This is a genomic window from Nocardioides bigeumensis, assembly GCF_039531755.1.
In the GTDB taxonomy this organism is placed as follows: Bacteria; Actinomycetota; Actinomycetes; order Propionibacteriales; family Nocardioidaceae; genus Nocardioides; species Nocardioides bigeumensis.
Genome location: NZ_BAAAQQ010000013.1, coordinates 511,331 through 567,742 on the forward strand (window position 1 = coordinate 511,331; position 56,412 = coordinate 567,742).

The following is a 56,412-nucleotide window of genomic DNA, read 5'->3' on the forward strand; positions in this document are numbered from 1 at the left end:
GCCGAGACGAGCACCCGGCCCGAGGCCGTCGCCGTGCGCGCGGTCACGTCCTTGCCGGACACGTCCACCATGCGAGCCGCGCCGGACTCGTCCACGTGCGTCAGCCGGTCCACGGCTAGAACCCTAGTGCTTGAGTCGGCTCAGAAGTCGTGGTCGAGCAGCAACACGTCGACAGCCGAACCCGCGGCGACGTACGTCTCGTCCTCGGGCACCACGACCAGCGCGTCGGACGCGGCCAGGTCGCCGATCAGGTGCGAGCCGTGACCGCCGACCGGGGTGACACTGCCGCCCCCACCGTCCTGCTCCCACTCCGCACGGACGAACTGACGCCGTCCCTTCGGCGACCTGATGTCACGGGTCAGCCGGCCACGGACCACGGGCCGCGACACCGGGCGGCGACCCATCATGGTGCGCAGGGCCGGCAGCACGAACATCTGGAAGGAGAGGTACGACGACACCGGGTTGCCCGGCAGCGTGAAGATCGGGACCTCCTTGTCCCCCACGACCCCGAAGCCCTGGGGCTTGCCCGGCTGCATCGCGACGCCGCCGAACCACACCGTGCCCAGTGGTGACAGCGCTTCCTTCACCACGTCGAAGTCGCCCTGCGACACACCGCCCGACGTGACCACCAGGTCGGCGCGCACCAGCTGGTCGGACAGCGCGTCGAGGAACAGCTTCGGCTGGTCCGGGACGATCCCGACCCGGTAGGCGATCGCGCCGGCCGCCTTCACGGAGGCGGCGAGCAGGTAGGAGTTGCCGTCGTAGATCGAGTCGTGCCCGAGGTCGGTGCCGGGGTCGCGCAGCTCGGACCCGGTGGAGATCACCACGACGCGCGGGCGCGGTCGCGCGAGCACCGTCGCGCGACCGACCGCCGCGAGGAGGCCGAGGTGCCGGGGACCCAGCACCGTGCCGCTTTGGACGAGCAGGTCGCCCTCGGTGACGTCCTCGCCGGCCGGCCGCACGTGCTGGCCGACCGCGGGCGCCTGGGTGATCGTCACCTTCGCGACACCGCGGTCGGTCCACTCGTAGGGCACGACCGCGTCGCAGCCCTTCGGCACGGGCGCCCCGGTCATGATCTTGGCCGCGGTGCCCGGTGAGAGCGCGAGCAGCCCGGCCTGGCCGGCGCCGATCTCGCCGACGACCGGCAGCACGACCGGTGTCTCCTCGCTCGCGCCGGCGACGTCGGCCGCCACCACGGCGTACCCGTCCATGCCGGAGTTGTCGAAGCTCGGCAGCGGGATCGGCGACACGACGTCCTCGGCGGCCGGGAGTCCGAGCGCATCGAGCAGCGGCTGGGGGTACGCCGGCAGCGGACCCACCGCGGCCAGGATCCGCGTGAGGTGCTCCTCGACCGAGACGGTGCCCGCGTGCGGCTCAGCCATCTGCGACGCCGGCCGGAGCCCGCTCCCCCAGCGTGCTGTCGGCGTCGACCCGCTGCGCGCCCGACTTCTCCGGGAGCTCGGCCTTGCCGACGACCCGGACGCCGTGACCGAAGGTCCAGTCACCGCCGACCTTGAGCGACTGCGCCTGCTTGAGCGAGGGCGCACCCTCGGGGAAACGCTTGTCGAAGTCGCCCACGAGCTTGTAGTAGTCGACATCGAGCTCGACGTAGGGCACCTCGTCGGCAGCCTGGTCGAGCACGAAGTCGCGGCCGATGTCGTAGACGTCGGAGCGCAGCACCAGCAGGTCGTTGGTGGTCTTGACCGGCACGAACCGGTCGCGGCCGACCTCGATGGTCCGTGAGTCCGCGAAGAGCTCGATCGCCGCGCCCATCGCGGTCTCGACCTGGATCACCTTCGGCGTCGACGCGTCCGCCGGGTCGACGGTCTTGACGTTGCGGATGAGCGGCAGCCCGAGCACGCCCTCACGCGCGCGCAGCGTCTCGCGCATCGCGACCAGGTCGAACCACAGGTTGTTGGTGGAGCAGAACTTGTGCCGGTCCAGGTCGGCCAGGGCGTCCTGGTCCTCCTTCAGCGTCTGGGCCGTCTCGCGCAGAACGATGCGGCCGTCCTGCTTGCGGCGGGCGAAGTGCCCGCCCTTCTTGTCGGAGGGGGTACGCCGCACGGCCTCGATCGCGAAGGGCGCCCCCGAGCCGGCGAACCAGCCGGCGACCTTCGGGTCGGGGACGGCGCCGAGGTTGTCGGAGTTGGAGACGAAGGCCGTCTTGTAGCCGGCCTCGACGAGGGAGTCGAGCAGGCCGGTGCCGAGCAGCGCGGTGTAGATGTCGCCGTGGCCGGGCGGACACCACTCGAGGTCGGGGTCCTTGGGGAAGTCGACCGGCTCCAGGGTCTTCTCGAGCAGCTTGGGCACCTTGTTCTGCAGGAACTCCAGCGGCAGGCCCTTGACGGCCAGGTCCTCGTAGCGCGCGAGCGCGTGCATCGTGTCCGCGCTGGTGCGGAAGGAGTCCATGAAGATCAGCGGCAGGGTCGCGTCGTGCACCTTGCGGGCGTGCAGGACCTGCCGGGCGATGATGTCGAGGAAGGACAGGCCCCGGCGCACGCACAGCAGCGACTTGGCGCGGTCCATGCCCATGGACGTCCCGAGACCGCCGTTCAGCTTGATCACGACGGTCCCCCGCAGGGCCTCGCTCGCGGCTTCGTCATCGACCTCGACGTCGGCCAGCGACTCCATCTCGAGCGGGTCGATCGTGGACTCCGGGATCATCCCGGTCTCGCCGTGCTCGAGCAGCCGGTAGTAGTGCGAGAAGACCTCGATCGCGGTCGGATCGACGCCCGCTCGCTGCATCTTGTCGCGGGCGCGGTGCAGGCCAGGGGAACCCATGCCTCGATCGTAGGCTGACCTCGTGCCTACGCAACACGAGGGCCGACCCGGGCCCTCCCCCGACGTCCCCGATCTCGCCGCCGCGAAGACGGCGCTCCGCGACCAGCTCGTCACCGCGCGCAACCGGCTGTCGGTGGCGGAGATCGCCGAGGCCGCCGAACGCCTCGCAGCACACGTCCTGGACCTCCCCGAGGTACGCCGCGCGGCCAGCGTCTCGGCGTACGTCTCCGTGGGCGAGGAGCCCGGCACCTCCCGCCTCCTCGACGCCCTCCTAGCAGCGGGCAAGCGGGTCGTCCTGCCGCTGACGATCAGCGATCGCACCGAGGAGGGCCGCTTCTTCCTCGACCTCGACTGGGCGGTCTACACAGGGCCCGCGTCCCTGGCCCCGGCGCGCTACGGGCTCCTCGAGCCGACCAGCCCGCCGCTCGGCCGCGACGCCATCGCCACCCCCGATGCCCTGCTCCTGCCGGGCATGGCGGTGTCGGCCCACGGCTACCGCATCGGCAAGGGCGCCGGGTGCTACGACCGCGCCCTCTCGCGGGTCCCGGTCGGCACCTTCACCTGCGTGCTGCTGTACGACGACGAGGTCGGTCGCGACGTACCCGTCGAACCCCACGACCGGTCCGTGCTCGCCGCCGCGACCCCGTCAGGAATCACGCGCTTCTAGCCCTACGACGGCTGGTCAGCCGCCGCTGCTGTCTTCTTCGTCCGTGGCCCGTGTGAGCGTGAGCGTGTCCGACGCCGCCTCGTCGACGGCCTCCTGCGTGAAGGGCCAGGGCAGGGTGTCCCCCTCGACCCAGAGGTCGGTCTGGTCGACGTAGTGGCCGGACGCCGGGTGGCCGGAGACGCCGGTCATCGAGATCCAGCGCGAGGCGTCGAGGTCGCCGAGGTCGACGACCATCCGCATCGACGGAGAGCTGTCGACCTCGTAGCCCTCGGCGGCGTCCCAGGCCGTGGCGTCGACGACGGCGTTGCCGCCGCCGACCTCGTAGCCCTCGCGGTTGACGAGCCACTCGACGAACCCGATGCCGGACTCGCCCAACGTCGAGGTGCGCAGGTCGAGCCGGTGGAGGTCGCCCCACGTCCAGTCGTCGGCGTCGAGAGCCAGCTGGCGGGTGAGCTCGTCGCGCGCGTCCTCCATCGCCTGGAGCAGGACGTCGTCGCGGGTCTCGACCACGTCGTCGGTCGTCACGTCGTCCCACCAGGTCGCGCCGGGGTCACGGAGCAGCCCGGTGACGGCCGCGAACCAGCGCTGACCGCCCTCCGGCCACAGGGACTCGCGCAGCTCGTCGTGGAAGGTGAGCCGCAGCAACGCGCGCCAGACCGCGTTGTAGTACGCCGCCGCCGCGCTGCCCTCGCCGGACGCAGGCTGCCGGAAGTCCCAGCTGCGCAGGAGGTCCTGACCGTCGCGGTAGTAGCGGTTGGGCAGGCCGTCGACGTCGAGGAGATAGGGCACCAGGGTGCGTGCCATCGGGTTGACCGAGTCGTTCTGGATCGCGCCCATCTCCGCGACCGACACGCTCGGATCCGCCTCCAGTCGCTCGCGGATCCGGGTCGAGCGGTAGCCGCGGTCCCAGTCGTCGGTGAGGTAGTAGGGGTAGTCGGCGTCGATGACCGCCTGGTTGGCGGCGACGACGAACCCCTCGTCGGGATCGAGCACGTGCGGCAGCGCCTCGAACGGCACCACCTCGTCGGTCCAGTCGTTCTCCGGGCGCCACCCCTTCACGGGGACGGACCCGTCGTTGCCTGACTGCCGGATCGGGATCAGCCCCGGGGACTGGTAGCCGATGTGGCCCTCGCGGTCGGCGTACACCATGTTCTGCGACGGCACCGCGAAGTCGCTGGCGGCGGCCCGGAACGAGTCCCAGTCGGTCGCGATGTTCAGCGCGAGGATCGCGTCGGCCGTCGTCGTCGGCTGGAGCGCGGTCCAGGCGAGCGAGACGGCGTAGTCGTCCTTGGCCCCGGCGGCGTTGGCGCCGACGGTGGCCAGGTCGCTGATCACGTCGGACAGCACCGGGCCGTGGTCGGTGCTGCGCACTCTGACCTCGACGTCGTCACCACCGCGCACCTCGATGGTCTCGGTGCGCACCTCCATCGGCTGCCACTGGCGGTCGTAGCGCCACTCGTCGTCGCGCACCTTCTCGAGGAAGAGGTCGGTGACGTCGGGGTTGAGGTTGGTGAAACCCCAGGCGATGTCGGCGTTGTGGCCGATGATCACGCCAGGCACGCCGGAGAAGGTGAACCCCGCCACCTGCATCGGGCAGTCCTCCGACACCGTCCGGCAGTGCAGTCCCATCTGCATCCAGATCCCGGGCAGGGAGATGCCGAGGTGCGGGTCGTTGGCCAGCAGCGGCGCGCCGGTCGCGGACCGCTCCGCACCGACGACCCACGAGTTGCTGCCGATCCCGTCGCCCCGCCCGACCAGCGTGGGCACGGCGTCGAGCGCAGCCTGCACGCGCGCGAACGCGTCCCCCGCCTGGGCGAACGCCGGTGGCGGCCGCTCGGGGTTGCGGGTGCCGCCTGTCGCGGCCTGGTCGAAGACGCCGTCGACGACCGCGCCCGAGCTCACGATGGGCGGGCTCGCCTCGAAGTCGTACGCCGGGTAGAGCTGGGCCACCTCGGCTGGCGTGTGGTCGACCCCGGTCAGGACCCGGCCGATCTCGTCGTCCATGTTGCCCTTCAGGTCCCACGCCATGGCCTTCAGCCAGGCCAGGGAGTCGACCGGCGTCCACGGCTCGGGCGTGTAGTCGAGGCCGCCGACCTCGAGCAGGGTGTACTCCACGGCCAGCTGGCTCGGCGTGCGCGACTCGAGGTAGGCGTTGACGCCGGCGGCGTACGCCTCGAGCGCCTGGCGGGTCTGCGGCTCGACCACGGCCAGCTCGCGCTCGGCGACCCGGCGCCAGCCCATCGTCCGGATCACCCGGTCGGTCTCGACGGTGTCCTCGCCGAAGAGCTCCGACAGCCGCCCGCTGGTGACGTGCCGCCGCACGTCCATCTCGAAGAACCGCTCCTGCGCGTGCACGAAGCCCTGGGCCATCAGCAGGTCGTCGAGTGAGTCGGCGTAGAGCTGCGGGATGCCGTTGTCGTCCCGGAGCACGTCGACGGGCGCCGAGAGCCCGGGCAGCTCGAGCTCGCCGGCGTACTCAGGCAGCGGCCTGCGGACCACGACCACACCGGTGACCGCCACGACCAGGAGCAGCAGCACCAGCCCGAGCGCGACGTACGCCGCCCACCGCGCCGACCGGGGCCAGAGCCGGAACACCTTCCACCAGTACGACACGCCGCGCTTGCGGTTGCGGCGCACCTCGGAGGCGACGACGAGGCCCGGGATGCCCAACCCCCGGCTCGGGCTCTGCGGGTCGGGCGATGCGTCAGGGGGCTGGGTCATGGTGGGGAACATTGTGCCCGCGGCCCGCTCATGCCCACCCCGCCCGCCCTGTACCATCTGGCAGTCAACCCCGGCGAGTGCCAGCCGTCCCCGGCGGCCGCACCAAGTGAGAGTGAGCTAACGCGCGTGCCGACCTACCAATACGCCTGCACCGAGTGCGGCCACCGGTTCGAGGCCGTGCAGAGCTTCCACGACGACTCGCTCACCCACTGCCCCGAGTGCGACGGGCGGCTGCGCAAGGTCTTCAACGCGGTCGGCGTGGTCTTCAAGGGATCCGGGTTCTATCGCACCGACAGCCGGTCCACCTCGGAGAAGTCCGCCGCGTCGGCCTCCTCGGGGTCGTCCGGGTCCTCCGAGTCGTCCAGCTCCGGCTCCGACAAGTCGTCCGGCTCGTCCTCGGGTTCCGACAAGGCATCCAGCTCGTCGACGAAGTCCGAGGGCGCGTCGGGCTCCAGCGGCTCGGCCTCGTCGAGCTCGGCCTCGTCGAGCTCTTCGGGTGCGTCCGGCTCCTGACCCTGTGGAGGACGGCGGCGGCCGGCGAGGGTTCCGCCTAGCGTGCGAGGCATGCACGACGCCTCGGGACGTCCCTCCGACTCCAGGGCCGACTCCAGGGCCGACTCCAGGGCCGACTCCAGGGCCGACTTCTGGGACCAGCTGACCCGGCGCTGGGCTCGGCGCCGGCTCCTCGCCCGCCGCGCCGTGCTGGCCCGGCGCCGACCTCTCGCGGCCATCTGCGCCGGCGTGGCCGTCGTCGCGGCGCTGCGGGTGCTCGCCCCCGCTCCGGCCACCACCGTGCCCGTGCTGGTCGCCGCCCGCGACCTGGCCGCGGGGTCGGTCCTGACGGCCGACGACCTGACAGCGGCGGCGTACTCCCCCCAAACGGTCCCCTCACGTGTCGCCGGCGACCCGATCGGCAGGGTCCTCGCGGCCCCGCTGCGCCGCGGCGAGCCGGTCACCGACGTACGCCTGGTAGGCCCCTCGCTCACGGACGGGTACGACGGCCTGGTCGCCGTCCCCGTGCGACTGCCCGATGCCGGGTCGGTGGCGCTGCTCCAGGTCGGCGACCACATCGACCTCGTGGCCACGGATCCCGAGACGAGCGCGGCCCGCACCATCGCCCCGGGGGTCCCGGTCGTGGCGCTCCCGCGCTCCGACGAGCAGGCCGACGGCGCCGGCATCAGCGGACGGCTGATCGTGGTCGGAGCCTCCCGAAACGTGGCCGAGGAGATCGCGGCCGCAGCGGTGGGCGACTTCCTCAGCTTCGCGTTCGCGCAGTAGTTTGCAGGAGCACCTGCGCCAGCCGGCGCGACTCGGCGCTTCAGAAGGGGATCCCTCATGACCGGCTTCAAGAACTTCATCCTGCGAGGCAACCTCATCGAGTTGGCCACCGCGTTCATCATGGCGACGGCCTTCGCCGCCGTGGTGACCGCGACGGTGACCCTGCTCATGGACCTCATCGGCAAGGCCGGGGGCACTCCCGACTTCTCCACCTACAGCCCCGGGGGCGTGTCCGTCGGCGCCTGGCTGACCGCGCTGATCTCGTTCGTGATCATGGCGGCGGTCGTCTACTTCTTCATCGTGATGCCCTACACGAAGGTGAAGGACCGGCTCTTCCCCGCCGAGGAGGCCGGCACCCCTGCTGACGTGGCCGTGCTGGAGGAGATCCGCGACCTGCTCCGGGCGCAGGCCGGCGGCACCAGCGGTGTGGGCGGCGTCGGGACCACCCCGCCCAGCGCCTGACCTGTCGGGTCAGTCGCCGCCGTGGTGCGGCGGCACCTGCGCGCGCAGCCACGCGTCCGTGCCGGACTCGTCGGTGGGCTTCTCGTCCCGGTCATCCGACGTCGACTCGGGCAGCACGTCGCCGAAGACGGCAGCCAGCCGGCGCCGGCGCTCCCAGTCGGCCTCGTCGCTGCGGGGGGTCGTCACCCGCTCCACCTCATGCGCCCCGCCTCATCCGCCTGCCTCATGCACACAGCCCGGCTTCGCGTGCCGCCTCCGCGGCGTCCTCGCTCTGCGGTGAGCCCGAGGCCGACGACGGCGAGTCCGAGCCGGCACCGCTGGAGCCGCTCGAGCCGGAGCCCTGGCTCGGCACGTTGCCGGCCGAGATGGCCTGGCTCGACTGGCCCCGCGACAACGGCTGGTCCTTGAGGATCCGCTTCCAGACGTCGTCGGCGGCCGGGAGCCAGCGGATCCGGTTGGGGTCGTCGGGGGCGTAGTCGGACGGGATCGTCATGAACTGGATCTTGTCGAGCCCGATGTCCTTGAACTCCAGGCCCAGCTTGGCCAGCTTGCTGAGGTTGCCCAGCCCCTTGTCGACGGTCAGCGACTTCGTCGCTGCGTCGAGGAAGTTGAAGAGCCGGACGGGGTTGGCGAGCGTCCCGGCGGACACGACCTTGTTGGCCATCGACGCCATGAACGCCTGCTGACGCTTGAGCCGGCCGATGTCGGAGCCGTCGCCGACGGCGTACCGCTGCCGCACATAGCTGAGCGCCTGCTTGCCGCTGATCTCACGGGTGCCGGCGGGGAGGTAGATGCCGTGCGCCCGGTCGTCGACGGTCTCGGGGATGCACACCTCGACTCCCCCGACCGCGTCGACCATGTCCTGGAAGCCCACGAAGTTGAGCACCACGTAGTGGTCCACGAAGATCCCGGTCTCCTCCATGAACTGCGAGACCGTGCAGCCCGGGCCGGCGAGACCGAACGCGGCGTTCCACATCTGGTCGGTGCCGCCCGGCACGACGGTGCCGTCGGGCTTCTTGCAGTCGGGACGCGTCACCAGCGAGTCACGCGGGATCGAGATGCCGTAGGCGCGCTTCCGGTCTGCCGAGAGGTGGACCAGGATCGTGGTGTCGGAGGCGTTGCCGCCCGCTTCGTTGTCGATCGCGCAGCCGTCGCAGTCGCGGGTGTCGCTGCCCATCACGAGGATGTTGAGCGGCTCCTTGGGCCCCTCGACCTCCTCCTTGGCCGGCGGCTCCTCGACGAACGCGTCGGTGATGTCAGCCGTGGTGATGTTGCCGCTCAGGTGGCGGTAGGCATAGGTGACGGCGAGGCCGGTCACCATGCCGAGCAGCACGACCGAGGCCGCGACGACCTTCAGGACCGTGTGCTTCTTCTTGACCTTCCCCCGGCGTTTGGGTCTGCCGTCGGAGGCATCCGCTGCCGAAGCGTCGGTCGTCCCATCACCTGGCGCGGCAGGGGAGTCGGACATGCAGGGTGCTCCGGTGGTGTGGACATCGGTGGACATCGGGGTGACATCCATTGGGACGTCACGCGGCCACGATTGGTTGTCAAGACGGCCGTATCAGGCTGAATCTACCGACCTTCTCAAATGATGACGGCGGGGTCCAGAGGCCGCCAAACCGTCGTTCACCCCTCCAGGGCCAGCCGCAGCTCCCTGCCCACGCCCCGCATGGCGGCGAGGACGGCGCCGACGCGTCCGCCCTCCGGGTCCGGGAGTGAGGTGTCCCACGCGCAGAGCACGGCGTACGACGCCGTCCGGCCCCGCCACGTCACCGTCCCGGCGTCGGCGCGGACCCCGTCGTCGGCTCCCGTCTTGTGCGCCAGTCGTCGGTCGCCGCCGAGCGGGTGAGCGAGGGGATCGAGATCGAACCCGCCGGCGACCATCGACAGGTCGACGCCCGTCGCCAGCCACCCCAGCACCCGCCCGCTGACCGCGCTGCTCACCACCTCGCCCATGGCGAGCCGGTGGAACAGCCGCGCGTGGTCGCGGGCGCACCCCCCGCTGAGGGTGCGGGGATGCTCGGGCAGTCGCTGGTCGCGCACCACGTCGTGGAGGGTCGAGCCGCAGGGGGCGAGCGCCGCCGCACGGCGGCGTACGGACCCCAGGCCCACGGCCTCCATCAGCACGTTGGTGGCGAGGTTGTCGCTGACCGCACCCACCAGGGCTGCGACGTCGACCAGCGGCAGCGCGTCGACCGCGAGGTGCTGCCACAGGCCCGAGTCGGCCACCGGCTCCACCGTCCGCCGGGCGTGCAGCTGGTTCGCGTCCAGCTCGCCGGCCTCGATCCGGACGGCCACCTCGACCAGCACGAACACCTTGGCGAGGCTCGCGGTCGGCAGCAGCAGCTCGGGATCCCGCGAGGCGATGACCTCGCCTGCAGCGTCCAGCACCTCGATGCTCCACCGCGTCCCTGCGGGAGCAGGCAGGTCGACAACGGAGTCCAGGAACATCCTGCGAAGATACGGTGCAGCACTTCGGTGCACGCCCCAGTAGCTCAGCGGATAGAGCAGCCGCCTCCTAAGCGAAAGGTCGCAGGTTCGACTCCTGCCTGGGGCACCAGATGAATTCCGGGCCGAGCCGGTCGGAGCCACGCGCTCACGCGAAGGAGCGGCGTAGGGCTGCGCGCCGAGATCCGGTCCTCGCGTCATGGGGTAACCCGAGGCACGGCCTCTGACGAGCCCATCGCGGAGATGACGATGGTCGAGCCGCGTGCCGGCGCCGTAGGCGCCACGCACGCAATCTCGGCGCGCAGTGGAGACCCGGGATTTGCACGTGAGCCCCCGCACACGCGGACCCCGAGGCCCCGAAGGAGGGACGCAGCCAGCTACCTACGCCAATAGAACCCGACTGCGTCCCTCATGGATAAGTGTTCGTCACGAGATCTCATCTGTCCCCTCCCAACCACCCATAACATTCCCGTCATGGGGCCCATTGCGCCCCTTCCCGTGAGTCCGATGCGCCGGAGCAGCGGGACCAGATCCGCACGAGTGACCGGGTCGACGGCGACCGACGGCCTAGCATTCCGCCGTGGCCCTGGAGATCCGGCACCTGCGCGTCGTGGTCTCCATCGCCGACCACGGAACGCTCGGCGGTGCGGCGCGGTCGCTCGGCCTGGCCCAGCCGGCCGTCTCGAGCCAGCTGAAGCGGATCGAGAAGCTCGTCGGAGCCTCCCTGTTCACGCGCGGCCAGGGCGGCGTCCGCACCACTGCAGCGGGGGCTCAGGTGGTCGACCGGGCCCGGCAGGTGCTCGCGGAGGTGGACTCGCTGAGCGGCGAGCTCGAGTCGCTCGTGCAAGCCCCCGGCGACGTGCTGCGGATGGGCGGCCTGTCCGCGGTCGCGTTCACCCGCTTCACCGCCCGCGCCGCGAAGCAGCTGCGCCGACCGCTCGACGTGCGCGTCGACATCTCCACCGCCGAGCTCACCGACTGGCTGGTGGGCGGGGAGGTCGACGTGATCCAGGCGGGCGTGCACGTCGGGTACGACGACGTACCTCCCCCGGGCTTCGAGCAGTGGACCTACCTCGAGACCGAGCCCTTCATGGTGGCGCTGGGTTCCGACCACCCGCTGACGGCGATGAGCGAGCTGCGCCTCGAGGACCTCGCCGGCGAGCCGTGGCTGCTGCCGCGGGGCCGGCCAGACGGCAGCCTTCCGGCGTTCCTCGACGCCTGCCGGGCGGCCGGCTTCCAGCCCGACGGTCAGGTCGACCCAGGTGCGCTCGACTACAGCACCCCGTGGATCACCGAGCACGGCGCCCTGGCCGTGACGACCGCGGCCGGGCAGCCGCGGCTCGGTGTCACGGTGCGCCCGCTGCGCGGCAACCCGATCTCCGGACGGCTGGTGGTCCGGTGGAACCCGCAGCGGATCTCACGCGACGAGATCGCCGACATCCGCGACCTGCTCGCCTCCAGCCTGGTCGACCAGGTGGCGGAGAGCAGCGGCTGGGCCGACTGGTGGAGCCGCTACCCCGAGCACCGGCCGGTGCTCTCCCCCGACCTCGCGGAGCGGTTAGCCCCCGACTGGTAGTCAGCGGACGAAGCACGCGGCGGCTGGGTCAGGCCACGACCTCGAAGGTGATGCCCGCTGCCTGCAGACGGGCCAGCAGCTTGTCGCCCATCGCCTGCGCCGTCGTGACCTGGCCGGCCGTGGGCGGGTTGTCGTCGAAGGCCAGGCAGAGGGCGGACTCGGCCAGCATCTTCGCCGTCTCGCCGTAGCCCGGGTCGCCGCCACGCACCCGGGTGTGCAACGTCGTGTCACCCTGCTCGGCGACGAAGTCGACCTTGAACCACGAGCGCTCGCGACGATCCTCGTCCGGCCCGGTACCTGCGGGCAGGCGGCGCATCAGCAGCTCACGCAGCGGCTTCACCTGCGCGGCAAGGCCCAGCGCTCCGATGGTGGCGGCTCCGCCGACGGCGTACGCCAGGGTCTTGGTGCCGGCGTAGTGCGAGTAGCGGAAGTCAGGCCCGTACGTCGCCAGCGCCGCACCACTCCGCGCCACGATGAGCGGGTCGATCGTCGGCAGCGGCAACAGGTAGTAGCCGAGGACGGGGTCGCGGCGCGGCTTGGCCGGGACGGAGCGCGAGCGTCGCCCCTCGGGTCGGGGCTCGACCTTGCGCCGCGCCGCGCGCGCGGCACCCGCCTCGCGCACCCTGGCCATCCCTTCGAGGGCGGTCTGGAACGTCCCGCCGGACGGCTGCCCGTTGCTGCGGACGACGCCGCGCAAAGCGATCGGCTCGTCGTCGGAAAGCTGCTGGACGGTGAAGTAGGCGCCGAGGTCGTGCGGCACGGAGTCGAAGCCGCACGCGTGCACGATCCGCGCGCCCGACGCCACGGCGGTCGCGTGGTGCGCGGTCCACATCCGGTCGACGAACTCCGCCTCGCCGGTGAGGTCGACGTAGTCCGTGCCGGCGCCGGCGCAGGCAGCGACGAGGTGCTCGCCGTACTTGAGGTAGGGGCCGACCGTCGTGATCACGACGCGGGCACGCTTTGCAAGCACCTCGAGTGACGATGGGTCCTCGACGTCGGCCGTGAGCAGCTCGAGGTCCGCCAGCCCTGGCCGCTCGGGGTGGTCGGCGGCGAGTCGAGCGCGCACGGCTTCCAGCTTGGCCGCGCTGCGGCCGGCCAGCGCCCAACGCAGGTCGGCGGGACCGTGGGCCGCAAGGTAGTCGGCGGTGAGGGCGCCCGTGAAGCCGGTGGCGCCGAGGAGGACGACGTCGAGGTCCGCGTCGGGGTGGGGCACCCGCTCACTCTGGCACGACCGCCGTGACGACAAGGAACCGGTCGCGGTCGCCTGCCGTCCCATGCCCATGGACATGAAGCGGGCTCTGGTGGCGGGCGTCGTCGTGGCGGGGATCGGCGTGGCGTTCGGCGTGGGGGTCGCCGTCGGAGCCGACGGGCCGGAGCGGCCCGGCCGGCCATTCGCCGCGGAACGCCCCGGCACCGGACGCGTGCTCCTCTCCAATGCCGACGTCACGGTCACCGAGTCCTGCGACGACCTCCTGGCGGCGTACGTCGATCGCGGCGTGGAGCGGGTGACTCCCTGGGGCTGGGACTACGGCGACGTCTACGCCGACACCTCCGGCGGCGCCACTGAGGACAGCGGCGACTCGGCACCCACCGAGGAGAGGGGTTCGGCCGCAGCGCCGGTCCCGAGCACCACGCGAGCCGGGAGCAGCGAGACCGGGACGAACGTCCAGGAGGAGGGCGTCGACGAGCCCGACGTGGTCAAGACCGACGGCCAGCTCCTCGTGCGGGTCGACGACGACCTGCTGACGGCGTACTCGCTCACCGGCGACGAGCCGGAGCTGACCGACACCCTCGACCTCGCCGACGTGCAGGACGCCGAGATCCTGCTCGTGGGTGACGACGTCGTGGTCATCGGGCGCTCGGAAGACGTGTCGGAGCAGAAGTGGTCGTACTCCGGCCCGCCGAGCCGATCGCGCGTGCTCGTCGTCGACGTCTCGGACCCGACGTCGATGGAGGTCACCTCGACGAAGGAGTACGACGCGGCGCTGGTCACCGCTCGGCTGCACGGCTCGGTGGTCAGGGTCGTCGTCAGCGCGGGCCTCCCCGAGCTCGACTTCGTCAGCCCCGGCTTCTGGCGGGACGAGGAGTCCGCCTTCGAGAAGAACCAGGAGATCGTGCGCGACTCGACGATCGAGGACTGGCTGCCCACCGTCGCCACCGACGGTGGCGACCCCGAGCCGCTGATGGAGTGCGGCGACGTCGCCATCCCTGAGGACGAGGACGGCGGCCTCGGCACCCTCGCCGTCGTCGGGTTCGACCCCGCGTTCGCCGACTCGTGGGACACGGCGGCCGTCCTGAGCGCGTCCCAGACCGTCTACGCCTCGGCCGACCGGCTGGTGCTCGCGACGAACGGCTTCCTCAGCGGTCCGGCCTGGTGGGGCGGAGACGTCATCGAGTGCTTCGACGTCTGCCCCGACATGTCCAGGGCGTTCAACGGCGGTGGCACCACGCACCTCTACTCCTTCGCGCTCTCCGGCACCGACGCCCACTTCGTCGCCGCCGGCGAGGTCGACGGCATCGTCGCCGACCGCTGGTCGATGGACGAGGCGGACGGCGTGCTGCGCGTGGCCGTCGGACCCAGCGCGGAGACCGGCCCCTTCAACTCCGTGGTGACCCTGCGGGAGACCGGTGAGGACATCGTGGAGGTCGGTCGCGTCGACCAGCTCGGCCCCGGCGAGGAGATCAAGTCGGTGCGTTGGTTCGACACCCTCGCCATCGTGGTCACCTTCCGGCAGGTCGACCCGTTGTACGCCGTCGACCTGACCGACCCCGAGTCGCCCCAGCTGCTCGGCGAGCTCAAGATCCCCGGCTTCTCCGACTACCTCCACCCTCTCGGCGCCTGGCGGATGATCGGCGTCGGCGCCGCCGCGGACGAGTCGACCGGGCAGGTGCGAGGCGCCCAGGTCGCCCTCTTCGACGTGCACGACGTGACGAACCCCCGCCAGCTGGGCGTGGTCGAGTACGGCTACGGAACCCAGGCCCTCGCCGGCACGGACCCGCGCCAGTTCACCTGGCTGCCGGACCGGCGTACCGCGCTCACCGTCGTGTCCGACGTGTCGACCGGCAGCGTCGGGTCGGTCTCGGTGATCGAGGTCGAGGACGGCGGGCTGACGCAGCGCAGCGTCGAGGTGGAGTACGGCGACGACGTGGCCCGGGTGCGGCTGGTGCCGCTGGCCGACGGACGGGTCGTGCTGGTGACCGGCAACGACATCTCGTTCTTCGACATCTGAGGGCTCCGATGATCGAGGAGGTCGAGCAGCGATCGTCACGAGACCCGCGGCGTACGCTCGGTGCATGTGCCGCAACATCCGCCAGCTCCACAACTTCGAGCCCGCCGCGACGCGTGACGAGGTGACGGCTGCCGCCCTCCAGTACGTGCGCAAGGTGAGCGGGTCCACGAAGCCCTCGCAGGCCAACCAGGCCGTCTTCGACGAGGCCGTGCGCGAGATCGCGCACATCACCCAGCACCTGCTCGACGACCTCACCACGACCGCCCCGCCCAAGAACCGCGAGGTCGAGGCGGCCAAGGCGCGGGCCCGGGCCGAGCTGCGCTACGCCCGGTGACCTCTGCAGCTCGGGTGACCATAACTGCGCAATTGCGCGGAAATGGTCCGGATCCGGCCCGCAGAGCGACCACAACTCAGCAATTGCGCGGAAGTGGCCCTCGTGAGTACGCCGAAGCGCTCGACCTGCTGGCCGGCCGGCCGCTCGTGGTGCTGACCGGGGCCGGCCTGTCGACGGACTCGGGGATCCCCGACTACCGCGGGCCGGGCTCGCCCAACCGAGACCGCACACCGATGAACGTCGCGGAGTTCCGCTCCGGCCCGGCGGCGCAGCAGCGCTACTGGGCGCGCTCCCACCTCGGCTGGACGCGGATGGGCCACGCAGAGCCCAACGCCGGCCATCGCGCGCTCGCCCGCATCGACCCCGACCTGCTGATCACCCAGAACGTCGACGGGCTCCACGAGCGCGCCGGCACGCGCCGCGTGGTCGCGCTGCACGGCCGGATCTCCGACGTGATCTGCCTGTCCTGCGCAGCCGTGACGCCGCGGACCCGGTTGCAGGCGCGGATGGCGGAGGCGAACCCCGGGTACGCCAACCGCCACGCCGACCTTGTCGCCCGGCCCGACGGCGACGTCGACCTCGACGACACCGCCACCTTCGTGGTGCCCGGTTGCGAGTCGTGCGACGGGCCGCTCAAGCCCGACGTCGTCTTCTTCGGCGAGAACGTCCCGGCCGCCCGGGTGGCCCACTGCTACGAGGCGGTGGAGTCCCTGGCGGCGAACGACGGCGCCATGCTGGTCGCCGGCTCGTCCCTCACGGTGATGAGCGGCCTCCGCTTCGTGCGGCGTGCCGCGGAGCACGACGTGCCGATCGTGATCGTCAACCGCGGTGAGACCCGGGGCGACCCGTTGGCGACGTACAAGGTCGACGCCGGCTGTTCGGAGCTCCTCTCCGACCTCGCGGACCTCCGGGCTTGAGGCCGGCTACATCGGCGTGACGAAGATGTGGTCGGCCGCGTCGACGTCGATCTCGGCGGTCTCGCCGCCGGAGCCGACGAGCACGCCCTGGTCGGTGCGGCTCGCCTCGACGATCTTGTCGGGCAGGGCGCCGACGCGGCGCAGCGCCGACATCAGGTCCTCGTCCTTCTGGGTCTCCTCGGAGATCCGGCGGACCCGCACGCGCGCCGACGAGTCGGAGGCCATGGCCACCGAGACCGCCTCGGTGAGCGACTCGACACCCTCCATGAACTCCTCGCCCAGCTCCTCGCCGAGCTCGTCGAGGCCGGGGATGGGGTTGCCGTAGGGAGACTCCGTGGGGTGGTCGAGGAGCTCGACGAGCCGGCGCTCGACGTTCTCCGACATCACGTGCTCCCACCGGCAGGCCTCGGCGTGCACGAGCTCCCAGTCGAGTCCGATGACGTCGGTCAGCAACCGCTCGGCCAGCCGGTGCTTGCGCATCACGCGGGTCGCGAGGCGCTGCCCCTCAGGCGTGAGCTCGAGGTGGCGGTCGCCCTCGACGGTGAGCAGCCCGTCGCGCTCCATGCGGGCGACGGTCTGCGACACGGTGGGCCCGCTCTGGTGCAGCCGCTCGGCGATGCGCGCCCGCAACGGCACGATGTCCTCCTCGACCAGCTCGTAGATGGTCCGGAGGTACATCTCGGTCGTGTCGATCAGGTCGCTCACCGACCCATCATCCCCCACGGGGTGACAGCCCCCACAGGGCTGCTGGCAGAGTGGAATCGATGACCTCGGTGATGTGGTTCCGACGCGACCTGCGGCTGGCTGACAACCCCGCGCTGGTGGAGGCGGTTGCCGACGAGCAGGTGCTGCCGCTCTACGTCCTCGACCCCCGGCTGTGGGGCCCGGCGGGCGAGTCGCGGCGGCACTACCTCGGCGCCAGCCTGCGCTCGCTCGACGCCGCGCTGCGCCAACGGCAGGCTTCGTTGCAGGTCGTCCGGGGCAACCCGGTACGCCGCGTGGTGCTGGCCGCGAAGGCCGTCGGCGCCGAGCGGGTGCACGTCGCCGCCGACTTCGGTCCCTACGGCCGCAAGCGGGACGAGGAGGTCGAGGCCGCGCTCGCCGAGGCCGGTATCCAGCTGGTCCGCACCGGGTCGCCGTACGCCGTCGCCCCGGGCCGGGTTACCAAGGACGACGGCAGCCCCTACAAGGTCTTCACGCCGTTCTCCCGGGCCTGGCAGAACCATGGGTGGCGCGGCCCCATCGACGCACCCACCGGCGCGACCTGGCTCGAGGTCGACGACACGACCGACATCCCCGACGCCGCGCTGCCCGACGGCATCGACCTCCCCGAAGCAGGTGAGCGGGCGGCGCTCAAGCGTTGGCACGACTTCCTCGACGGGCCCATCGACGACTACAAGACCGAGCGCGACAAGCCCGGCGTCGACGGCACGTCGCGGATGTCGGTGCACCTCAAGTGGGGCGAGATCCACCCGAGGACGATGCTCGCCGACCTGGCCGGCCGGAGCGGCGCCGGCCCCACGACGTACCGCAACGAGCTGTGCTGGCGGGAGTTCTACGCCGACGTGCTCTGGCACAACCCGGACTCGGCCCGCGACTACTACAAGCCCGAGTTCGCGAAGATGGCGTACGACGAGCCGGGCGAGCTCTTCGTCGCCTGGCAGCGGGGGGAGACCGGCTACCCCATCGTGGACGCCGGGATGCGCCAGCTGCGCGCGACGGGCTGGGTGCACAACCGCGTGCGGATGATCGTCGCCAGCTTCCTGGTCAAGGACCTGCACGTCGAGTGGCAGCACGGAGCCCGGCACTTCCTGCGGTGGCTGGTCGACGGCGACCTGGCCAGCAACAACCACGGCTGGCAGTGGGTGGCGGGTTCGGGCACCGACGCCGCGCCGTACTTCCGCGTCTTCAACCCTGTCTCCCAGGGCAAGAAGTTCGATCCGAAGGGCGACTACGTGCGCCGCTGGGTGCCCGAGCTGCGCGACGACCCCGACCCGCACGAGCCCGGCGAGCGCAACGGCTACCCGGGTCCCTGCGTCGACCACGCCGAGGAGCGGCGCGAGGCGCTGGACAGGTGGGAGAGGATCCGGAGGTGACCCCGACGCTCGTGGTGCCCCGGCGCTACTGCGGACCACCGGTCTCCGGGAACGGCGGCTGGTCCTCCGGCGCGCTGGCTGCCTTGGTGGCCGGGGCGCCCATCGACCACGCGACGCCGTGGCCGGTGATCGAGGTGAGCCTCCACGCGCCTCCGCCGCTCGACACCGAGCTCGACGTGGCCATGGTCGACGGGGCGACGGTGGCCTCGAGAGGTGGGACGCGAATCCTGAGCGCACGCGTCGACGGGACCACCCTGACGCCGGTCGACCTCGTCGACCCGGACGAGGTGGCGGCCGCCACCGCCGCGTTCCCCGGTTGGGAGACGCACGCCTTCGCCACCTGCTTCACCTGCGGCACCGAGCGCGCCGAGGGCGACGGGTTGCGCATCTTCCCCGGGCCGACACCGTCGGACGCCGCGGTCTTCGCCTCGCCGTGGACGCCGCACCCCAGCACCGCCGAGGACTGGCACGCGTACGTCGACGGCGACCAGCTCGCGTCCGTCGCCGTCACCTGGGCCGCCCTGGACTGCCCGGGCGGCTGGGCGGGCGGGTTCGGCACCCGCCCGATGGTGCTGGCCCGGATGACGGCGCGGGTCGACGCGCTGCCCGTGGTCGGCGCCCCTCATGTCGTCATGGCCCGGCACCTCGGGACGACCGGACGCAAGACGCGGTCGGCCACCTCCCTCTACGACGCGGACGGCCGGCTGGTCGCCACGTCCGAGCAGCTGTGGGTCGCTGTCGACCCGGCGCACTTCCGCTGACGGTCCACCCGGCGGCGTACCCGTTTGACCTCTTCGCTCGGGCATGGAGAGGATTGGGGCATGGCCGATTTTAACGATCCAAACTGGTGGAGGACCGCGGTGTTCTACCAGGTCTACGTCCGCTCCTTCGCCGACTCCGACGGCGACGGCATCGGCGACCTCCCCGGCATCACGTCGCGGCTGCCGCACCTCGCCGAGCTGGGCGTCGACGGCCTCTGGATCACGCCGTTCTACACCTCGCCGCAGCACGACCACGGCTACGACGTCGCCGACTACTGCGACGTCGACCCCCTCTTCGGGCAGCTCGCCGACGCCGACGCCCTGATCGCGCGCGCCCACGAGCTCGGCCTCAAGGTCGTCTTCGACATCGTGCCCAACCACACCTCGAGCGAGCACGCGTGGTTCAAGGCCGCCCTGGCCGCCGAGCCGGGCAGCCCGGAGCGCGACCGCTACCTCTTCAGGACCGGCAAGGGCGAGAACGGCGAGGAGCCGCCCAACAACTGGGACTCCGTCTTCGGTGGCGCCGCCTGGGACCGGATCGAGGGGACGGACCAGTGGTACCTCCACCTCTTCGACCGCACCCAGCCCGACCTCAACTGGCGCAACCCCGAGGTCCCCGCGATGTTCGAGGCCGTGCTGCGCTTCTGGCTCGACCGGGGCGTCGACGGCTTCCGCGTCGACGTCGCGCACTCGCTCTACAAGGAGTCGCTGCTGCGTGACCAGGTCAAGGAGCCCGACGACGACGGCAAGCGTCGCTCGGCGGTCGCCGGCGAGGGTGGCATGGTCGAGGTCAAGGCCAAGGACGAGCCCATGTGGGACCAGCCCGAGGTCCACGACGTCTACCGCGCCTGGCGCAAGATCCTCGACTCCTACGAGCCGGCCCGCATGTCGGTCGCCGAGGCGTGGACCCAGACACCGGAGTCGACCGCACGCTACGTCCGCCCCGACGAGCTGCACCAGGCGTTCAACTTCGCCTGGCTGCTGGCGCCGTGGTCGGCTGCGGCGTTCAAGGAGGTCATCGACAGCACGCTGTCGGCGATCGAGCTGGTCGACTCCTCCCCCACCTGGGTGCTCTCCAACCACGACGTCACCCGCCACGTGACGCGGTACGGCGGCGGGCCGGTCGGTCTCGCCCGGGCCCGAGCGACCACGCTGACCATGCTGGCGCTCCCGGGGTCGTCGTACCTCTACCAAGGCGAGGAGCTCGGCCTCCCCGAGGCCGACGTGGCGCCGGAGTTCCGCCAGGACCCGTCGTGGTTCCGCACCGGCGAGATCGGCCGCGACGGCTGCCGGGTGCCCATCCCGTGGGGCGGCGACGCGCCGCCGTACGACTTCGGGCCGGGCACCGGTCACCCCTGGATCCCCCAGCCGGAGGAGTACGGCGAGCTCACCGTCGAGAAGCAGGCGGCCGACCCGTCGTCGACGCTGGCGTTCTACCGCGCCACGCTGGCGGCGCGGCGCGACCTGGTCGCCGCTGCGGGTGACGCGATCGACGCGGTCGAGGTGACCGGCGACGTGCTGACGTTCGAGCGGGGCCCCGTCACCGTGGTCGTCAACTGCGGGAAGAAGCCGCTCGACCTGCCCGATGGCGAGGTGGTCGTCTCCAGCGCGGCTCTGGTCGGCGGCAAGCTGCCCGTCGACTCGGCTGCGTGGGTGCGTACCGGCTGAGGCAGCTGGTGGTTCGAGCGCCCCGACCAGGGTCAGCGCGACCAGGCAGCGCGACCAGGCAGCGCAACTAGGGAGCGCGACCAGGCAGCGCGACTAGGCAGGGACGCGGTCGTCCTCGAGGTCTCGGTTGTAGCGCGCGAGCGACGACACCAGCGTCTCGAGGTCCGCTTCGGTCCAACCGCCGAGGCGCTCGTCGAGCAGGCGACGGCGTTCGTGCGCCACCGACTGCAGGCGGTCGAGGCCGTCGGCGGTGACCGAGATCAGCATCGCGCGGCCGTCCGCCGGGTCGGGCGTCCGCTCGACTAGCCCGAGGTCGACGAGGTGCTGGACCTGGCGGCTGATCGCTCCCTTGTCGATCGCGAAGGCGTCGACGAAGACCGACGAGCGCGAGGGGCCCTGCTCGGCGAGGTGCGTGAGGAGCAGGTACGACGACGGCTGCAGGCTCTCGTGCACCGAACGGGCTCGCTCGCCGATCACCCGCTTGACCCTGCGGATCAGCACGCCGACCTCACGCTCGAGCTCCGCCAGCGAATCGGCACGCGTCATGACCGAACGCTACCCGCGTCCGCCGGCGTGAGCCCGGAGGAGTCCGCGGTGGTCACCGGCGCGAGCTCGTCGTCGCGCAGCACGGTGGTGCGCAGCGGCACCTCCTTGATGAACAGCACGCAGACCAGCGCGAGCGCCGCGAAGGGCAGCGCCACCAGGAACAGGTGTCCGGTCGCCTCTCCGAAGGCGCCCTCGAAGATCGCCCGCACAGGCGCCGGCAGGGCCGACAGGTCGGGGATGCCGCCGGTCTGGTGCGGGTCGACCGGCTCGCCGAGCTCCGCCATCCCGGAGGCGACCTTCGCCGAGACCTGGTGCGCCAGCACCGCGCCCAGCGCCGAGACACCGATCGATCCACCCATCGAGCGGAAGAACGCCACGACCGACGACGCCGCGCCCATGTCGGACAAGGCCACGTTGTTCTGCACCGAGAGCACGAGGTTCTGCATGGTCGCGCCGAGGCCGAGGCCGAGCACCGCCATGAAGAGGCCGACGACCACGAGGTTGGTGGTCTCGTCGATCCGCGACAACAGCGCCAGGCCGACGATCACCAGCACCATGCCGCCGACGAGGTAACGCTTCCAGAAGCCGGTGTTGCTGATGATCCGGCCGGTGGCGATGCTCGAGACGAGCAGTCCGCCGACCATGGCGATCGACATCAGGCCGGCCTCGGTGGGCGACATCCCACGGGCGAGCTGGAAGTACTGGCTGAGGTAGACCGTCGAGCCGAACATCGCCAGGCCGATCAGCACCGACGCGGCGGTGGCCAGCGACGTCGTACGGTCGCGGAAGAGACGCAGCGGGATCACCGGCTCGACGGCCACGTTGGACTCGACGTAGAGGGCAACTGCGATGAGCGTGAGCCCCACGGCGACCAGGGCGTACGACGTCGCCGACGCCCACGCGAACTGCGAGCCGGCCAGCGACACCCACACCAACAGCACCGAGACGCCGCCGACGATCAAGGTGGCGCCGAGGTAGTCGATGTGCACCTCACGGCGCACCGTCTCGACCTTGAGGGTCTTCTGCAGGACGATGAACGCCACGGCGGCGATCGGGATGCCGACGAAGAAGCAGCCCCGCCAACCGAGCGGGCTGTCGACGATCAGGCCGCCGACGAGTGGACCGCTGACCGTTGCCAGAGCGAAGACGGCACCGATGTAGCCGGAGTAGCGGCCGCGTTCGCGCGGGCTCACCATCGACGCGATGACGACCTGGACGAGCGCGGTCAGGCCGCCGACGCCGAGGCCCTGGATCGCGCGGGCGCCGATCAGCACCTCCATCGACGGCGCCAGGCCGGCGATGATCGAGCCGGCGGTGAAGATGACCAGCGCGGTCTGCACGAGGACCTTCTTGCTCACCAGGTCGGCGAGCTTGCCCCAGATCGGAGTCGTCGCGGTCATCGTCAGCAGCGTCGCCACGACCACCCAGGTGTAGCCGGTCTGGCTGCCCTCGAGATCGGTGACGATGCGCGGCAGAGCGTTGGTGACGATGGTGCTCGACACCATGGCGACGAACATCGCGAGCAGCAGGCCCGAGAGGGCCTCGAGCACCTCGCGGTGCGACATCTGGTGCTGCTCGGTGGCGGCGGGAGCGGTGGCGCTGGAAGCCATGAGGGAGGAGCTCGATTCAGGCGGCAGTGTTGTTGACTTCGACAACCATACGCCTGGTTGGTTGCTTCCGGCAACCAACGTGTCCTCCGTCACGAGGGCCTTCCGCGCCAGGAAAGGGACAACCCGCAGGCGTGGCCTCGTGGGAGACCGCTCCGGGGGACGTGCCCGGATCGCCTGCGGGTCGGGTGACTGCGGTGGATTGCCAGCAGCCGGCGGGGCATCTCAGCCCCGGCCTGGAGTTGCTGGGCTGCTAGCGAGCAGCCACCTCACGCGTCCTTGAAGAATTCATTCTTCGGACCACCTCCTTTCCCGTGTACGACGAGCGTAGGTGGCGACCCGACCCCGCTCAAGGGGTTTCGGCCCGCCGAGAAGCTCAGACCGCGTCGGGGGTCAGTCCGGCCGCGAACTGCGCGTCGTACAGGCGCGCGTACGCACCGTGCGCGGCGAGCAGGGCGTCGTGGGTGCCCTGCTCGACGATCGCGCCGTCCTCCATCACCACGATCACGTCGGCGTCGCGGATCGTCGACAGTCGGTGCGCGATCACGAAGGAGGTGCGGTCGCTGCGCAGCGCGGCCATCGCCTTCTGGAGGAGCAGCTCGGTACGGGTGTCGACCGACGACGTGGCCTCGTCGAGGATCAGCAGCACCGGGTCGGCCAGGAAGGCCCGCGCGATGGTGACGAGCTGGCGCTCACCGGCGGAGAGGTTGGAGCCGTTCTCGTCGATGAGGGTGTCGTAGCCGTCGGGCAGGGAGTGCACGAACCGGTCGACGAACGTCGCCGTCGCCGCCTCGAGGATCTCGGCCTCAGTGGCGCCGGGGCGCCCGTAGGCGATGTTGTCGCGGATCGTCCCCTCGAAGAGCCAGGTGTCCTGGAGCACCATGCCGATGCGCGAGCGCAGCTCGGTGCGCGGCAGCGTCGTGATGTCCACGCCGTCGAAGGTGATCCGGCCGTGGTCCACGTCGTAGAACCGCATCACCAGGTTGACCAGCGTCGTCTTGCCGGCGCCGGTCGGCCCGACGATCGCGACGGTGCTGCCGGGCTCCGCGACGAGGGACAGGTCGCGGATCAACGGACGCTCGGGGTCGTAGGCGAACGCCACGTCCTCGAACCGGATCTCCCCGCGCAGCGAGCCCCGCGCACCGGTGGACGGCGCGTCCTCCACCTCCTCCTCGGCGTCGAGCAGCTCGAAGACCCGCTCGGCCGACGCGACGCCGCTCTGCATGAGGTTGGTCATCGACGCCACCTGGGTGAGCGGCTGCGTGAACTGCCGGGAGTACTGGATGAACGCCTGCACCTCGCCCAGCGACAGCGACCCGCTGGCCACGCGCAGCCCGCCGATGACGGCGACCAGGACGTAGTTGAGGTTTCCGACGAACATCATCAGCGGCATGATCAGCCCGCTCACGAACTGCGCCCCGAACGACGCCGTGTAGAGCTCGTCGTTCTCCGCGGCGAACCTCGCCTCGGCCTCCCGGCGACGACCGAAGACCTTGACGAGGTCGTGGCCGGAGAAGGTCTCCTCGATGTGGGCGTTGAGGGTGCCGGTCTTGCGCCACTGGGTGATGAAGAGCCCCTGCGACCGCGACATGACCTGCTTGGTCAGCAGCAGCGACACCGGCACCGACGCCAGCGCCACCAGAGCGAGGAGCGGCGAGATCCAGAGCATCATGCCGAGCACGGCCACGACGGTCAGCAGCGACGTGAGCAGCTGGCTCATCGTCTGCTGCAGCGTCTGGCTGACGTTGTCGATGTCGTTGGTGACGCGGCTGAGCAGCTCGCCGCGCGGCTGCCTGTCGAAGTAGCTCAGCGGCAGCCGGTTGACCTTGTCCTCGACGTCGGAGCGCATCCGGCGTACGACGTTCTGCACCACGTCGTTGAGGAGGTAGCCCTGCAGCCACGCGAGCAGCGAGGCGGCGAGGTAGATCGCCAGCACCGTCAGCAGCACGTTGCGGACGGCGTCGAAGTCGACGCCCTGACCCGGCACGAAGTCCATCGACGCGAGCATGTCGGCCTGGCGGTCCTCCCCCCGCTCGCGCAGGGCGCTGATGACCTGGCCCTTGGTGGTGCCGGGCTCGAAGCTGCGGCCGATCAGCCCGTCGAAGATCAGGTCGGTGGCGTGGCCGAGGATGCGCGGCCCGACGGCGGTGAGCATCACGCTGACGACGGCGAGCAGCACGACCAGGACCGCCTTGGTCCGCTCGGGGCGCATGCGGCCGAGGATGCGCTTGACGGACGGGACGAACGTCTGCGCCTTCTGGCCGACCATGCCGCCGCCCATGGGTCCACGGCCGGGGCCCGGCCCGGCCTGGATCCGCTCGGTCTCCTGCAAGGTGGCGCTCTTGCGCTGGGTCTCGACTGGACTGGACCCCCGCGCCTCGCTCGGAGCGTCGTCGGAGCTCATGCCGCCTCCTCCGCGCTCAGCTGGGACGCGACGATTTCCTGGTACGTCGTGCAGTCGGCGAGCAGCTCGTCGTGCGTGCCGCGGCCGACGACGACTCCGTCCTCGAGCACGAGGATCAGGTCGGCGTCGCGGATCGTGGACACCCGCTGGGCCACGATGACCACGGTGGCGTCGCGGGTGACGGGCGCCAGCGCGGCCCGCAGCCGAGCGTCCGTCGCGAGGTCGAGGGCCGAGAATGCGTCGTCGAAGAGATAGATCTCCGGCCGTTTGATCACCGCCCTGGCGATGGCGAGACGTTGTCGTTGACCGCCGCTCACGTTGGTCCCGCCCTGGGCGATCGACGCCTCGAGGCCGCCGTCCATGGCACGCACGAAGTCGGCCGCCTGGGCGATCTCGAGGGCCGCCCACATCTCGTCCTCGGTCGCGTCGACCTTGCCGTAGCGGAGGTTGTCGGCCACGGAGCCACTGAAGAGGAAGGCCTTCTGGGGGATCAGGCCGATCGTCGACCAGAGCAGGTCGGGCTCGAGGCGTCGTACGTCGACCCCGTCGACGCGCACGGTGCCGCCGGTGACGTCGAAGAGCCGCGGCACGAGGTTGACCAGGGTGGACTTGCCCGCGCCGGTCGACCCGATGACCGCGACCGTGCGACCGGCCTCGGCGGTGAAGCTGACGTCGCGCAGGACTGGCTGCTCGGCACCGGGGTAGGAGAACTCGACCCCGTCGAGCTCGAGCCGTCCGTGCACGTCGACGGCGGTCACGGGGTCGACAGGCGGGACCACGGAGGAGTCGGTGTCGAGCACCTCGACGATGCGGTCGGCGCAGACGGCCGAGCGGGGCACCATGATCAGGGCGAAGGTGCCCATCATGACCGACATCAGGATCTGCATGAGGTACGACAGGAACGCAGTCAGGGCGCCGACCTGCATCTCGCCGCTGTCCACGCGATGCCCGCCGAACCACAGCACGGCGACGCTGGAGACGTTGATGACCAGCATCACCGTCGGGAACATCGTGGCCATCCAGCGGCCGGCGCTGGTCGCCACGGAGGTGAGCTCGTCGTTGGCCACGGCGAAACGGTCGGCCTCGTGGCGCTCGCGCGCGAAGGCGCGCACCACGCGGACGCCGGTGATCTGCTCGCGCAGGAGGCGGTTGACCTCGTCGATGCGGGTCTGGACCTTGCGGAAGTAGGGCACCATCCGCGACGCGACGAACGCGACGCAGCCGATGAGCACCGGCACCACGGCGGCCACGAGCCAGGACAACCCGATGTCCTCGCGCACCGCCATCACCAGGCCGCCGACGAGCATGATCGGTGCCGCGACCAGGAAGGTGCCGGCGGTGAGCACGAAGGTCTGCACCTGCTGCACGTCGTTGGTCTCGCGGGTGATCAGCGAGGGCGCCCCGAACTGCTGGACCTCCCTGTTGCTGAAGCTGCCGACCCGGTGGAAGATCGCCGACCGGACGTCGCGGCCGAAGCTCATCGCGGTCCGCGCGGAGAAGTAGACCGCCACCACCGAGCAGACGATCTGGACCAACGAGATGCCCAGCATCTCGAGGCCGCGGGAGACGATGTAGCCGGTGTCCCCGGTGACGACGCCCTTGTCGATGATGTCGGCGTTGAGGCTCGGCAGGTAGAGCGCCGCGACCGTGCCGACGAACTGCAGCACGGCGACGGCGGCGAGCCATCGCTTGTACGGCGCCAGGTGGGTGCGCAGGAGCCGGAGCAGCATCAGGCGTCCTTCCTCTCGGTGACGCCGAGCAGGATCGCGTCGGCGATCTGCTCGGGACTGAGCTTGCGCTCTGCGGGGTGCATGCCGGGGTGCCAGTGGCCGAAGACGAGCGAGCGCAGCAGCAGGGCCGCCTCGGCCGGCGGAACCCGGAGGTCGTCGGCGTGCGGGGCGAAGACGTGGTCACGCAGGCTGTCCAGCAGGCGCTGGTTGGCCTCCTGGACGAAGGGCGGCGGTCCCGGCGGCACGGCACCCTTCTCGATCAGCGAGCCGCTCGCCAGCACCTCCGAGCGCAGCGCGACCATCACCTGCATCACCGACTCCATGCGCGCTGCGACCTGCCGGATGGTCGCCTCGACCTTGGCACGCAGATCCGGCAGCGCCGCGAGCGCCGCCGCCATCTGCTCGCTGCCGCCCGGTGGGTTGATCGTCTGCTCGGCGACGGCCATCAGCAGCGCCCGCTTGTCGGTGAAGACGCGGAAGATCGTGCCTTCCGCGATGCCCGCCGCCTCGGCGATCTGCTTGGTGGTCACCCGCCCGCCCTGCTCGGCGTACAACGGCGCCGCCGCGGAGACGATCGCGGCCCGGCGGTCGTCCGGGGACATCGGGGTGGCGCGTGGGGTCACGATCGACCAGCGTAAGTGAGTGAGCGCTCACTCACAACTGAATTGGCGGGACTCGCCGGGCCGGCCGGGGAATCTCACCCCTACGGCGCCAGGCGCTCCACGACCCAGGCGTCGGCGTCCTCGTCGCGGCGGTAGACCAGCCGGTCGTGCAGACGGTCGCGGCGACCCTGCCAGAACTCCACGAGCGCGGGGCGGACGGCGTACCCACCCCACTCCGGCGGGACCGGCATCTCGATCGACTCCGAGTAGCGGGTGTCCGCTGCGGAGTACGCCGCCTCGAGCTCGTCGCGCCCCGCGACCTTCGACGACTGGTGCGAGGCCCAGGCGCCGAGCTGGGCACCGCGTGGCCGCTGGGCGAAGTAGGCCGCGACGTCCTCGCGGAGCAGCTGGGAGGCGACCCCGTCGATACGCACCTGGCGCTCGAGCGGGTGCCAGGGGAAGAGCAGCGAGCAGGCGGGGTTGCCGGCGAGCTCCTGCCCCTTGCGCGACATGAGGTTCGTGTAGAAGTGGAAGCCCCACTCGTCGAGTCCCTTGAAGAGCACCATGCGTGAGGACGGCTGACCGTCGGCGGACACCGTCGACAGCACCATCGCGTTCGGCTCGTGGAGGCCGGCTGACACCGCGTCGCCCATCCAGCGCCGGAACATCGTCACCGGGTCGGGGTCGAGGTCGTCCTCGTGCAGCCCGTTGTCGCTGTACTCCGCACGCATCTCCGCCCAGCTCGGGGAGCTGACGTCACTCATGCGGACGACCCTAGTGGGAAGGACCACACGGGCAAGAGGAGCGAGGTTTTCGGGCGATACTGTCTGGACCATGCCTGAAGCTGCCCATCAGGGCGACGTCGAGGTGGCGCACGGCCTCGAGGGAGTTGTCGCGTTCGCGACCGAGATCGCCGAGCCCGACAAGGAGGGGTCGGCGCTGCGCTACCGCGGCGTCGACATCGAGGAGCTCGTCGGGCGGGTGCCGTTCGAGAAGGTGTGGGGCCTGCTCATCGACGGCGCCTACGAGCCCGGCCTGCCGCCGGCCGAGCCCTACAACATCCCGATCCACACCGGTGACGTGCGCGCCGACGTCCAGGCAGCCGTCGCGATGCTGGCGCCGATGCTCGGCATGGGGCAGACCTACGACATCTCCGACGAGCAGGCGCGGCTCGACCTCTCCCGGGTGGCGGTCATGGTCCTGTCGTACGCCGCGCAGGCCGCGCGCGGCCTCGGCCAGCCGATCGTCCCGCAGCGCGAGGTGGACCAGGGGCGCACGCTCGCGGAGCGCTTCCTGATCCGCTGGAAGGGTGAGGCGGACCCCAAGCAGACCAAGGCGATCGACGCCTACTGGAGCTCGGCGGCCGAGCACGGCATGAACGCCTCCACCTTCACCGCACGCGTCATCACCTCGACCGGCGCCGACGTCGCAGCCGCCTTCTCGGGCGCGATCGGCGCCATGAGCGGGCCGCTGCACGGCGGCGCTCCCGCGCGCGTGCTGACCATGATCGAGGAGGTCGAGAAGCGGGGTGACGCACGCGCCTACGTCAGGGAGCTGCTCGACAACAAGGAGCGGCTGATGGGCTTCGGCCACCGCGTCTACCGCGCTGAGGACCCGCGCGCCCGGGTGCTGCGGCGCACCGCCCGCGAGCTCGACGCGCCCCGCTACGAGGTGGCCGAGTCCTTGGAGCAGGCGGCGCTCGCCGAGCTGCGCGAGCGACGCCCCGATCGGGTGCTGGAGACCAACGTGGAGTTCTGGGCGGCGATCGTCCTGGACTTCGCGCAGGTGCCGGCCAGCATGTTCACCTCGATGTTCACCTGTGCGCGCACCGGCGGCTGGTCGGCGCACATCCTCGAGCAGAAGCGCACCGGCCGGCTGATCCGGCCGTCCGCCGTCTACACCGGGCCTGCTGCGCGGCCCGCCTCGTCGGTCGACGGGTGGGACGCCGCTTGGTCGGCGTGACCCCGCCCTCGTGACCCCAGCTTCGTGACCTCGCCCTCGTGACCCCGCCCTCGTGACCCCGCCCTCGTGACGCTGCCGCGCCTGACCACCGGCCGGCTCGACCTGGAGCCCGCAGGTCCCGAGCACCTCGAGAGGTTCGTCGAGCTCAACAGCGATCCCGACGTGATGCGTTTCCTGCTCGGCCGGGCAGCCACCCGCGCCGAGGTCGAGGCGGAGTGGGAGCGACGGCTGGGACCGTGGTCTGACGTGGCGCGCGGGCTGGGCTACTGGTGCGGCTTCGAGTCGGGCACCTTCGTCGGCTGGTGGAGCGCTAGTGCGTACGCCCCCGACCCCTCGGTCGCCGGAGTCGGCTACCGCCTCGTCAGCGCCGCGTGGGGGCGCGGCCTCGCCAGCGAGGGCGTGACCGCCGCGGTCGCACACGCGTTCACCGTGCCCGGCATCCTGCGCTGCGCCGCCTCGACGATGGCCGTCAACGTCGCCTCGCGCCGCGTTCTCGAGAAGGCCGGCTTCCGGCACGTCGACTCCTACGTCGGCGAGTGGGACGACCCGCTGCCGGGCTGGGAGGAGGGGGAGGTCGTCTACGCCCTGCAGCGCGATGATTGGCTGGTCCGATGACTGACGCGCGCGCGTTGTGGGACGCCGAGGCCGTGGACTACGACGAGCCGGCCGACCACGGTCTGCACGACCCGGCGGTGCGCGAAGCCTGGCGCGACCTCCTCCTCGGGGTGTTCCCTCCGGCGCCGGCCCGTGTGGCCGACCTCGGTTGCGGGACGGCCACGCTGACGCGGCTGCTGGCCGAGGAGGGGTACGCCGTCGACGCCGTCGACTTCTCCCCTGCAATGGTGCGCCGGGCCCGTGAGAAGGTCGCCGGGCTCAGCGCTGCGACCGTCACCGAGGGCGACGCCGGCTCGCCCCCGTTGGAGGAGGCGGCGTACGACGTCGTGCTGTGCCGCCACGTGCTGTGGGCGTTGCCTGACCAGGTCGAGGTCCTCAGTCGCTGGGCGCGATTGCTCCGGCCGAGCGGCCGGATCGTGCTCGTCGAGGGCAACTGGTCGACGGGCGCCGGCCTGACCGCCGACCAGACGGTCACGCTGCTCGCGGATGCCGGGCGGGACGCGACGGTGCGCCACCTCACCGAGGCGGCGTACTGGGGGCGCGAGATCACCGACGAGCGCTACCTCGTCACCTCGCTCGGCTGAGCCCTCAGTCCAGCCCGTCGACGACGTCCTTGGCTTCCTTCAGGCCCATCCCTGACTCCTCGCGCAGCAGCTTGATCGCGCTGATCGCCTGACCCTGCCTGGCCAGCGTCTTCAGTGCCTCGACCTCGCGTCGCAGCGTGTCCACGTCGCCGTTGTCACCGCCACCCCCGCCGAAGAGCCCCATGTGACGAGACTACGTCCTCGATAATTTCTCAGGTTGACATTAATTCGATTCAGGTTTATTTTTGTCGTATCGACTATTGAAGGGACACTCTCATGGCTGACATCACCTCCCTCGGGTTCGCGCGGCACCTTCGGAGCGGCCCGACGTCGCACGTCCGCCACCTCCGCAAGGGCCGGCTCGTCCACGACGGGCCGGGCCAGGCCTTCTGGTTCCGCTCGCTCGCGGCAGCTCTCAGCGAGGTGCCGGTGGACGACCGGGAGCAGCCGCTCCTCTTCCACGCGCGCACCGCCGACTTCCAGGACGTGGTCGTGCAGGCGACGATCACCTACCGGGTGGTCGACCCTGCCCTGGCCGCCCAGCGCGTCGACTTCGGCATCGACCCGGAGCGCGGGCACTGGCGCGCCGCACCCCTGGAGCAGGTGGGCGGCCTGTTGACCGAGCTCGCCCAGCAGCACGCGCTCGGCCTCCTCGGGCAGATGACGCTGACGCAGTGCCTCGCGGTCGGCATGACCTCGGTGCGGGAGCGGATCGCCTCCGGGCTCGCGGACGACGGCCGGCTCGGCGACCTCGGCATCGGCGTGATCGACGTCCGCGTCGTCGCGGTCCGCGCCGAGGCCGACGTGGAGCGCGCCTTGCAGACACCGACACGCGAGCAGGTGCAGCAGTCGGCGGACACCGCGACGTTCGAGCGCCGCGCCTCGGCCGTCCAGCAGGAGCGCGCCATCGCCGAGAACGAGCTGCAGAACCAGATCGAGCTGGCCCGGCGCGAGGAGCAGCTCGTGCTCCAGCGCGGCACCAACGAGCGCACCAGGGCCGCCGAGCAGGCGGCCGCCGACCGGATCGCACAGGAGGCCCAGGCGGCGACCGACCGGCTCCGGGCCGACGCGAGAGCCGACGCGACGCGCGTCACCGGCGCGGCCGAGGGCGAGGCCGAGGCGGCCAGGTTGGCGGCGTACACCGGCGTCGACCAGGCCACGCTGCTGGCGCTGGCCCTGCGGGAGCTCGCCGGGCAGCTGCCCGACATCGGCACGCTCAACGTGACTCCCGACCTGTTGACCTCCGCGCTGCTGCGGCTGGCGACGGGGACCCAGGAGGAGTCGTGACCCTCACACCACGCGCCGTGGTGGTGCACCGACGCTCCGAGCTCGAGGAGCTCGTCGCCCACCACGGCACCCGCCAGCAGGCGGAGTTCTTCCTGCGCACCCGCGGTCGCTCCATCGACGAGCCGGCCTCCCGTCATGCGGCGCTCGAGGAGGCGCTGGCCACGGCGGAGGCGGCCGTCCCGGCGGACTGGCGCCGCATCCAGGTCGAGCGGGAGGACCTGTCCCGCTTCGTCTTCGGCCCCGAGGACGTCGTGGTCGTGGTGGGTCAGGACGGCCTGGTGGCCAACGTGGCGAAGTACCTCGACGGCCAGCCGGTGATCGGTGTCGACCCCGAGCCGGGCCGCCATCCGGGCGTGCTGGTCCCCCACGGGCCGGGCTCGCTCGGCGCCCTGCTCGGGAACGGGCCGGCGTGGCTCGTCGCGCGGGTCGAGCAGCGGACCATGGTGCGCGCGGTGCTCGACGACGGCCAGGAGCTCCACGGGCTCAACGAGATCTACGTCGGCCACCCGAGCCACCAGTCGGCGCGCTACCGACTGACGACGCCGGACGGCTTTCGCGAGCGGCAGTCCTCGTCCGGGGTCCTCGTCGGCACCGGCACGGGCGCCACCGGGTGGTGCCGCTCGGTCGCGCTCGAGCGGCGTACCTCACTGCCCCTGCCCGCACCTCGGGATCCCCGCCTCGTGTGGTTCGTGCGGGAGGCGTGGCCCTCGCCGGTCACGGGCGTCTCCGCCGTGGAGGGGGCGCTCGGCGCGGAGGAGGCGATCACCGTGCTCGCCGAGTCCGACCTCGTCGTCTTCGCCGACGGGATCGAGACCGACCGCCTCACCGTGACCTGGGGGCAAGCAGTGACGCTCGGCGTCGCCGGACGCCGACTACAGCTGGTGCACCGGGACGCGCTTGACATGTGACCGTTTGGTCACATAATAGGCCCATGGATCCGCACGACGCCGTCTTCAAGGCGCTCGCCGACCCCACCCGACGGGAGATCCTCGACCTCCTCTTCGCGCAGGACGGCCGCTCGGTCGGCGAGCTGTGCGAGGCGTTCGACGACCGGATGAGCCGCTTCGGCGTGATGAAGCACCTCTCGGTGCTGGCCGAGGCCGACCTCGTCGTCGCCGTGAAGGACGGCCGCACGAAGCGGCTGCACCTCAACCCCGTCCCGATCGAGCAGGTCGCGAACCGCTGGATCAGCAAGTACGCCGCCCGTTTCACCTCCGCGCTCGTGGGACTCCAAGAGCACCTCGAGCACCCGCCCACCGCTCGGGGACAGTCAGAAGGGAGCGCGTCATGACCCTGACCGCGCACGTCTACCAGATCTACATCGCTGCCGACGCCGACCAGGTCTGGGCCGGCATCACCGACTCGGAGTGGACCAAGCGCTACTTCCACGGCACCGCGTTCGTCGAGGGTCCCACCCCGGGCGCGCGCTACGTGACGGCCATACCGGGCGGCAGCGAGGCGGTCGACGGCGTGGTCGAGGAGATGACGCCGCCCTCCCCCGGCCAGGCCGGGCGCTTCGTGCAGACCTGGCACGTGCTGTACGACGCCGCGATGGCCGACGAGCCGCCCAGCCGGGTCGAGTGGACCGTCGAGCAGGTCGGCGACGGGCTGACCCGGGTGCGCCTCGTGCACGGAGACCTCGCGGGCAGCCCGCTCACCTGGGCCAGCGTCAAGGACGGCTGGGTCTGGATCCTGGGCGGCCTCAAGACGGTCCTCGAGACCGGCCGGTCGCTGCCCGCTGCCACCGTCGACACGGGCGACGACCAGCGACCGGCCGAGGGCGACTGGCACCGTCGCCAGGGGGTCGAGGCCAACAACCCGATCCACGCGCTGCTCGAGCAGCCGGCGAGCGCGGCGCGCGACGAGGACCTGCTGCGGCACGCGTACGCCGCGGCGTACCACTGGGAGCGAGCGGCCGGCCGCGGGCCGGCCAACGACGCCCGCGCGGCCTACATGATCTCCCGTGCGCTGACCGCCACCGACCAGGCCGTGCGGGGCCTGGTCTCGGCCGACCGCTGCCTCGCGATCTGCGTCGAGCACGGCCTCGACGACTTCGACCTGGCCTACGCGCACGAGGCTCGGGCCCGCGCCCTGCTCGCGCTGGGTCGCGCCGACGAGGCTGCGTCGGCGTGGGCCGCCGCTCGCGCCGTCGAGGTCGCCGACCCCGAGGACCGGGCGATCGTCGAGGCCGACCTCGCCGTCCTGGAGCCTGTCCTGGGCTGAGGCGGCCGGCTACTCCAGCGGTCGGGCGAAGCACCGGTTGTCGGGGGCGTCCTTGTAGTGGGCGAACCCGGGGATCGCGGTGTAGCCGCTCGAGACGTAGAGCGCGATCGCCTCCGGCTGGGCGAGGCCGGTCTCGAGGACCATCACCTCGGCGCCGCTCTCGCGGGCGGTCCGCTCGAGGTGGGCCAGCATCGTGCGGGCCAGCCCCTCGCCGCGGTGCTCGAGGGTGACGTACATCCGCTTCACCTCGGCGGTCCTGTCGCTCCCGAACACGGTCACGTCCGTACGCCGCCGCCACGCCCCCGACGCGGCCGGCTGGCCGTCGACGTACCCGACGAAGAACGCGCCGTCCGGGTCGTCGAACTCCGTCGGCTGCAGCGGGGTCTCGTCGCGGCCGCCGTAGCGGACGACGTACTCCTGCTGCACCTCCTCGACCAGCGCGAGAGCGTCCGGATGGGTGATCGGCCGCCGCTCGATGCGCAGCGCGGTGTCCTTCGTCACGTGACCTCCGGCGAGATGCGGGCCGGGCGCCGGCCCGGGCGGCTGCCAGAATAGGACCCCTGACAGCGTCGTCAGCCACCACCGGACCAGACCTCAAAGGCATTGTCGTGACAGACGCCCTGCAGATCCCCGCTGACCTCAAGCCTGCCGATGGGCGCTTCGGAGCGGGACCCTCCAAGATCCAGCCCGCGCACCTCGCCGCGCTCGCCGCGACCGGCACCACCCTGATGGGCACCTCGCACCGGCAGGCGCCCGTGCGCGACCTGGTCGGGCGGGTGCGCGAGGGCCTGGCCGAGCTGTTCTCGATGCCCGAGGGCTACGAGGTGGTGCTCGGCAACGGCGGCGCGACCGCGTTCTGGGACGTCGCGACCCACGGGCTGATCCGGACCCGCAGCCAACACCTGTCCTTCGGGGAGTTCTCCTCGAAGTTCGCGACCGCGGCGAGCACCGCGCCCTGGCTCGAGGCGCCGAGCGTGCTCAAGTCCGAGCCGGGTTCGCGTCCGGTCGCCGTCGCCGAAGCGGGCGTCGACGCCTACGCGTGGGCCCACAACGAGACCTCGACCGCGGTGATGGCTCCCGTGGTGCGACCCGACGGCGCCGACGAGGGCGCGCTGGTGCTCATCGACGCCACGTCGGGCGCGGGCGGTCTGCCCGTCGACCTGGCCGAGGTCGACGCCTACTACTTCGCGCCGCAGAAGTCCTTCGCCTCCGACGGCGGGCTCTGGCTCGCTGTCATGTCGCCGGCCGCGCTCGACCGGGCCGCCGAGATCGCCGCGTCCGGCCGCTACATCCCGGCGTTCTTCGACCTGCCCACCGCGATCGACAACTCACGCAAGAACCAGACCTACAACACCCCGTCGGTCGCCACGCTCTTCCTGATGGCCGAGCAGCTCGACTGGATGAACTCCTCCGGCGGTCTGGCCGGGATGGTGGAGCGCACGACCGCGTCGTCCGACGCGCTCTACGGCTGGGCCGAGAAGACGGCGTACACGACGCCGTACGTCGCCGACCCCGACCACCGCTCGTTGGTGATCGGGACCATCGACTTCGACGAAGCGATCTCGGCCGACGCGGTCGCGGCGACCCTGCGCGCCAACGGCATCGTCGACACCGAGCCCTACCGCAAGCTCGGCCGCAACCAGCTGCGGATCGCGATGTACCCCGCCATCGACCCCGCCGACGTCGAGGCGCTCACGGCCTGCATCGACTGGGTTGTGACGAACAGCTGACCGCGAGGAACGAGCGGTCAGCGTGGGTTCGGCCAGGTCGAGCAGCCCTCGCGCCCGAGCTTGCGAGGGCGCGAAAAGGGCGTGTCGAGACCCGGTGAGGCAACTGCCGACAGTTACCCCGCCAGGTGGCTCCAGCGCGCGCTGAGCTCGCGCCACGGGCCTTGGTCGGCGACCTCGCCGTCGACCAGCACCACGACCTTGTCGGCGCGGGAGAGCGCTGCCGTCTTGGACGTCGCCCCGACGACGGTGGCGCCACGTTCGCGCAGCGACTCCCACAGCTCGATCTCGGTGGCGGCGTCCAGGGCCGACGACACGTCGTCGGCGATGAGCACGTCGGCCTCGCAGGCCAGGGCCCGCGCGAGCGCGAGCCGCTGGACCTGACCGCCGGAGAGGCGTACGCCGCGGTGGCCCACGAGCGCGTCCGGCCCACCGGCCTCGGCCACGTCGCGCTCGAGGCGCGCAGCAGCGAACCCGGGCTCGGCCACCCGATCGGCGTGGTCGAGCAGCACGTTGTCGCGGAAGGTGCCGGACAGCACGCGCGGGACCTGCGCGACGTGGGCGACGCGTCCGGGCCGCAGCTCGAGCTGCGGATCGACGACGACGCGGTCGTTCCATTGGATCTGACCGGTGGAGCTCACCAGGCCCGCGAGCGCACTGAGCAGGCTGGACTTGCCCGAGCCGACCTGCCCCAGCAACAGCACCAGCTCGCCCGAACGCACGGTCAGGTCGACACCACGGACACCGACGGTGCCGTCGTCGTGCACCGCGGAGACGTCTGCGAGCGTCAGCTCTCGCAGCGGTTCGCGCGCCGGCGGGACCGGCAGCGGAGCCGTCCCGTCCACCAGGTCGACACCGGCGGGGAGGTGCATCAGGTCGCCGCCGCCGGCAAGGGCACTGGTCGCTCGCATCCAGGCACGGACGCCTGGTGCCTCGGTGACCACGGCACCGGCCACCCGGCCGAACCAGTCGAAGCCGCTCACGGCGTTGGCCACCAGCAGCGCGGTGGCCAGCTCCCACTGGCCGCCCAGCAGACCGGCCCACGCGGCCACCACGCCGCACTGGACCATGATGATCGGGACCCCGTCGAGCACCGCCTGCACGCGGTGCTCACGCACCGCCGCGTTCACGCGCCCGCTGTCGACCTGGCGCAGGTGCGCGTGCACGTCGGGGGTGGCCGCGGCGAGCTTGACCGTGCGCACCGACTCGAGCGCCGAGACCAGTGACCTCCCGAACCCGGCCCGAGCAGCGGAGGCGGCCGCTGCCGACCGACCGGCCACCCGCCGGCCGAACGACGACGCGACGGCCGAGGAGACCATGACGGCGAGGAGGACGGACCCGGCCAACCAGGACTGGGCGATGAGGGCGGTGACCATCACGATGACGAGCCCGTTGAGGAAGTCGACCCAGCGGTCGGCGTAGCGCGCGATCCGGTCGGCGTCCATCGTGCGGGCGACGACCTCGCCCGGCGGCGTCCGCTCCAGCCGGTGCTGGGCGGTCTGCCCGGCGAGGACCACGGCGCGGACCCGCAGCCGCACCTCGACCCACCAGTGCGGGTAGACGCGGAAGGCGGCAGCGAGCAGGAAGGGGCTGACCAGCAGCGACGCGACCAGCGCGATCGTCAGACCGACCGGCCGCTGACCGTCTTGCAGTTCGGTGACGACCAGGCCCCAGATCCACCCCGTCACGGCACCGAAGGCGCCGGTCAGCGCGGACAGCAGGAAGAGGCCCATGCCGAGCAGGCCCCACCGCGGCCGGACGGTGAGGGCGCTGAAGGTCGCGCGGGCCAGGCTGGGGATCTCGCGCACCTCGGGAGGCGGCGGTGGGCTCGTCGAACGCCGGATCGACCCGATGCCGACCTCGTCGTGCCCCTCCCGGACGCGGACGGCCTCCGCCAGGGCGTCCTCGACGTGGTCCTCCACGGCGGAGGCCGTCAGCAGGCGACGGAACGCACCGTCCTCGGACGCCAGCCGGTCACGTCGACCGTGCTGCACCACTCGCCCGGCCTCCAGGACGGCCACCTGCTCGGCGCGCTTGGTCGTCGAGAGCCGGTGTGCGACGAGGATGCCGGTGCGCCCGGAGATCAACCGGTCGGCGGCGCGCACGACCCGGGCCTCGGTGACGGGGTCCATCCGCGCGGTGGCCTCGTCGAGGACGACCACCCGCACGTCGCGGACGAGCAGGCGCGCGAACGCGACGAGCTGCTCCTCCCCTGCGGACAGGCTGGTGCCGCCGGGACCGAGCTCGGTGTCGAGCCCGTCCGGGAGTCCGGCCACCCACTCGGTGAGGCCGAGCTCGGCGACCGCCGCCTCGACGGTCTGTCGCGGGTAGCTCCGGAACAGGGTGATGTTGTCGACCAGCGTGCCCGCGAGGATCTCGGTGCGTTGGGTGACCACGCCGACGGCGGCCCGCAGCTGCTGGAGGTCCAGCTCGAGGACGTCGACACCACCCAGGAGGACGGTGCCCGGAGCCGGCTCGACTGCGCGCGAGACCAGGGACGCCAGGGTGGACTTGCCGGAGCCCGTGCGGCCGACGAGCGCGCAGGTGTGACCGGCGGGGACGAGCAGGTCGACGTCGCGGAGCGCGAAGGTGCCCTGCCCATAGCTGAAGTGGAGGCCGCGGAACTCGACGTCGAGCGAACCGTCGGGGAGTGGCCGCCCGCCCGTCGGCTCGGCGCGGGCCGCCATCATGCCGCGCAGGCGCAGCACGGCGCCGAAGCCCTCCTGCAGGTCGGGCAGGTGCCGCGCGAGCATGTCGACCTGACCGACGAACGTCGTCGTGACGAGGAAGAGCGTCACCAGGCTGGCGGTGGACAGCCCACCCTCGGACACGAGGGCGACGCCGAGCACCGCCGTACCGGCCAGCACGCCGAGCAGCAGCCCGCCGCTGCGCCGGGTGATGCGCACCTCCATCCGCAGCAGGGCGTCGAGAGCGGCGTGCACGGCCGAGGTGAGCCGGGCGTTGCGCCGCAGCACGTGGGCCGCGCCCAGGCTGGTGCGCAGGTCGTCGCGCGCCGCGATGCCTTCCTCCGTGGCCGCGGCGTGGTCGGTCCAAGCGGCCTCCTCCACGACCTTGAGCTCCGAGATGCGCGGCAGGAGGCGACGGACGATGGCGACCGCCGCCAGCGCGGTCAACGGGAAGAGGAAGGCCGCCGGCCACCAGGTCAGACCGGCGACGAGCCACAGGGGGCCCGAGGCGAGCAGGGTGCGTGCCGCCATCCACACGCCCCAGCGGAGCAGCTGGCCGACCTCCCAGGTGTCGTCGTCGATGCGGTCGAGCACCTCGCCGACGGCCTGCTCGGTGAGGTCCTCCAGCGGCTGGGCCATGGCCGCATCGAGGAGGTCGGCGCGCAACCGGCCCTCGGCGCGGTCGACGACACCGGCCCAGAGCGTCTTGGCCACCGTGTCGATCGCGGCCGCGCCGACGACGCAGACCGCGAGCGCCGCGAGCAGTGCGCTTGTGGGCCCGCCAGCCAGCCGGCCCGCGACGACCGAGCCCAGCGACGTGCCGACCGCGGCCAGGAACAACATGGTGAAACAGGTGTAGGTGAGCGGCTGCTTCAGCCGCCGCCAGTCGACCGGCACCCGCCCAGGAGGGGTCGCGTCATCGGCCCCGAGACCCGTCGGCCGACCCTGGGTCTGGGGCGCCCCCACCGAATCAAGCTCGACCTCCGCGAGCTGGCCTTGGCGCACCCTTCCCACAGTAGGTCGGACCGCCGACAACGTCCCCCGGTTTTCTCAGCGGGCGACCCGCGCCTCGACCAGCTCGAAGATCCGGCGGTTGAAGGCGACGATCCTGGCCTCCGCGACATCGGTCGGGGTGCCCCGCAGCGTGTCGACGGCCGCCGCGACTGCGTCGTCGAGCGGCCAGCCGTAGATGCCGGCGGACACGAGCGGGAAGGCCACGGTCGCGGCCCCGAGCTCGTCGGCGACCGCGAGGGCGCGGGAGTAGCACGACGTCAGCAGCGACCGGTCCCGCTCGCCGGCCGCGTGGTTGGGACCCACCACGTGGATCACCCACTGGGCCGGCATCCGCCCGGCCGTCGTCCAGCCCGCGTCGCCCGTCGCCAGGCCGCGCGGGAAGCGGCGTACGCAGTCCTCCAGCACCTCAGGACCCCCCGCCCGGTGGATCGCGCCGTCGACCCCACCGCCTCCGCGCATCGCCCTGTTGGCGGCGTTGACCACTGCGTCCACGTCCTGTGCCGTGATGTCGCCCTCGACCACGGTGAGCTCCATAGGGCCACCCTGTCATCGAGGAGGCCACTACCGTCACCCCGGTGAGCCTGCAGCAGTCGTGTCCCTGCGGCACCGGAGCGACGTACGACGCCTGCTGCGGCCGCCTGCATCGCGGCGCCGCCCAGGCGGAGACGGCCGAGGAGCTGATGCGCTCGCGCTACTCGGCGTACGCCGTCGGCCACGTCGACCACCTCTTCCGCACGTGGCACCCGCGGACCCGCCCGGAGGACCTCTCACCACAGCCACTCCACTGGACCGGTCTCGAGATCGTCGACATCGTCGCCGGCGGACGGGGCGACGACACAGGTGTGGTCGAGCTCGAGGCGCATTACCTCGATCCGGACGGGCGCGCCCACACGCTCCACGAGCGCAGCAGGTTCGAGCGACGCGGCGGCAGATGGGTCTACGTCGCTGCGGAACCGGACTAGCAGCCGCGGCGCTCGAGGCCGGCTACCCGTACGGGCAGCTCCCCGGGGGCGACTCCCCGACCGACGAGCAGGTCGACGAGCGACGACATGGCGCCCGGCGACGCGCCGTACGTCGCCACCTTCACCCGCGCCCGGCTGCTGCCGAGGACGAAAGGCGTGTCCGTCGCGACGGCGACGTCGCCGGCGACCGGTCCGTCGCGGTAGCCGGCGAAGGCGACCGTCGTGCCGCGTGCGAGCCGCGTCGCCTCACGGGCCTGCCAGCGCGCCAGGCGGCGCTCACGCACCCGCTCGCCGTCTCGCCACTCCTTCTTGCGCTGGCGGAAGTGTCGTCGCGACTCGTGATCGCGTCGCTCGGGGGCGGGCTCCGCGTTGGCGAGCCGGGCCGGTGGAAGTCGCGGCACCAGGACCTCGAGTCCGGCCGCACGGGCCCTGCCGGCAAAGACTGCCATCGCCGTGCTGTCGCCCCGCAGGGAGACGACCCGCCCGACGAGGTCGCCGTGGCAGGGACCGGCGACGCTGGTGAGCGCGGCCGCCGAGAGCCGGTACGACGCACGGGCGGCGGAGGCCGGGCGCGGACGCGGCGCACCCGCGCGTTGGTGGAGGAGGAGCGCGAGCGTGCGGGCCGCGGCCTGGCGGAGCCGCTGCCTCGACAGCGTGCCGCTGCGCACGGAGCGCACGATCGCCGCGCGGGCGACTGCCGGGTCGGGCGGCATCAGCAGCAGGTCGACGCCGGCACGCAGCGCCCGGACGACGGGGGCGGCACCCTTCGACGAGCGCAGCGCCGCCATCTCGAGAGAGTCGGTCACGACGAGCCCCTCGAAGCCGAGCTCGTCTCGGAGCAGGCCGGCGACCACCGGCTTCGACAGCGACGACGGCACCCGCGGATCGACCGCGCGCACGTCGAGGTGCCCGACCATCACGGCAGGCAGGCCCTCCGCCACCGCTGCGGCGAACGGCACCAGGTCGATCTCACGCAGCTCGCGCAGTGACCGGGTCTGCACGGGCAGGGTCTGATGGCTGTCCGCCGGGACCGAGCCGTGGCCCGGGAAGTGCTTGACCACCGGAAGGACGCCGGCCGACGCGTAGCCGCGGGCAGCAGCCACCATCTGCTCCGACACGGTCGCCGGGTCGGACCCCGCCGATCGTGACCCGATCGTCGGATCCGCAGGCCCTGACGTCACGTCCGCAACGGGGGCGAAGTCCATCGTGAAGCCGGCCCACGCCAGCTCGGTTGCCGCAGCGGCGTACGCCTTCTCGGTCATGGCCGGGTCTCCGGCCGCGCCCGCAGACATGAAAGCCGGGAAGCGCGTCACGCCGGTGCGGACCCGCTCGACGACGCCGCCTTCCTGGTCGACGGACACGACCAGCGGACGGCGTACCTCCCGTCGCAGCCGTAGGTTCGCGGCCCGCACCTGCCGTGCCGACGCGACGTTGGCGGAGAAGGCGATCGTGCCTGCGAGGTGCAGCCTGCGCACCATCGAGACGGGAGCGGCCAGCCCGGCGTAGTCGGCCACGATCACCTGACCGGCGAGCTCGGGCAGGGACAGCTCACCGGTCAGGCGTACGGCGCGGTCCAGCTCGGCCTCCGTGGGACCCCACCCGGTCGCCAGCCCCAGGCGCTCGGCCGGCGTGCGCGGCTCCTCGGTCGGCCCCTCGGTCGCGCCGGACTGCAGCTCGGAGGTCTCCTCGGCACTCGGCCGCGGGCCGCCGGACCCAGTGGGTGCCTCCGCGTCGCAGGCACTGAGGAACGCGGTGGTGCACGCGAGCGCGAGCGCACCGGACAGGACCTTCAGCCCCGCCCGCCTCGAGCCGCTCGACACCATCTCGTCATCGTGCCCCCTGGGGACGAGCGCGTCGAAATCGCTGGGCAGGTCAGCTCTCCCGCAGCAGCTTCAGCACCGCGCGCTCCAAGGCTGCCGTGCGCTCGTCGGCGCCGGGGTACGTGCGCCGCGTGGCGCGCGCGATCGTCCGGCCCTCCTCGTAGGCGTCGATCACCCGAGGGTCGACGTACGACGACCTGGCCAGCGTCGGGGTGTTGCCGAGGTACTCGGCCACCTCCTTCATCGCCGACGACACCGCGCGCTTCTTCGACGCCGCGGTCTCCCCCGGCTCGTCGGTCGAGGCGAGCGCCGCCGCTGCCAGCACGGTCGCGTGCCAGGTGCGGAAGTCCTTCGCCGTCGCGTCGATCCCGGTGGTCTCGCGGATGTAGTCGTTGACCAGCGCGGAGTCGATGTCGCGCCAGGTCCTGCCCTCCTTGTAGGCGAGCAGCCGGGCGCTGGTCCCACGCCGCTTGCGCATCACCTCGAGCGCCTCGCTGGTCGCCTCGTCGTCGATCTCGATGCGGTGCTCGACGCCGGACTTGCCCACGAACTCGAAGACGAACACGCCGCTCTGTCGACGCGCGTGCCGGCGCTCCAGCGTGGTGAGGCCGAAGCTGTTGTTCTCGTCGGCGTACACGTCGTTGCCGATCCGGAAGTAGCCCAGGTCGAGCAACCGCACCGCGACCGCGCAACCCCTCTCACGCGTCATGCCCTCCGTGCCGAGGTCGACCGCGACCCGCTCGCGGGCCTTCGAGAGCGCCCTGCCGAAGTCGAGGACGCGGACGAACTTCGCGTCGTCGCGGGCCACCCGCCAGGCCGGGTGGTAGAGGTACTGACGTCGCCCGGCGTCGTCCGTGCCGACCGCCTGCAGGTGGCCGCGCGGGTGCGGGCAGATCCAGACGTCCTTCCAGGCTGGCGGGATGACGAGGTCCTTGCAGCGCTGCACCTCGTCAGGACCGAGCCGCTCGCCGTGCTCGTCGAGGTAGACGAACCCCCTGCCAGCACGCCGCCGGGTCCACCCGGGATCGTTCTGGGAGGTACGACGCAGCCGGGGCATGCCGGTCACCCTGCCTCAGCCCTGGGGGTGCTCGATACGCCCCCAAGGAGGGGGACCCCACCGCCGACCTTCTTCGACAGGTCGGGTCAGCGAGGGCGGCGCAGAGCCAGGAGCAGGACGACCACGATGAGGCCAAGGACGCCGAAGCCGGCCAACCACGACATCACGTCCGGCTTCGCCTCCTGGCGCGGCGCCTCGGGCGGGCGGTCGCCGGCCGGGCTGTCGGACGAAGACGAGGACGCGCCCGTGGACGGAGTCGGCGCCTGCGACGCCGATGGCTGGGCTTCGGGGACCACGCCCGCGAGGACGTCGCGGACGTCGTCGGGCGGCGTGAGCCGCAGCAGCGGCGCCCGCACACCCTCGCTGCTGACGTACAGCTCACCGTCGGCGTCGACGGCGATCCCCTCGCCCTGGCGCTGCTTGGGCAGGCGCATCTCCGCCACCGCTTCGAGGTCGGGGAACGAGTAGACGACTGCGCGGTCATAGGTGCGCAGGACCAGGTGCCGCCCGTCGGGCATGAAGGTCCCGTCCGTGACGATGCCGCCGACCGGTCCGACCTCGGTGAGACGGTTGGGGCGCTCCGGATCCATTCGACGGGGCGCGGCGTACACGGTCCCGCCGAAGACGACCTTGCTGACGACGTAGAGCCGACCCGTCGAAGGATGGGCCAGCAGCGCCTCCGCGTCGTGGGGTCCGTCGGGATAGACGAGGTCGTACGTCGCCGGCTCCACGGTCCGGTCACCGGCGCCCACCGGGACGCGCGCAACGGTGATCGCGTCACGGGCCGCGGCGTTGTCGCCGATGTCGCCGACCCAGACCTCGCCGGGTGCAGCGGGCGCGAGCGCTTCCACGTCTTCAGGAGCGTCGGTCCACGTGGTCACGCCGACCGTGCGTCCCTCCCCGTCGACGGCGAAGATCCGCCCGGTGTCGCCGGAGTCGTTGGTCGTGACGAAGAGGTCGCCGTCGACGACGAGCCCGCTGGACTCGACGATGCGCGGGTCCTGGAAGCGCAGCACGTCGTCGGGGACCTGCGATCCCGGGCTCACCGCCGTCCCGATGACGAACGCGGCCACCAGAAGGGCGCCAAGCACGATGACGCTACGCATCCGCCGGGGACTGCTCGTCGAGGAGCTCGGCCAGGCGAGGATGGACACCCCACTGGGCCACCAGCGCGGCGTACTCCTCACCGACCCCTGAGTCCCGTGCGCCGGTGAGCGTCGCGCGGAGCAAGGTGTTGCGGGGCGTGTGCTTGCTCTCGACGAACTGCATCACCTCGACGCGATAGCCGCGCGTGCGCAGCAGCGCACCCCGCACGGCGTCGGTGAGAGTGTCGGCCAGCCGCTCGCGCAGGATGCCGCTGCGGGTGAGCAACGAGTTCGGGGACGGCGGCGGCGTGCGCCTCAGCTGGGCCGCCAGGTCGTGGTGGCAACAGGGGGCGGCGAGCACGAGCGGCGCACCCCACTCGACCGCGCGGGCCAGCGCCTCGTCGGTGGCGGTGTCGCAGGCGTGCAGGGCCAGCACCACCTCCGGCGCAGGGTCGACGACGGCGTCGCCGATGGTCCCCTCGACGAAGCACGTCGGCGCGCCGACCGCCTCGGTGACAGCCGGGTCCGTCCATCGCGGCTGGGCACGCCGGTCGACCCCCACGACCAGCACCGGCAGTTCTCTGACCGCGGTCAGATAGCGGTTGGCCGCCAGGGTCAGGTAGGCGTTCCCGCAGCCGAGGTCGACGATCCGGAGCGGGTCGTCGGCGGTCGGTCGACGCAGGTGGCCGGCCGCCAGCGCGTCGGTGATGCCGGAGTCGAGGATGCGCAGGAACTCCTCGACCTGGCGGTACTTCCCCTGCCGGCTCGGCTTGATCCGGCCCTGCTCGTCGGCCAGGCCGAGCACCCGGAACACCGGGTCGTCCTCTGGAAGCAAGCGGCTCTTCTCCCGATCGTGCTCGAAGTCGACCATCGCAGGCGCCTCGCGAGGATTGGTGTGCACCACCGCATCGCCCTTCTTGGTCACCCGCAGCTGGTGCGTCTCGGTCGCGGTGTCGACGTGCCAGTTGCCGAACGGCTCGGCCAGCAGCGAGGCCAGCGCACCGGTGGCCGCGTCGCCGACGGGGTGGTTGGCGGTGTGCGCCTGGCTGTCGTCGTACGCCGTCACCTGGAGAGCCCGGCCGGCGCGCAGGTCGACGTAGCGCAGCTCCACCCGTCGCCACTGCGGCCGCTCGCCCCGGCGGCGACCGGAGGCCACGGCCCGGACCAGCCGTTCGGGGTCGAGCACGTGGGCGGTCACCCGGGCCAGCGCAGCGTCGAGGGGCTCGCTCATCGCAGCACCGCCGCGATCACGACCACCAGGAGGATCCCGGCCAGCGCGACCGGGATCACCAGCCGGCGATGACGAGGGTTCACCCCTCGATCCTACGGACGCTCCGTCGCGACGAACGTCGCTGCAGAGCCCGGCGTCAGCGGCGCAGCGCGTGCAGCACCAGGTCGAGCACGGGGACGCGCCCGGACTCGATCTCGCTCACGGGCACCCAGCCGACGGCATCCGTCGTGCCGTCGGTCTCGGCGACGTGCGGGATCGCCTGCGGTTCGATCGTGGCGGCGAAGACCAGGTGCACACCGTGGAAGTCCTCGATCCGGCCGCTCGGCGCCTCCCCGGTGAAGTGCACGTCGTGCACGTCGAGCAGGTCTCCGACCTCGGCGTCGACGCCGCACTCCTCGCGGACCTCGCGAGCCAGGGCGGTCGCGGGGCGCTCGCCGTGGTCGACACCACCGCCCGGCAGCGTCCAGTAGCCGCTGTGGTGGCCGCGCGGCGAGATGCGGGTCAGGAGCACCGTGTCGTCGCGACGGATCAGCGCGTACGCCGCCAGCCGTTGCCGCTGGAGAGGCGCGGCGAGCTCGGCCAGCACCTCGGTCACCATCGGCACGACCGGCACCTCACCCGACCGGACGTCGGCCAGCGCGATCCACGCCGACTCGACCGTCGACCCGTCGACCTCCACCACGTGCGGGTCGGGAGAGCCGCGGGGCACCCAGCCGTCGTACACGATCCGCAGGGCGTGGGCGTCGACGCGCTCACCGTCTCGCCAGGCCCCCGGCAGGTGCGCCGACAGCACCCGCGGCCGGTCGCCCACCTGGGCGTGCAACCCGGTCTCCTCGTAGACCTCCCGCAGCACCGCGTCGCGGGGGTCCTCCCCGTGGTCGAGCCCCCCGCCGGGGAGCGTCCAGAGCTCGTCGCGGGTGACCCGCTCGGAGAGGCGGCTCAGCAGGATCGACTCGTCGCGCAGGATGACGGCGTACGCCGCCACCCGCTGTCGCTGCGGAACCCCTGACATGCCGTCCAACCTAAACGAGCGGCTACGTTGACGCCGTGAGCGCCGCACGAGACCCGTGGCTGGACAACGTCAAGACGGTGCTGGTGACGATCGTGGTGGTCGGACACGCGGTCGTGCTGCTGCCCTACAGCTCGGTCGAGCAGCGGGCGTACGACTTCATCTACTACTTCCACATCCCGGTGTTCGTGCTCGTGACGGGCTACCTCTCGCGATCGTTCCGCTACAGCCCTCGGCACATCTGGTCGCTGCTGACGACTCTCGTGCTCCCGTACTTCGTCTTCTCGTGGGTGATGGTGATGTTCCGGCACCACGTCGGCGACACCCCGATGCTCGACCCGATCTGGACGAATCCCCGGTGGCCGATGTGGTACCTCGCGGTCCTGGTCATCTGGCGGCTGGCCACCCCGGTGCTCAGGCTGCACTGGGTGATGGTGCCGATCTCGATCGGGGTCAGCCTGCTCGCGGGACAGACCGACCAGGAGCTCTTCGACCTCAACCGGGCCATGGGTCTGCTGCCCTTCTTCGTGGTCGGCCTGCACCTGACCCCACAGCTGCTCGACCTGTCGAAGCGTCGATTCGCGTGGGTCGTGGGGCTCGTCGTGATGGCCGGGATCTGGTGGCTCGCCGACCACACCGACGACTACTGGAGCACCCAGTGGCTCTACTACCGCTCGGCCTACGAGTCGCTCGGCGCGGGCGCCGCCGAGGGCGCGTGGATCCGGGCCCGGCTGATCGTCGTCTCGCTCGCGGGCTGCTTCGCCGTCCTCAGCCTGATCCCCAGACGGCGGACCTTCCTCACCGACATGGGCGCCTACACGATGGTGGTGTACCTCTTCCACGGGTTCCTGGTCCGCTACGCGGAGTACGAGGAGTGGGCCCGCTTCCTGCCGTCCAACGACTGGGCGTCCCTGGTGATCATCGTGGTGCTGGCCGTCGCCTGGGGGCTCTTCCTCGGATGGCCGCCCGTGGCGAAGAAGCTCAACCACCTGGTCGACCCGGTCAACAGCCTGTTCACCCCGAAGTTCGCGGCGAAGCAAGCGCTCCGTCGATAGGTCTCAGTCCCGCCCGCGCCACCACCGACGCCGCGATCAACCCGACCCACCCCATCGGCCCGATGCTCGTCCAGCAGGTCATGGGCGGGGACGTGCTGTGGGGCCAGTGGCCTGTGTACGTCGCCGCCGAGCCCCTCGCGGGGGTTGCGGCCGCGGTCCTCTTCGGAATCATTGCCCACACCGCGCAGGACGTCGCCGCCACGGCGAGCGTCGCCGCCGCCCCTTCGGAGGTCTGAGACATGAAGAAGCTCATCAACAAGCCCGAGGACGTGCTCGCCGACGCGCTGAAGGGCGTCGCCGCCGCCCACCCCGAGCTGCGGGTCGACCACCAGCACCGGGTCATCTACAGGGCCGAGCCCAAGGCCGACGGCAAGGTGGCGCTGATCTCCGGCGGCGGGTCCGGCCACGAGCCCCTGCACGGCGGCTTCGTCGGCCCGGGCATGCTGGACGCCGCCTGCTGCGGCGAGGTGTTCACGTCTCCCACGCCCGACCAGATGGTGGGGGCGACCACCGTCGTCGACCGGGGCGCCGGCGTGCTGCACATCGTGAAGAACTACACCGGAGACGTGATGAACTTCGAGATGGCCGGCGAGCTCGTCGCCGACTCCGGCGTACGCGTCGAGACGATCGTCACCGACGACGACGTGGCGGTCGAGGACTCGACATGGACCGCCGGCCGTCGCGGCGTCGGCGTGACCGTGCTGCTCGAGAAGATCGTCGGCGCCGCGGCCGAGGAGGGCCAGGACCTCGACGCCGTCCTCGCGCTCTCCCGTCGCGTCAACGGCCAGGGCCGCTCCATGGGCATGGCGCTGACCAGCTGCACCGTGCCCGCCGCGGGCAAGCCGACCTTCGAGCTGCCCGAGGACCAGATGGAGATGGGCGTCGGCATCCACGGCGAGCCCGGTCGGCACCGGGTGCCGATCGCGGGGGCGGCCGAGATCGCCGAGCGGCTCGTCGAGCCGGTGCTGGCCGATCTCCAGTTCGGCGGCTCGCCCGGGATCGTGATGCTGAGCGGGCTGGGCGGCACTCCGCTGCTCGAGCTCTACCTGCTGTTCGGCGAGGTCGCGCCCCTCCTCGAGAAGGCCGGCGTCCAGGTCGTCCGCTCGCTGGTCGGCAACTACATCACCTCCCTCGACATGGCCGGCGCCTCGCTGACCGTGCTCAAGGCCGACGACGAGCTGGTGCGCCTGTGGGATGCTCCGGTGAGGACCGCAGGCCTGCGATGGGGAGTCTGACCTACATGGATCTACCCGGGACCGATCGACCAGCGGGCGCCGTCTCGCTCGGCCAGCTGGTCGACTGGCTGTCGTCGTTCCGCGACGCCGTCCACGAGCACGGCGCCTACCTCACCGAGCTCGACTCGGCGATCGGCGACGCGGACCACGGCGCCAACCTGATCCGAGGCATGGACGCGGTGATGGCAGCGCTCGACCCTGCGCCGCCCACGGCTGGTGAGCTGCTGAAGAAGGTCGGCATGACCCTGGTGACCTCGGTCGGCGGGGCGAGCGGCCCGCTCTACGGCACCTTCTTCCTCCGCGCCGGCGCGGTGGCCGGTGACGCCACCGACCTCGACGGTGACGGGCTGGTCGCGCTCCTGCGGGCCGGGCTCGAGGGCATCGTCGCGCGGGGGAAGGCCGAGGCCGGCGACAAGACGATGTACGACGCCCTCGCACCGGCGCTCGACGCCTTCGAGTCGGCCCTGGGCGGCGGCTCCGGAGTCGCGGGCGCCACCCGGGCGGCGGCCGACGCCGCAGCGGCGGGCCGCGACGCCACCGAGCCGCTGCAGGCGCTGAAGGGACGGGCCAGCTATCTCGGGGAGCGCAGCATCGGACACATCGACCCGGGGGCCGCGTCCGCCGCGCTCCTCGTCGCCGCGCTCGCCGAAGCGGTGGACTGAGGCGCCAACGTGATCGGGATCGTGGTGGTGTCCCACAGCGCTGCCCTCGCGGACGCCGCGGTGGCCCTGGCCGAGGAGATGGTGCACTGCCGCGGGCCGGTGATCGCGGTCGCAGCCGGAGCCGCCGGCGGCTTCGGCACGGACGCCACCGTCGTGGCCGCTGCGCTCGCCAAGGCGGCCTCACCCGACGGCGTGCTCGTCCTCATGGACCTGGGCTCGGCGGTGCTGAGCGCCGAGCTGGCGTTGGAGCTGTCGCCGCCGGACCACCCGGTGCGGCTCTCCCCTGCCCCGCTGGTCGAGGGCCTCGTGGCCGCCGTCGTCCGTGCCGCCGGCGGCGCCGACCTCGACACCGTGGCCGGGGAGGCCGAGGCGGCCTTGCTGCCCAAGGCCTCGTCGTTGCGCGACCCCACCCCTGCGGCGGCGCCGTCAACTGGCCCCTCGTCGGCGCCGGCCCTCGACGAGACCGCGCACGTGGACGCCCAAGCTCGTCTCACCTTGCCGAACCCCCTCGGCCTGCACGCACGACCCGCCGCCCAGGTCGCCACGGCAGTCGGCGGGCTCGCCGCCGACGTCACCGTGGAGTTCGGCGGCCAGCGCGCCGACGCGGCCAGCTCGCTCGAGCTGCTCACCCTCGGCGCCGGCCAGGGCGCCGAGATCACCGTCACCGCGACCGGCCCCGACGCCGAGCGCGCCATCACCGCCGTACGCGACCTGGTCCTGGCGGGCTTCGGCGAGCTGGGCTGACGGGTCTATCTGGGTAACGCCCATTTTGAGATGCTTCTGCCCCGATATATCGGAGCAGAAGCGGATGTAGAGGGGCGTTACCTGCAGACCCGGCGACCTCAGGCGAAGGGCGGGCGGGCGTCGCGGGCGATCGAGCGACGGCCGGCCCAGCGCCAGACGCGAGCCGCCCGGTCGCGGTCCTCGTCGGTGACCAGGTTGCCCATCCAGCGCAGGGCGAGCGTCATCAGCCAGTCCGAGCGCATGCCCGCGGGGCCGAGGGTGGGCAGCAGCCGGGGCACGGTGACGAGCCCCGCGAGCCGGCGCGCGATGGAGAACGCCTCGCCGTAGTGCTCGCGCAGGAGCGCCGGCCAGGCCACCGCGAGGTCGCCGTCCTCGGCGAGCAGGTCGGCCACCAGCCGCCCCGACTCGAGCCCGTAGTCGATGCCCTCGCCGTTCAGTGGGTTGACGCAGGCGGCGGCGTCGCCGATGAGCGCCCAGTTGGGTCCCGCGACGCCCGACACCGCACCGCCCATCGGCAGCAGTGCGGACGTCGGCATCCGCAGCTCGTCGCCCAGCACGAACTCCTCGCGCCGCTCCTCGGCGTAGAAGCTCATCAGCGGCTTGATGGCCACCTCGGCCGGCCGCTTCGAGGTGGCGAGCGTGCCGACGCCGAGGTTGACCTCGCCCCCGGACGTCGAGCTCTGTCCGAGCGGGAAGATCCAGCCGTACCCCGACAGGATCTCGCCGTCTCTCCCGCGCAGCTCGAGGTGCGAGCTGATCCAAGGGTCGTCGGCCCGCTCGGACGTGACATAGGCGCGCCCCGCGACGCCGTAGACCGTGTCGCGGTGCCACTCCCGGCCCAACAGACCGCCCAGCCGTGAGCGCACGCCGTCGGCGACGATCAGCCGCTCGCAGGCGATCTCGACGGTCCCGTCGCCACGCTTGAAGACCACGGCCACGACCCGGTCGCCCTCGCGTCGTACGTCGACGGCCCGGTGCCCGTCGACGGCGGTCGCGCCCGCCTTGATCGCGGTCGTGCGCAGATGGTCGTCGAGCTCGGTGCGCGGGACGGCCGAGCCCCAGTCGGGAAGCGTCCCGCCGGGCCAGGGCAGGTGCAGGGTCTGGCCGAAGCCATGGGCGCGCAGCCCCTGGTTGACGGTGTGCGCGCGGAGCCAGTCGCCCAGTCCCAGCCGCTCCAGCTCACCGACCGCGCGGGGGGTCAGGCCGTCGCCGCAGGTCTTGTCACGAGGGAAGACCGCAGCGTCGGCGAGGACGACGTCGAGTCCCTGACGGGCCGCCCAGGCGGCCGCTGCCGAGCCGGCGGGACCGGCGCCGACGACGAGCACGTCCGTGCGGTGGGGCGCGATCGCGGTCACCCTCCGATTGTCTCAGCCGCCCGTCAGCGCGGCCCAATCAGCGGATCACGGCGGCGACGGCTCCCACCTCGACCGCCGCACCGGGTACGCCGAGCGCGCTGACGATCGCTGCAGTGACCAGCGGCGGCGGCTGCACGTCGGCGAGCCGTTCCGCCGCCACGGCGTACGCCGCTCGCACGTCGACGCCCTCCTTCAAGAGCACCGTCATGCTGACCACGTCGGCCAGCCCAGCACCCGCCGACTCCAGCGCCGTCACGAGGTTGTCCATCGTGCGCCGGGTCTGCTCGCCGGGATCGTCACCGACGAGCGCACCCGCGGCGTCGACGCCGTTCTGGCCGCCGACGTAGATCGTCGTCGCGCCCGGCGGCACCACCGCCACGTGGCTGAACGCGGGGCTCGCCACGAGCCCGTCCGGACTGAGCAGGGTGATGCCGTTCGCTGTCATGCCCCCATCCTGACCGGGCTTCCGGTCAGCCGGTGGCCGCAATGGGTCTCGTGACGGTCGTGTCTGGCGCTTCTCGCACCCCCCCCAGGACTGGGTTTCGAGACGACCAAGGCCCTCCCGAGCAAGCTCGGAAGGGCCTTGGTCTCCTCAACCTGGGTTGATTACCCCAGAGCTGATCGCTTCGCGATCAGTTCTGGTACGACCCAAAGTCGAAGTCGTCCAGCGCGACGGCCTGGGAGGCGGTCGAGCCGAACTCGTAGTCGTAGGAGTCGTAGCCGGTGACGGCGTACGCCGCGGCGCGCGCCTCCTCGGTGGGCTCCACGCGGATGTTGCGGTAGCGCTCCAGACCGGTACCGGCCGGGATGAGCTTGCCGATGATCACGTTCTCCTTCAGCCCGCGCAGGGAGTCGGAGCGACCGTGGATCGCCGCGTCGGTGAGCACCCGGGTGGTCTCCTGGAAGGAGGCCGCCGACAGCCACGACTCGGTGGCGAGCGAGGCCTTGGTGATGCCCATGAGCTCGGCACGACCCGAGGCCGGCTTGCCGCCCTCGGAGACCACGCGACGGTTCTCCGTCTCGAAGATCGCCCGGTCGACGAGCTCGGAGGGCAGCAGGTTGCTGTCCCCGGACTCGATGACCGTCACGCGGCGCAGCATCTGCCGCACGATGATCTCGATGTGCTTGTCGTGGATCGACACGCCCTGGCTGCGGTACACCTGCTGGACCTCGTCGACGAGGTGCTGCTGCGCCCGGCGGACACCCAGGACGCGGAGCACCTCCTTCGGGTCGGGGGTACCGACCGTCAGCTGCTGACCCACCTCGATGTGGTCACCGTCGTGCACCAGCAGACGCGAGCGCTTGGAGACGGGGTACTCCGCCTTCTCGCTGCCGTCGTCGGGAGTGACGATCACCTTGCGGCTCTTGTCGGTCTCCTCGATCTCGATGCGGCCGGTGTGCTCCGAGATGGGCGAGAGGCCCTTCGGGGAGCGCGCCTCGAACAGCTCGACCACACGGGGCAGACCCTGCGTGATGTCGTCGGCCGAGGCCACACCACCGGTGTGGAAGGTACGCATCGTCAGCTGCGTGCCGGGCTCACCGATCGACTGGGCGGCGATGATGCCGACCGCCTCGCCGATGTCGACGAGCTTGCCGGTGGCCAGCGAGCGGCCGTAGCACTTCGCACACGTACCGGTCTTGGCGTCGCAGGTGAGCACGGACCGGACCGACACCGACTCGATTCCGGCGGCCACGAGCTCGCCGATCTTGACGTCGCCCATGTCCTCGCCTGCGGCCGCGAGCACCTCGCCCGTCTCCGGGTGGGTGATCTCGGTGGCGGCGGTGCGGGCGTACGCCGAGGTCTCGGCGTTGTCGTCGCGACGGACGACCCCGTCCTCGCCCTTGACGCCGATGACCTTGGCCAGGCCGCGCTCGGTGCCGCAGTCGTCCTCACGGATGATGACGTCCTGCGACACGTCGACGAGACGACGCGTGAGGTAGCCCGAGTCGGCGGTCCGCAGTGCGGTGTCCGCCAGACCCTTGCGGGCGCCGTGGGTGGAGATGAAGTACTCCAGCACGGACAGTCCCTCGCGGAAGTTGGACTTGATCGGCCGCGGGATGATGTCGCCCTTCGGGTTGGCCACCAGTCCACGCATGGCCGCCACCTGGCGGATCTGGGTCAGGTTTCCCGATGCTCCGGAGTCGACCATCATGAAGATGGGGTTCGTCCGGTCGAAGTTCTCCTCCATGGCCCGGCCGACCTGGTTGGACGCCTGGTTCCAGATCTCGATGAGCTCCTGACGGCGCTCGTCGTCGGTGACGAGGCCGCGCTCGTACTGCTTCTGGACCTTCTCGGCCTGGTCTTCGTACGTCTTCAGGATCTCGGCCTTGTTGGCCGGGGTGACGACGTCGTCGATCGAGACCGTGACGCCCGAGCGGGTCGCCCAGTGGAAGCCGGTGTCCTTCAGGGCGTCCAGCGAGGCGGCCACCTCGACCTTGGTGTAACGCTCGGCCAGGTCGTTGACGATCGACCCGAGCCGCTTCTTGCCGACTTCCTCGTTGACGTAGGGGTAGTCGGCCGGGAGCGTCTCGTTGAAGAGCGCGCGCCCCAGGGAGGTCTCGAGGGTGATGGTCCGACCCTCCTCCCAGTCGAGGCCGAGCTCGAGCGGCGGCACGACGTCGGAGAAGCGGATCTTGACCTTGTCCTGGATCGTGATGTCGCCCTTGTCGTAGGCCATGATCGCCTCGGCCACCGACGAGTAGGCGAGCAGCTCGCCGCGCTCGTCGCGCGCCTCGCCGCGGTCGGTGGTGAGGAAGAACAGGCCGATCACCATGTCCTGGGTGGGCATGGTCACCGGACGACCGTCCGACGGCTTGAGGATGTTGTTGGTCGAGAGCATCAGGATCCGCGCCTCGGCCTGGGCCTCTGCCGACAACGGCAGGTGCACGGCCATCTGGTCACCGTCGAAGTCCGCGTTGAAGGCGGTGCAGACGAGCGGGTGGATCTGGATGGCCTTGCCCTCGATCAGCTGCGGCTCGAAGGCCTGGATGCCGAGGCGGTGCAGGGTCGGTGCGCGGTTGAGCAGCACCGGGTGCTCCATGATGACCTCTTCGAGGACGTCCCACACCATGGCGTAGCGGCTCATGCCCGACGTCGCGCGCTCGACCATCCGCTTGGCGGACTTGATGTTCTGCGCGTGCGAGAGGTCGACGAGCCGCTTCATCACGAAGGGCTTGAAGAGCTCCAGCGCCATCATCTTCGGCAGGCCGCACTGGTGCAGCTTGAGCTGCGGACCGGACACGATGACGGAGCGGCCGGAGTAGTCGACGCGCTTGCCGAGGAGGTTCTGGCGGAAGCGGCCCTGCTTGCCCTTGAGCATGTCGGACAGCGACTTCAGCGGCCGGTTGCCCGGGCCGGTGACCGGACGGCCACGACGGCCGTTGTCGAACAGCGAGTCGACGGCCTCCTGGAGCATCCGCTTCTCGTTGTTGACGATGATCTCCGGCGCGCCGAGGTCGAGCAGCCGCTTGAGGCGGTTGTTGCGGTTGATCACCCGGCGGTAGAGGTCGTTGAGGTCGGAGGTGGCGAAGCGGCCACCGTCGAGCTGCACCATCGGGCGCAGGTCCGGCGGGATGACCGGGACGGCGTCGAGGACCATGCCCAGCGGCGAGTTGGTGGTCTTGCGGAAGGCGTCGACGACCTTGAGCCGCTTGAGCGCGCGCACCTTGCGCTGGCCCTTGCCGGTCTCGATGGTCTCGCGCAGCGACTCGACCTCGGCCTCGATGTCGAAGGTCTGCAGGCGGCGCTGGATCGCGGTCGCCCCCATGAAGCCCTCGAAGTACTTGCCGAACCAGTTCTTCATCTCGCGGTAGAGCAGCTCGTCGCCCATCAGGTCCTGGACCTTGAGGGACTTGAACGTGCTCCAGACCTCCTCGAGCCGGTCCAGCTCGCGCTGGGCCCGGTCGCGGATCTGCTTCATCTCGCGCTCGGCGCCGTCGCGGACCTTGCGGCGCGCGTCGGCCTTGGCGCCCTCGTCCTCGAGGACCTTGAGGTCCTCCTCGAGCTTCTTGGTGCGCTCCTCGATCTGGGAGTCACGGCGCTTCTCGAGGCGCTCGCGCTCGAGACCGACCTTGTTCTCCAGGGTCGACAGGTCGCGGTGGCGCGCGTCCTCGTCGACCGAGGTGATCATGTAGGCCGCGAAGTAGATGACCTTCTCGAGGTCCTTCGGGGCCAGGTCGAGGAGGTAGCCGAGCCGGCTCGGCACACCCTTGAAGTACCAGATGTGGGTGACCGGGGCGGCGAGCTCGATGTGGCCCATCCGCTCGCGGC

At 71.6% G+C, this 56,412-nt stretch carries 51 protein-coding genes, 1 tRNA gene and 2 pseudogenes (2 of these 54 only partly in view); 27 read left to right on the forward strand and 27 right to left on the reverse strand.

Going from position 1 to position 56,412, the window contains the following annotated elements:
- The 3 genes in view from moaC to ABD295_RS16685 are tightly spaced (at most 27 nt apart) and all read right to left on the reverse strand, a layout consistent with a single transcriptional unit that may run on beyond the window.
- Positions 1-113: the 5' end (the start) of a cyclic pyranopterin monophosphate synthase MoaC gene (gene moaC, locus ABD295_RS16675; protein ID WP_425574104.1), read on the reverse strand. The gene continues 355 nt to the left of window position 1, outside the view; 113 of the gene's 468 nt are visible here — the first part of the coding sequence; the start codon lies at positions 111-113; its stop codon lies beyond the left edge, outside the window.
- 27 nt (positions 114-140) lie between these two features.
- The gene (glp, locus tag ABD295_RS16680) at positions 141-1,382 is read right to left on the reverse strand and encodes a molybdotransferase-like divisome protein Glp (RefSeq protein ID WP_344304934.1); all 1,242 of its coding nucleotides are present in this window, start codon (positions 1,380-1,382) and stop codon (positions 141-143) included.
- On the reverse strand, positions 1,375-2,781 hold the full coding sequence (locus ABD295_RS16685; RefSeq protein ID WP_344304935.1) for a UTP--glucose-1-phosphate uridylyltransferase: 1,407 nt from the start codon (positions 2,779-2,781) through the stop codon (positions 1,375-1,377). The genes glp and ABD295_RS16685 overlap by 8 nt, the downstream gene beginning before the upstream one ends.
- Positions 2,782-2,803: 22 nt before the next feature.
- Here ABD295_RS16685 and ABD295_RS16690 point away from each other — a divergent pair, with 22 nt between their 5' ends.
- Complete coding sequence (locus ABD295_RS16690; RefSeq protein ID WP_344304936.1) at positions 2,804-3,448, forward strand: 5-formyltetrahydrofolate cyclo-ligase; 645 nt, start codon at positions 2,804-2,806, stop codon at positions 3,446-3,448.
- A 15-nt stretch (positions 3,449-3,463) separates the two neighbouring features.
- Here the strand turns inward: ABD295_RS16690 and ABD295_RS16695 are convergent, their stop codons facing one another.
- Positions 3,464-6,169: a penicillin acylase family protein gene (locus ABD295_RS16695; RefSeq protein WP_344304937.1), complete on the reverse strand. Its 2,706-nt coding sequence runs from the start codon at positions 6,167-6,169 to the stop codon at positions 3,464-3,466.
- Between the two features lie 126 nt (positions 6,170-6,295).
- Between ABD295_RS16695 and ABD295_RS21265 the strand changes: the two are divergent.
- The 3 genes and pseudogenes from ABD295_RS21265 to ABD295_RS16715 form a co-directional block, all read left to right on the forward strand.
- Positions 6,296-6,598, forward strand: a pseudogene (locus ABD295_RS21265) (FmdB family zinc ribbon protein); the annotation flags it as partial.
- 135 nt (positions 6,599-6,733) lie between these two features.
- Positions 6,734-7,447: a Flp pilus assembly protein CpaB gene (gene cpaB, locus ABD295_RS16710; RefSeq protein WP_344304938.1), complete on the forward strand. Its 714-nt coding sequence runs from the start codon at positions 6,734-6,736 to the stop codon at positions 7,445-7,447.
- A gap of 57 nt (positions 7,448-7,504) precedes the next feature.
- On the forward strand, positions 7,505-7,909 hold the full coding sequence (locus ABD295_RS16715; protein ID WP_344304939.1) for an MscL family protein: 405 nt from the start codon (positions 7,505-7,507) through the stop codon (positions 7,907-7,909).
- A 9-nt stretch (positions 7,910-7,918) separates the two neighbouring features.
- Here ABD295_RS16715 and ABD295_RS16720 read toward each other — a convergent pair whose 3' ends face one another.
- The 3 genes from ABD295_RS16720 to ABD295_RS16730 form a co-directional block, all read right to left on the reverse strand.
- Positions 7,919-8,095, reverse strand: coding sequence for a hypothetical protein (locus tag ABD295_RS16720; protein ID WP_344304940.1), 177 nt, complete (start codon positions 8,093-8,095; stop codon positions 7,919-7,921).
- Between the two features lie 37 nt (positions 8,096-8,132).
- Complete coding sequence (locus tag ABD295_RS16725) at positions 8,133-9,377, reverse strand: LCP family protein (RefSeq protein WP_344304941.1); 1,245 nt, start codon at positions 9,375-9,377, stop codon at positions 8,133-8,135.
- A gap of 158 nt (positions 9,378-9,535) precedes the next feature.
- The gene (locus ABD295_RS16730) at positions 9,536-10,360 is read right to left on the reverse strand and encodes a serine hydrolase (RefSeq protein ID WP_344304942.1); all 825 of its coding nucleotides are present in this window, start codon (positions 10,358-10,360) and stop codon (positions 9,536-9,538) included.
- 33 nt (positions 10,361-10,393) lie between these two features.
- On the opposite strand from ABD295_RS16730, the gene ABD295_RS16735 reads away from it, so the two are divergent.
- Both ABD295_RS16735 and ABD295_RS16740 read left to right on the forward strand, forming a co-directional pair.
- Positions 10,394-10,469 (forward strand) — tRNA-Arg (locus tag ABD295_RS16735).
- Between the two features lie 468 nt (positions 10,470-10,937).
- Entirely contained in the window at positions 10,938-11,933 is a 996-nt protein-coding gene (locus ABD295_RS16740; protein WP_344304944.1) for a LysR family transcriptional regulator, read from the forward strand.
- A 28-nt stretch (positions 11,934-11,961) separates the two neighbouring features.
- Here the strand turns inward: ABD295_RS16740 and ABD295_RS16745 are convergent, their stop codons facing one another.
- Positions 11,962-13,146 carry a saccharopine dehydrogenase family protein gene (locus ABD295_RS16745; protein WP_344304945.1) on the reverse strand — a complete coding sequence of 395 codons (1,185 nt, stop codon included), beginning with the start codon at positions 13,144-13,146 and terminating at the stop codon, positions 11,962-11,964.
- A 61-nt stretch (positions 13,147-13,207) separates the two neighbouring features.
- Between ABD295_RS16745 and ABD295_RS16750 the strand changes: the two genes are divergently transcribed.
- From ABD295_RS16750 to ABD295_RS16760, 3 genes are all read left to right on the forward strand, one after another.
- On the forward strand, positions 13,208-15,163 hold the full coding sequence (locus tag ABD295_RS16750; protein ID WP_344304947.1) for a beta-propeller domain-containing protein: 1,956 nt from the start codon (positions 13,208-13,210) through the stop codon (positions 15,161-15,163).
- Between the two features lie 64 nt (positions 15,164-15,227).
- Positions 15,228-15,497 carry a DUF2277 domain-containing protein gene (locus tag ABD295_RS16755; RefSeq protein WP_344304948.1) on the forward strand — a complete coding sequence of 90 codons (270 nt, stop codon included), beginning with the start codon at positions 15,228-15,230 and terminating at the stop codon, positions 15,495-15,497.
- An 83-nt stretch (positions 15,498-15,580) separates the two neighbouring features.
- Positions 15,581-16,414 (forward strand): Sir2 family NAD-dependent protein deacetylase, encoded by an 834-nt coding sequence (locus ABD295_RS16760; protein WP_344304950.1) that lies wholly within the window; start codon positions 15,581-15,583, stop codon positions 16,412-16,414.
- Positions 16,415-16,420: 6 nt separating this feature from the next.
- Here the strand turns inward: ABD295_RS16760 and ABD295_RS16765 are convergent, their stop codons facing one another.
- Positions 16,421-17,119, reverse strand: coding sequence for an iron-dependent transcriptional repressor DtxR (locus tag ABD295_RS16765; RefSeq protein WP_344304951.1), 699 nt, complete (start codon positions 17,117-17,119; stop codon positions 16,421-16,423).
- A 59-nt stretch (positions 17,120-17,178) separates the two neighbouring features.
- Between ABD295_RS16765 and ABD295_RS16770 the strand changes: the two genes are divergently transcribed.
- The 3 genes from ABD295_RS16770 to ABD295_RS16780 are packed head-to-tail and all read left to right on the forward strand — an operon-like array spanning position 17,179 to position 20,939.
- Entirely contained in the window at positions 17,179-18,510 is a 1,332-nt protein-coding gene (locus tag ABD295_RS16770; RefSeq protein ID WP_344304952.1) for a cryptochrome/photolyase family protein, read from the forward strand.
- The gene (locus ABD295_RS16775) at positions 18,507-19,271 is read left to right on the forward strand and encodes a hypothetical protein (RefSeq protein WP_344304953.1); all 765 of its coding nucleotides are present in this window, start codon (positions 18,507-18,509) and stop codon (positions 19,269-19,271) included. The genes ABD295_RS16770 and ABD295_RS16775 overlap by 4 nt, the downstream gene beginning before the upstream one ends.
- 60 nt (positions 19,272-19,331) lie before the next feature.
- Positions 19,332-20,939 (forward strand): glycoside hydrolase family 13 protein, encoded by a 1,608-nt coding sequence (locus tag ABD295_RS16780; protein WP_344304954.1) that lies wholly within the window; start codon positions 19,332-19,334, stop codon positions 20,937-20,939.
- A 93-nt stretch (positions 20,940-21,032) separates the two neighbouring features.
- Here the strand turns inward: ABD295_RS16780 and ABD295_RS16785 are convergent, their stop codons facing one another.
- The 6 genes from ABD295_RS16785 to pdxH form a co-directional block, all read right to left on the reverse strand.
- Positions 21,033-21,485 carry a MarR family winged helix-turn-helix transcriptional regulator gene (locus tag ABD295_RS16785; protein ID WP_344304955.1) on the reverse strand — a complete coding sequence of 151 codons (453 nt, stop codon included), beginning with the start codon at positions 21,483-21,485 and terminating at the stop codon, positions 21,033-21,035.
- On the reverse strand, positions 21,482-23,095 hold the full coding sequence (locus ABD295_RS16790) for an MDR family MFS transporter (RefSeq protein ID WP_344304956.1): 1,614 nt from the start codon (positions 23,093-23,095) through the stop codon (positions 21,482-21,484). The genes ABD295_RS16785 and ABD295_RS16790 overlap by 4 nt, the downstream gene beginning before the upstream one ends.
- 373 nt (positions 23,096-23,468) lie before the next feature.
- The gene (locus tag ABD295_RS16795; RefSeq protein ID WP_344304957.1) at positions 23,469-25,496 is read right to left on the reverse strand and encodes an ABC transporter ATP-binding protein; all 2,028 of its coding nucleotides are present in this window, start codon (positions 25,494-25,496) and stop codon (positions 23,469-23,471) included.
- Entirely contained in the window at positions 25,493-27,226 is a 1,734-nt protein-coding gene (locus ABD295_RS16800) for an ABC transporter ATP-binding protein (RefSeq protein ID WP_344304958.1), read from the reverse strand. Before ABD295_RS16800 ends, ABD295_RS16795 begins: the two co-directional genes overlap by 4 nt.
- Positions 27,226-27,849 (reverse strand): TetR/AcrR family transcriptional regulator, encoded by a 624-nt coding sequence (locus ABD295_RS16805; protein WP_344304959.1) that lies wholly within the window; start codon positions 27,847-27,849, stop codon positions 27,226-27,228. Before ABD295_RS16805 ends, ABD295_RS16800 begins: the two co-directional genes overlap by 1 nt.
- 80 nt (positions 27,850-27,929) lie before the next feature.
- The gene (gene pdxH, locus ABD295_RS16810) at positions 27,930-28,592 is read right to left on the reverse strand and encodes a pyridoxamine 5'-phosphate oxidase (protein ID WP_344304960.1); all 663 of its coding nucleotides are present in this window, start codon (positions 28,590-28,592) and stop codon (positions 27,930-27,932) included.
- 70 nt (positions 28,593-28,662) lie between these two features.
- Between pdxH and ABD295_RS16815 the strand changes: the two genes are divergently transcribed.
- The 3 genes from ABD295_RS16815 to ABD295_RS16825 all read left to right on the forward strand — a co-directional run bounded on the left by ABD295_RS16815 (position 28,663) and on the right by ABD295_RS16825 (position 30,989).
- Positions 28,663-29,790: a citrate synthase 2 gene (locus tag ABD295_RS16815; protein WP_344304961.1), complete on the forward strand. Its 1,128-nt coding sequence runs from the start codon at positions 28,663-28,665 to the stop codon at positions 29,788-29,790.
- Between the two features lie 66 nt (positions 29,791-29,856).
- Positions 29,857-30,405 carry a GNAT family N-acetyltransferase gene (locus ABD295_RS16820; protein WP_344304962.1) on the forward strand — a complete coding sequence of 183 codons (549 nt, stop codon included), beginning with the start codon at positions 29,857-29,859 and terminating at the stop codon, positions 30,403-30,405.
- The gene (locus ABD295_RS16825; protein ID WP_344304963.1) at positions 30,402-30,989 is read left to right on the forward strand and encodes a class I SAM-dependent methyltransferase; all 588 of its coding nucleotides are present in this window, start codon (positions 30,402-30,404) and stop codon (positions 30,987-30,989) included. Before ABD295_RS16820 ends, ABD295_RS16825 begins: the two co-directional genes overlap by 4 nt.
- Before the next feature lie 4 nt (positions 30,990-30,993).
- Here ABD295_RS16825 and ABD295_RS16830 read toward each other — a convergent pair whose 3' ends face one another.
- Positions 30,994-31,173 (reverse strand): ribosomal protein L7/L12, encoded by a 180-nt coding sequence (locus tag ABD295_RS16830; RefSeq protein WP_344304964.1) that lies wholly within the window; start codon positions 31,171-31,173, stop codon positions 30,994-30,996.
- 92 nt (positions 31,174-31,265) lie between these two features.
- Here ABD295_RS16830 and ABD295_RS16835 point away from each other — a divergent pair, with 92 nt between their 5' ends.
- Genes ABD295_RS16835 through ABD295_RS16850 form a run of 4 tightly spaced genes read left to right on the forward strand, consistent with a single transcriptional unit; the run spans position 31,266 to position 34,499 of the window.
- On the forward strand, positions 31,266-32,276 hold the full coding sequence (locus tag ABD295_RS16835; RefSeq protein ID WP_344304965.1) for an SPFH domain-containing protein: 1,011 nt from the start codon (positions 31,266-31,268) through the stop codon (positions 32,274-32,276).
- Positions 32,273-33,184: a hypothetical protein gene (locus ABD295_RS16840; RefSeq protein ID WP_344304966.1), complete on the forward strand. Its 912-nt coding sequence runs from the start codon at positions 32,273-32,275 to the stop codon at positions 33,182-33,184. The genes ABD295_RS16835 and ABD295_RS16840 overlap by 4 nt, the downstream gene beginning before the upstream one ends.
- 23 nt (positions 33,185-33,207) lie before the next feature.
- Positions 33,208-33,567 carry an ArsR/SmtB family transcription factor gene (locus ABD295_RS16845; RefSeq protein ID WP_344304967.1) on the forward strand — a complete coding sequence of 120 codons (360 nt, stop codon included), beginning with the start codon at positions 33,208-33,210 and terminating at the stop codon, positions 33,565-33,567.
- A complete protein-coding gene (locus ABD295_RS16850) occupies positions 33,564-34,499 on the forward strand; it encodes an SRPBCC domain-containing protein (RefSeq protein WP_344304968.1) in 936 nt (311 codons plus the stop codon). The genes ABD295_RS16845 and ABD295_RS16850 overlap by 4 nt, the downstream gene beginning before the upstream one ends.
- A 9-nt stretch (positions 34,500-34,508) precedes the next feature.
- On the opposite strand, the gene ABD295_RS16855 is transcribed toward ABD295_RS16850, so the two are convergent.
- Positions 34,509-35,000: a GNAT family N-acetyltransferase gene (locus tag ABD295_RS16855; protein ID WP_344304969.1), complete on the reverse strand. Its 492-nt coding sequence runs from the start codon at positions 34,998-35,000 to the stop codon at positions 34,509-34,511.
- 107 nt (positions 35,001-35,107) lie between these two features.
- On the opposite strand from ABD295_RS16855, the gene serC reads away from it, so the two are divergent.
- On the forward strand, positions 35,108-36,229 hold the full coding sequence (gene serC, locus ABD295_RS16860) for a phosphoserine transaminase (RefSeq protein ID WP_344304970.1): 1,122 nt from the start codon (positions 35,108-35,110) through the stop codon (positions 36,227-36,229).
- 113 nt (positions 36,230-36,342) lie between these two features.
- On the opposite strand, the gene ABD295_RS16865 is transcribed toward serC, so the two are convergent.
- Complete coding sequence (locus ABD295_RS16865) at positions 36,343-39,918, reverse strand: ATP-binding cassette domain-containing protein (RefSeq protein WP_344304971.1); 3,576 nt, start codon at positions 39,916-39,918, stop codon at positions 36,343-36,345.
- 45 nt (positions 39,919-39,963) lie between these two features.
- Positions 39,964-40,461, reverse strand: coding sequence for an O-acetyl-ADP-ribose deacetylase (locus tag ABD295_RS16870; protein ID WP_344304972.1), 498 nt, complete (start codon positions 40,459-40,461; stop codon positions 39,964-39,966).
- A 41-nt stretch (positions 40,462-40,502) separates the two neighbouring features.
- On the opposite strand from ABD295_RS16870, the gene ABD295_RS16875 reads away from it, so the two are divergent.
- Positions 40,503-40,889 carry a YchJ family protein gene (locus ABD295_RS16875; protein ID WP_344304973.1) on the forward strand — a complete coding sequence of 129 codons (387 nt, stop codon included), beginning with the start codon at positions 40,503-40,505 and terminating at the stop codon, positions 40,887-40,889.
- Here the strand turns inward: ABD295_RS16875 and ABD295_RS16880 are convergent.
- The 5 genes from ABD295_RS16880 to ABD295_RS16900 all read right to left on the reverse strand — a co-directional run bounded on the left by ABD295_RS16880 (position 40,886) and on the right by ABD295_RS16900 (position 47,094).
- Complete coding sequence (locus tag ABD295_RS16880) at positions 40,886-42,712, reverse strand: glycoside hydrolase family 3 protein (RefSeq protein WP_344304974.1); 1,827 nt, start codon at positions 42,710-42,712, stop codon at positions 40,886-40,888. The two genes, ABD295_RS16875 and ABD295_RS16880, sit on opposite strands and share 4 nt — an antisense overlap.
- A 49-nt stretch (positions 42,713-42,761) precedes the next feature.
- Complete coding sequence (locus tag ABD295_RS16885) at positions 42,762-43,766, reverse strand: DNA topoisomerase IB (protein WP_344304975.1); 1,005 nt, start codon at positions 43,764-43,766, stop codon at positions 42,762-42,764.
- 86 nt (positions 43,767-43,852) lie between these two features.
- Positions 43,853-44,872 carry a hypothetical protein gene (locus tag ABD295_RS16890; RefSeq protein ID WP_344304976.1) on the reverse strand — a complete coding sequence of 340 codons (1,020 nt, stop codon included), beginning with the start codon at positions 44,870-44,872 and terminating at the stop codon, positions 43,853-43,855.
- Positions 44,865-46,082: a class I SAM-dependent methyltransferase gene (locus tag ABD295_RS16895; protein ID WP_344304977.1), complete on the reverse strand. Its 1,218-nt coding sequence runs from the start codon at positions 46,080-46,082 to the stop codon at positions 44,865-44,867. Before ABD295_RS16895 ends, ABD295_RS16890 begins: the two co-directional genes overlap by 8 nt.
- A 136-nt stretch (positions 46,083-46,218) precedes the next feature.
- Complete coding sequence (locus tag ABD295_RS16900) at positions 46,219-47,094, reverse strand: NUDIX hydrolase (RefSeq protein WP_344304978.1); 876 nt, start codon at positions 47,092-47,094, stop codon at positions 46,219-46,221.
- A gap of 35 nt (positions 47,095-47,129) precedes the next feature.
- Between ABD295_RS16900 and ABD295_RS16905 the strand changes: the two genes are divergently transcribed.
- The 6 genes and pseudogenes from ABD295_RS16905 to ABD295_RS16930 all read left to right on the forward strand — a co-directional run bounded on the left by ABD295_RS16905 (position 47,130) and on the right by ABD295_RS16930 (position 50,787).
- Positions 47,130-48,146, forward strand: coding sequence for an acyltransferase family protein (locus ABD295_RS16905; protein ID WP_344304979.1), 1,017 nt, complete (start codon positions 47,130-47,132; stop codon positions 48,144-48,146).
- Positions 48,147-48,208: 62 nt separating this feature from the next.
- Entirely contained in the window at positions 48,209-48,382 is a 174-nt protein-coding gene (locus tag ABD295_RS16910; RefSeq protein WP_344304980.1) for a hypothetical protein, read from the forward strand.
- A 3-nt stretch (positions 48,383-48,385) separates the two neighbouring features.
- A complete protein-coding gene (dhaK, locus tag ABD295_RS16915) occupies positions 48,386-49,381 on the forward strand; it encodes a dihydroxyacetone kinase subunit DhaK (RefSeq protein ID WP_344304981.1) in 996 nt (331 codons plus the stop codon).
- A gap of 5 nt (positions 49,382-49,386) precedes the next feature.
- A complete protein-coding gene (gene dhaL, locus ABD295_RS16920) occupies positions 49,387-50,043 on the forward strand; it encodes a dihydroxyacetone kinase subunit DhaL (RefSeq protein WP_344304982.1) in 657 nt (218 codons plus the stop codon).
- A 9-nt stretch (positions 50,044-50,052) separates the two neighbouring features.
- Positions 50,053-50,442 (forward strand): annotated as a pseudogene (dhaM, locus tag ABD295_RS16925) (dihydroxyacetone kinase phosphoryl donor subunit DhaM); the annotation flags it as partial.
- Positions 50,443-50,514: 72 nt separating this feature from the next.
- On the forward strand, positions 50,515-50,787 hold the full coding sequence (locus tag ABD295_RS16930; protein WP_344305462.1) for an HPr family phosphocarrier protein: 273 nt from the start codon (positions 50,515-50,517) through the stop codon (positions 50,785-50,787).
- Between the two features lie 98 nt (positions 50,788-50,885).
- Here the strand turns inward: ABD295_RS16930 and ABD295_RS16935 are convergent, their stop codons facing one another.
- From ABD295_RS16935 to ABD295_RS16945, 3 genes are all read right to left on the reverse strand, one after another.
- The gene (locus tag ABD295_RS16935) at positions 50,886-52,142 is read right to left on the reverse strand and encodes a geranylgeranyl reductase family protein (protein WP_344304983.1); all 1,257 of its coding nucleotides are present in this window, start codon (positions 52,140-52,142) and stop codon (positions 50,886-50,888) included.
- 37 nt (positions 52,143-52,179) lie between these two features.
- Complete coding sequence (locus ABD295_RS16940; protein WP_344304984.1) at positions 52,180-52,587, reverse strand: RidA family protein; 408 nt, start codon at positions 52,585-52,587, stop codon at positions 52,180-52,182.
- Positions 52,588-52,774: 187 nt separating this feature from the next.
- Positions 52,775-56,412, reverse strand: partial view of a DNA-directed RNA polymerase subunit beta' gene (locus ABD295_RS16945; protein WP_344304985.1) — the 3' portion only. It continues 262 nt past the right edge of the window; 3,638 of the gene's 3,900 nt are visible here — the last part of the coding sequence; its start codon lies beyond the right edge, outside the window; its stop codon occupies positions 52,775-52,777.

Bases quoted from the DNA above. Each gene is read 5' to 3' on its own strand.
- dhaL (WP_344304982.1), top strand. From the start codon at position 49,387: ATGGATCTACCCGGGACCGATCGACCAGCGGGCGCCGTCTCGCTCGGC.
- pdxH (WP_344304960.1), bottom strand. From the start codon at position 28,592: ATGAGTGACGTCAGCTCCCCGAGCTGGGCGGAGATGCGTGCGGAGTAC.
- ABD295_RS16725 (WP_344304941.1), bottom strand. From the start codon at position 9,377: ATGTCCGACTCCCCTGCCGCGCCAGGTGATGGGACGACCGACGCTTCG.
- ABD295_RS16795 (WP_344304957.1), bottom strand. From the start codon at position 25,496: ATGAGCTCCGACGACGCTCCGAGCGAGGCGCGGGGGTCCAGTCCAGTC.
- dhaK (WP_344304981.1), top strand. From the start codon at position 48,386: ATGAAGAAGCTCATCAACAAGCCCGAGGACGTGCTCGCCGACGCGCTG.
- ABD295_RS16940 (WP_344304984.1), bottom strand. From the start codon at position 52,587: ATGACAGCGAACGGCATCACCCTGCTCAGTCCGGACGGGCTCGTGGCG.
- ABD295_RS16770 (WP_344304952.1), top strand. From the start codon at position 17,179: ATGACCTCGGTGATGTGGTTCCGACGCGACCTGCGGCTGGCTGACAAC.
- ABD295_RS16800 (WP_344304958.1), bottom strand. From the start codon at position 27,226: ATGCTGCTCCGGCTCCTGCGCACCCACCTGGCGCCGTACAAGCGATGG.
- ABD295_RS16825 (WP_344304963.1), top strand. From the start codon at position 30,402: ATGACTGACGCGCGCGCGTTGTGGGACGCCGAGGCCGTGGACTACGAC.
- ABD295_RS16900 (WP_344304978.1), bottom strand. From the start codon at position 47,094: ATGTCAGGGGTTCCGCAGCGACAGCGGGTGGCGGCGTACGCCGTCATC.
- ABD295_RS16830 (WP_344304964.1), bottom strand. From the start codon at position 31,173: ATGGGGCTCTTCGGCGGGGGTGGCGGTGACAACGGCGACGTGGACACG.
- ABD295_RS16870 (WP_344304972.1), bottom strand. From the start codon at position 40,461: ATGGAGCTCACCGTGGTCGAGGGCGACATCACGGCACAGGACGTGGAC.
- ABD295_RS16790 (WP_344304956.1), bottom strand. From the start codon at position 23,095: ATGGCTTCCAGCGCCACCGCTCCCGCCGCCACCGAGCAGCACCAGATG.
- ABD295_RS16695 (WP_344304937.1), bottom strand. From the start codon at position 6,169: ATGACCCAGCCCCCTGACGCATCGCCCGACCCGCAGAGCCCGAGCCGG.
- ABD295_RS16845 (WP_344304967.1), top strand. From the start codon at position 33,208: ATGGATCCGCACGACGCCGTCTTCAAGGCGCTCGCCGACCCCACCCGA.
- ABD295_RS16730 (WP_344304942.1), bottom strand. From the start codon at position 10,360: ATGTTCCTGGACTCCGTTGTCGACCTGCCTGCTCCCGCAGGGACGCGG.
- ABD295_RS16785 (WP_344304955.1), bottom strand. From the start codon at position 21,485: ATGACGCGTGCCGATTCGCTGGCGGAGCTCGAGCGTGAGGTCGGCGTG.
- ABD295_RS16890 (WP_344304976.1), bottom strand. From the start codon at position 44,872: ATGCGTAGCGTCATCGTGCTTGGCGCCCTTCTGGTGGCCGCGTTCGTC.
- ABD295_RS16850 (WP_344304968.1), top strand. From the start codon at position 33,564: ATGACCCTGACCGCGCACGTCTACCAGATCTACATCGCTGCCGACGCC.
- ABD295_RS16755 (WP_344304948.1), top strand. From the start codon at position 15,228: ATGTGCCGCAACATCCGCCAGCTCCACAACTTCGAGCCCGCCGCGACG.
- ABD295_RS16815 (WP_344304961.1), top strand. From the start codon at position 28,663: ATGCCTGAAGCTGCCCATCAGGGCGACGTCGAGGTGGCGCACGGCCTC.
- glp (WP_344304934.1), bottom strand. From the start codon at position 1,382: ATGGCTGAGCCGCACGCGGGCACCGTCTCGGTCGAGGAGCACCTCACG.
- cpaB (WP_344304938.1), top strand. From the start codon at position 6,734: ATGCACGACGCCTCGGGACGTCCCTCCGACTCCAGGGCCGACTCCAGG.
- ABD295_RS16780 (WP_344304954.1), top strand. From the start codon at position 19,332: ATGGCCGATTTTAACGATCCAAACTGGTGGAGGACCGCGGTGTTCTAC.
- ABD295_RS16895 (WP_344304977.1), bottom strand. From the start codon at position 46,082: ATGAGCGAGCCCCTCGACGCTGCGCTGGCCCGGGTGACCGCCCACGTG.
- ABD295_RS16835 (WP_344304965.1), top strand. From the start codon at position 31,266: ATGGCTGACATCACCTCCCTCGGGTTCGCGCGGCACCTTCGGAGCGGC.
- ABD295_RS16750 (WP_344304947.1), top strand. From the start codon at position 13,208: ATGCCCATGGACATGAAGCGGGCTCTGGTGGCGGGCGTCGTCGTGGCG.
- ABD295_RS16910 (WP_344304980.1), top strand. From the start codon at position 48,209: ATGCTCGTCCAGCAGGTCATGGGCGGGGACGTGCTGTGGGGCCAGTGG.
- ABD295_RS16685 (WP_344304935.1), bottom strand. From the start codon at position 2,781: ATGGGTTCCCCTGGCCTGCACCGCGCCCGCGACAAGATGCAGCGAGCG.
- ABD295_RS16885 (WP_344304975.1), bottom strand. From the start codon at position 43,766: ATGCCCCGGCTGCGTCGTACCTCCCAGAACGATCCCGGGTGGACCCGG.
- ABD295_RS16715 (WP_344304939.1), top strand. From the start codon at position 7,505: ATGACCGGCTTCAAGAACTTCATCCTGCGAGGCAACCTCATCGAGTTG.
- ABD295_RS16880 (WP_344304974.1), bottom strand. From the start codon at position 42,712: ATGGTGTCGAGCGGCTCGAGGCGGGCGGGGCTGAAGGTCCTGTCCGGT.